This is a genomic window from Beduini sp. (assembly GCF_047239305.1).
Taxonomy (GTDB): Bacteria; Bacillota_I; Bacilli_A; order Erysipelotrichales; family Coprobacillaceae; genus Beduini.
On the sequence record NZ_JBKTEM010000003.1, the window covers coordinates 56,818 to 114,488 of the forward strand.

Sequence of the window (57,671 nt, forward strand, 5' to 3'; positions counted from 1 at the left end):
ATGTTATCTAATTCAAAATGAGGAATAGAATACTGCATAGATAAGTGATGAGCAAAGGTGGATTTTCCACTGCCAACAGTTCCCACAATATAAATTTTAGTCATTTTCATCCTCACCTCTTTTTTCATTATAGCAAAAACCTGATAGAGTGACTACCAGGTTAATCTTGTTTTGGATAAAGGTACGCTTCTAAAGCCTGAATAATCAGATCGTGGTTTTGGGTATGTTCTAAACCGGAAACACAGATAGCCCCTTTGACTTCATTATGGATAAGGATAGAGAAACCGCCTGTCGCTAAGAAGGCATAAAGCAACGACGGAAGTGGCGATACCATCTCCTTCAAGCCCTTTAGCCATACTAAACCCCAAGGTAACAACAAGTAAGATTGTCATCATATTGATGGAACCTTTATTAACGGCATGATCACCACAAAAGTATCTCTGATCGCAACTAAATGACGCTGCGATCCGATTTTAGATGCCAAAGGTATAAGCTTTTCTTCCAAAAAGTTCATTTTTACTCTCCTTTTTTATTTATTACTTATCGACACTTATTAACTTTTACGCGCGAGTAGTGAAAGCGGTTTCGGTCTATAATAAGTAAAATCGATTGTATTAAAAATCAGGAATCTTGTACATAAAGTTCATACTTTTTATTTGGTCATCTTTTAATTGTGAAAATAAAGTTCAAATTATAGCGTTATAAACAATAAAAAACTTGATACGATTCAATATCAAGTAGGTAATTTAAAAAATGATTTAATTTTAGCTTTCAACTGTTCCTTTTCTTGAAGAAACTGTTTTTGACGATGTCCGTTTGCTCCTGATGGATGAGGAAATCCCAGCAGGCATTGCTGAGACGTTAAATAACCTTCCTCAATCAATTTCAGTAGCACCTCTTCTACTGCTTTGCCTAAAGGAATAATCAGAACATCTGAAAATAGCTGCACTTCTTTATAAAAGTATGTCTGTACATAACGAGTGAGTAATGCAGAATCCAAAATAGAGGGGTGTGTTCCTGTATAATTTTTGCCTTTATTAAATACAGGGTAGGGAACTAGTGAGGTTGTATGAAGCAAACCATCATAATCACGAAAAAGCTGTGCACATGAAGGGATAGCCAATGCTTTTTGCAGCTGTAGTTGATCCAGCATATCAATCAGATTATTACGCATACTGCCGGCAAATCTGGCAGCTTTTTTGCATTCCCTTTTAATCATTTCATAATCCCATTGCTCGATCAACCCGGTTCTTGCCGTCTGATAGGCACGATTCATCTGATTCCATCCGGGTGTAATGCCAACAATAAATATTTTTGCTTCTAAATTAACCATTTCATTATGAGGGGCATAATAAATATCGAGTGATTTTTCAGTATCTAATTTAAATGTCGGGATAAGTAAATCTGTTTTTTCGTATTTATCTTTTTGGGGTAAACGGATCAGTGCCTCCGCATATTTTTCCAGCATGATTTTCTCCTCTGATTTTTAATTTCGAATGAATTATGTATGTTTATAATACAGCTAACCTTAAAAAATGTAAAGATTACAGCGTTTTTCATTCTACATAATAAAAAGATAGGTGAGAAATGATGAGAAAAGAAAAGTATAAGAAGATGAAGGGGACAACACGACATTTCGGCTGTTTTTTTATCTTTAAAAATGGTATACTCTTTGACGGTGATATTATGAACAAGATAGGTCTTAGAACAATAAAAACAGCTATTGCAGTAACGTTGTCCATTATCGTGGCAAAAATATTAGATTTGGAATATCCTTTTTTTATCGCAATGACTGCCATTATTTCAATGGATAAAACAATGGGCAATTCTTTAAAAATGGGAAGAAATAGAATTGTGGGTACTTTCTTTGGGGCGTGTATAGGCATTGCTTTATCGTATATTGATCGCGGCAACCCACTCCTGTGCGGGCTTGGCATGGTCATTCTTATTCAAGTCTGCAATGCGACAGGATTAAAAGGTTCTATTACGATAGGTGGTATTGTACTGGTGGCAATTATGGTGCATACAGATAAAACACCTCTTTTCTACGGCTTCCATCGTACCTTAGATACAGCAATCGGTGCTTTTTTATCGTTTCTTGTTAATGCTTTGATTTTTCCCTATTCAACGATTAAGCGGCTCGATGAAACAACGATACAATTGTGGAATCAGACGGATGCCTGTATTATGGCTATAAAAAATCATGAGGTCATAAATTCTGCGGAAATTCATAATGTATTAAAAAATATTGAAATGGAACTTATACTTTATGACAATGAATTTTTATTGAAGAAAAAACGCAAATACGTAGATGAATTGAAAACTCATTACCAAATGTCAGAACGCTTATTATTAGAATTGGAGGTATTGGAAACACTAAATCGTGATAAATATCCGGAAGTTTTTGAATATCATATTAATCAGGCGCTTAATATTTATAATAACTATATTCAAGAGCTACAGACAAAACATATAATAATAAAGCAGGTGGCATAAGCAGATTTGCTTGAAGTCATTATACATATGTTTACAAATGCTTCATTTTAAACTAATATTGAATTTAATGGTATTAGGAGGTAAGAGAATGAAGTTTGAATGTAAGTGCGGCGAGAATATCATGAGTTACGAAGTATTTTATGAAGAGAGCGGTAAATTTAAGGCATATTATTTTCAATGTCCTGTCTGTGGCTGCTGTCAAGTAGCGGTATATTATTCTACGGGTAAGGTTAAGCTCATCAACGGTTTTAAAAAATAGAATGAATGTGTAATAAAAAAATTCATGCATAGACAGTTATATAAGAAACATCGCTCATTTTAAGAAGTGATGTTTTCTGTTTTTGATAAACAGTCATTTTTAAGTTTTAAATGTAAGAAAAATAAATATGCTGAAATTTTAAGACAAACAAAAAAATTCTTCAGATCAGGATTTTATACATTGAATCACTGTGTCATGTATACAGCAACTAATCAAAATAACGCATAAATTTCCTGCTGTAACTTCTCTTAGTTTCATTATTGTACACATTGATCGATCACTTATTTTTCCTCATTATACTGTGACCTGAATGTTTGAATGAATATCAATGAATCTTTCTGGGATTGAGAAAAGATGATAAGCCTTTATATCGAATGGTTTTGAAAATAAATAATATAAAACAAAAAAAGAGCTTTCGCTCTCAATATTTTTTTTAATGGCAGGGGCATCAGGATTTGAACCCGAACGAACAGTTTTGGAGACTGTGATACTACCATTATATTATGCCCCTAAAAAATGGTGACCTGTACGGGATTCGAACCCGTGAATGCATGCGTGAAAGGCATGTGAGTTAACCGTTTCTCCAACAGGCCATTTTATCGGACCACCTTATATTATCATGGTCCGAATTAAAAATCAACAATTTTTTAATGAAAATGTTTTTTACCTGCCATGTATTGAATTTTTACTTTAAAAACACGGCATCCTTTGTTTAATGGAATGCTGGCTTTATAGTCTTGACGGCTTGGTGTATAGCGGTCAATCAGTTTATTTAAGATCAATTCCCGATTTTCAATTTCTTCTTCAAGAATGCCATAGACCATGACACTTTCAAAGTTATTAGTCGTTGCAGCTTCATTGATGCCTAAATCATGAACTACATTAAAACATACAGGTTGATGGAGTCCCTTTTGCTTATATCCGCTCATTCCCGAATGAAAGTAAAGCGTATGGTCATGATACAGGTGATTGAGCGGCAATAAATAAGGAAGATCTGTATAAAAAGATAAGGTTCCATAATGTGTCTTGGCAGATAAAATATCCACACATTGCTGGTAAGTTAATAATTTTTTTGTTTTACGCATCGGTGTTAAAGAATTTTGGTAAAGAGCGGCTGCTTTTTCATCAATCTCCTGAATGACGTTTGATTTATATTCCTGATATTTTTCACGGTTATCCTTAAAGTTATTTGCCCCTTCTATTTTGATGTCACGATAGGCTATGAAGGCATCATGATGTTCCATTACATAACGTTTAAAATCAAGATGCTTTTTAATTTCCGGGTCGCCGTATTGAAAAATATGAATATGATATTGTGGGAGACCTTCGATTTCTTTTTCCAGATAGCGGCGGTTAGGGATTCCATATTCGCCGTAATACGTATAACCCAGATCTTCAAATTCTTTTTGATAATGATCAATATTTGTGATCTCTTTGACTTCAATTAATAAATCAACGATTGGCTTTGCCCACATATTCGGAATGGATGTACTGCCAATGTGGAAAATATTGATCAATTCTTCTTTTAATAATTCAAAGAAGATCATTCGCTCAGATTCAAATTGCTTTATCCAGTTTGGATTGTATGTCGTTAACTCTACTTTTTTCATTTTATCACCCCTTTAGACTATACCATGAATGGAAGTGGGACATGTATTTTTGCACAAATTGAAAGATTCCTATGTTATACTTGTAACAAAGGAGGGGAGGCTATGATATGGTGGCTGCTGGGAGGCTTTTTTGCGATTTGCTTTATGTTGTCAATGTCAAAAGAATTACGCCGATTTCGTAATGGCATCTATTTATTGCTGACCCTAATGTTTTGTTTTTTAGGATTGGCAATCACTTATCGTCATAATGAATGGATCATATTGCTAATTCGTCTTTTTGTTTTTGCTGCTTCACCACTTTGCTTATTCATTTTAGCGATCGGACTGATTGGCAATGGCATTGTGATGGTAAAAAAAGAAGGACTGCATCCGATGAATCTGCTTTCCGCCTATTTTGGAATCGGTATCTTTGTTTTCATGGGAATCATTTTTATAGCGATTACCCGTTATGATCTTTCTATGTTTATATTAAGTTTCTTGATTTTTTGTATTTTAATGATGCTGTATGCGGCATTTATATTTACTGCTTTTCTCTTATATTCCATGATTTATCGTATTCTGCCTAAAAACAGCCGCTGTGACTATGTCATCATTCATGGGGCCGGCTTGCTTGACGGACATCGTGTTTCTCGTTTATTGGCACTGCGTTTAGATAAGGGGATTTCGGTCTATGAAAAAGGTGGAAGGAGAGCAAAAATCATTGTTTCCGGAGGTCAGGGCGAAGATGAGGACTTGTCGGAGGCAGCGGCAATGAAGCAGTATTTATTAGATAAAGGAATTGATGAATCGGCTATTATTGTCGAAGATCAATCGACGTCTACTTATGAAAATTTACTCTGCAGTAAAAAAATTATGGATCATCTGAGTCAAAATTATAAGTGTATATTTGTTACAAATGACTATCATGTTTTTAGAACCTCTACCTATGCCAGACAGTTAAAAATAAAGGCACAGGGAGTAGGGTGCCGAACGGCAATGTATTATTTGCCAAGTGCTTTTATTCGTGAATATCTTGCTATAGTGTATCAATATCGTTTAAGTTTTTTAGTTGTGGTCGGAATATGGCTGCTTTTTCTTGGGATTTCATTGGGATTATTCTAACAGCCTGGTTTAATCCTTTTTCTCTGTCCCATACTAAGATATGACTGGCTTCTATTCAATATTGATGAGAAATATAGTATTATATAAATGACATTAGGAGTGAGGTGAAGACATGATGGCCAAGATTCTAAGACAATTGGATGGGCAGGAACTGGTCGACTTTATTGAAGAATATTTTGATTTTTATAACCGGGTATTTAATATAGAGAATTATTTAGATGAATATGCACAAGCAATTTTGTCGATGCAGCATTATTTAGATACGCGGAAACTGGATATAAAACAGTTTTCTACCTATCAGACAGATCTTATTAAATTGGGATTTCTGAATCAATTTACACCGGGACAACTGGATCATTATATCCAAACCGGTTTAAATGATGATGAAATGGAAAGACGCTATCAATCAATTTAATTCAATTTAAGAAAAACACCTTTCTTCTTTTAATTTTATGATATGGTAATAAGAAAAGAGAGAGGTGTTAGAATTGATTAAATTAATCGCAAGTGATATTGATGGAACTTTAGTCGGAAAGGATCATAAGATATCACCAAAGAATCTGGAAGCGATTCGTTATGCCATCAAAAAAGGCGTGCATTTTACTATTGCATCGGGGAGAGCTTATGAGGACATTACGCCAGTATATAAGGGACTAGGAATTAAATGTCAAGTGATTGCTGTTAATGGTGCACAGTATTACGATGAATTTGGGCAGGTGATTACATCTTGTTTATTGGATAAAGAAGCATGTATTCAGGTGTGTGACATCTTTAAAAGAGAAAATCTCCATTTCATGCTGTATACATCAAAGGGTGTTTTTACAACGATGGAAATTGATCGTGTAAAAGATGCGTTCATTAAAAGAAAAGTAGCGCAGGCGGGTGGCACTTATGAAGAAGCAGAACGTCATTTTAAAATGAATTATTTACCATTTCAAACTATGCGTTATGTTGAAGATTTGGCAGAGTTTTTAAAAGATCCTATTGAGATTTATAAGGTAGAAGGATTTGATGAAACAAAAGCTAAAATTGACGAAGTAAGACCTATGATCGCTAAAATAGAAGGGGTTGCTTATTTATCTTCTTTTTTCAACAATATGGAAGTGACAAACAGCGGTGCCCAAAAAGGAACAATTCTGATGCAGGCAATCCAAAAGATGGGAATTCGCCCAGAAGAAGTAATGGTGATTGGTGATGGTGCCAATGATTTAAGTATGTTTGAACTTTTTGAAAATAGTGTGGCTGTTGCTAATGCTATTGATGAAATCAAAGAAAAAGCAAAATATCTAGTCGCAAGTGATGAAGATGATGGTGTGGCAGAAGCTATTTATAAATTGATTCCATAACAGTGTAGTCTAAAAACTATACTGTTTTTCATATATTTTAAAAGTGAGGCTTGCAACCTTGGGCATAATTTAGTAGGATAGACATTGGTAAAAAAGGAGTAACACCCATGTGAGACAGATAAATATAGAAAAGAATCATAGTAAAGGAGAGAAAGAATGGCAGATTTTATAAAAGAAGTAGAACGCCGTCGTACATTTGCGATTATTTCCCATCCCGATGCCGGAAAGACAACTCTGACAGAAAAGTTTTTGCTTTATGGTGGAGCGATTCAAGAGGCAGGAATGGTAAAAGGAAAACAATCCAGTCGTCATGCGGTTTCCGATTGGATGGAAATAGAAAAACAAAGAGGGATTTCCGTGACCTCTTCAGTATTACAATTTAACTATAATGGCTATTGCATTAATATTTTAGATACCCCGGGACATCAAGACTTCTCGGAAGATACGTATCGTACACTGATGGCAGCAGACTCTGCGGTCATGGTGATTGACGGAAGCAAAGGAGTCGAAGATCAGACTCGTAAATTATTTAAAGTATGTGTCATGCGTCATATTCCCATTTTTACATTTATTAATAAAATGGATCGTGATGCAAAAGACCCTTACGAACTGATGGAAGAAATTGAGCAGGAATTAGGAATTAAGACCTGTGCTATTAACTGGCCGATCGGTTCCGGAAAAGAGTTTCAGGGCGTTTATGAACGTGAGAAAAAAGAGGTCATTCGTTTTTCTTTTGGTAAAAGAGGAGCTAAGGAAATGGCAGAAACGGTCAAGATTGAGCTGCAGGATGACACTTTAGCGGAAATAATCGGTACAGAACACTGTGAAAAATTAAGAGAAGACGTTGAATTGTTGGACGGAGCCAGTGAAGAATTTGATTTAGATGCAGTACGTGCCGGAAAGTTATCACCGGTTTGTTTTGGTTCTGCATTAACCAATTTTGGAGTTGAACCATTTTTAGAACATTTCTTAGCGATGACAACCTCTCCATTGCCAAGAATGGCAGGAGATGAGCTGATTGATCCGTTTGATCCTAATTTCTCTGCTTTTGTTTTTAAAATTCAGGCGAATATGAATAAGGCGCACCGTGACCGTATGGCATTCATGCGTATTTGTAGTGGTAAATTTGAAAAAGGAATGGAAGTCTATCATGTTCAAGGCAAAAAGAAAGTAAAGCTGAATCAGTCTAAGCAATTGATGGCTTCAGACCGTGAAACCGTTGAAGAGGCCTATGCCGGAGATGTAATCGGAATATTTGATCCGGGAATTTATTCAATCGGAGATACATTATGTACAGCTTCCAACAAATTTGAATTTGATGGGATTCCAACCTTTGCTCCTGAACACTTTGCCAGCATTCGAAACAAAGACTCGATGAAACGTAAGCAATTTGTAAAAGGGGTAGAGCAGATTGCTAAAGAAGGAGCGATTCAGATCTTCCAATCCCCTTTATCAGGAATGGAAGAAATTATTGTCGGAGTTGTCGGTGTGCTGCAGTTTGAAGTACTGGAACATCGTTTGAAATCAGAATATAATGTGGATATTGAAAGAACGAATCTATCTTATCGCTTTATCCGTTGGATAGGGAATAAAGAGATTGATTTAAATAAATTAAATTTATCATCCGATACAAAGAAAATACAGGATTTAAAAGGAAATTTCCTATTACTGTTTACGAACGAATGGGGAATTCGCTGGGCAGAAAAGAATAATCCGGAATTAATCTTGGAAGAATTTGGAAAATAAGAGAATCGTGAGAATAATGCTCACGATTTTTTTGTGCTATAATAAATAAAAGCAGATAAGGAGAACATATCAGATGATTGATAAAATGACCAAGAAAGAAGCAATTATCATCAGCCGATGGACATATGATGGCATTTATAGAATGTATAGCTTTATACAAGATGAAGATACAATCCAAGAATTAATGAATGGTGATTATTATTCTTACAGAAATGAGGATTCATCTTTATTAGGGTATTTTTGTTTTCAAAGCTCAGCACGTATTCCAACGCTTGAAAAGGATGCCTATGTATTGGAGGCTTTGGATATTGGGCAAGGCATGGAGCCGTCACAGTGCGGTCAAGGCAAAGGAAGAGATTTTATGATGAGCGGGCTAAAGTTTGCCGGTACATTATTTGGAGTGAGTCGTTTTCGCCTAAGCGTGGCTTGTTTTAATGAGCGTGCTATTCATTTATACAAGCAGTTAGGGTTTAAGGTTCAAAAAGAAGTAACACACGCTAAATCTCGACAAAAATTTTACATTATGTTGAAAGATGAGGAGGAGCTTTCTTCGGTAATATAGAAATATAACTATTTATAATAAGAATTTATATAAAAATATTAGAAAATATGTTATTATTAAACACATAAAAGGGGGGAACGGAATGAAACAAGCAGCGTATCAGTATATTTATGAAAGTGATCGCGATATTCTTTATCCGATCTATGAAGATCAAGCTATTTGTCCAAAAGTGGTGGAGACATTAGGTTTTGATGTGAATGAGGTTGTAGATAAAAGCTTGAATAAGATCACGAAGGTGTTTACTTTAGGCAAGTATCCATTTAAATCGATTACTTTTATTGGTTTAGGAAATTCTAACGAAATAACAACTAAAAAATTGCGTGATGCCTTTGCCGTCTTGGCTAATCAAGTGGAAACACCAAGCAGTTTTGATGCTAAAAGGGCAGTAACAGATGTGATCGATATAGAAAAAATTACGGGGTTATTTGTGGAAACTTATTTAGTTGCCACGTATCGTGAAACAAAAGTAGAACGTCTCGGAAAGATTATTCCGGATGTTACGATCATGGCACCGGATCATGATGTTCAAGCAGTGATTGATGAAGCCCGTCATTATGCGGAAGGAATCAATCATGCCCGTGACTTAGCGAATTGTCCGGCAAACATCATGACGCCTAAGAAAATGGCTAAGATTGCCAAAGCAATGGCAGAACGCTACGACTTGGAATATAAGATCTTGGATAAGAAAGATTTAGAGGAGATGAAGGCTGGCGCTATTTTGGCAGTAAATAAAGGCAGCGATCTTAAACCTTATATGATCATGCTTAAATATAATGGGGCAGGGGATGAACCTTATACTGCCCTGATCGGAAAAGGATTAACGTTTGACTCCGGCGGATATAATCTAAAAGGCAACAGCTATGGCATGAAATATGATATGTGCGGTGGTGCTGATGTTATTGGTGCTATGGAAATCATTGCCGCTAATAAAATGAAAGCCAATGTTTACTGCATCGTTCCGGCTACGGAAAATTTAGTAAATGGATCCGCCTATAAACCTCAGGATGTCATTACGACAATGTCAGGAAAAACAGTTGAGATTGTCAGCACTGACGCAGAGGGACGTCTGATTTTATGTGATGCGATAACATATGCACAATCCTTAGGAGCAAAGCGTATTATCGATATTGCGACACTAACAGGAGCCTGTATGACCGCCCTTGGCGGAGTTTATACGGGAGTATTCACTAACAGTGAAGCTTTCTATGAAAAATTTGAACAATCGTTAAAAATGAGTGATGAAAAAGGTTGGCGTCTGCCAGTGGATCCGGCATATTTTGATATGCTGAAATCAGACAGTGCTGATTTTAAAAACAGTGCCGGACGTCCGGGTGGCGGAGCAAGCGTTGCCGCATGTTTTTTAGAAGCCTTTGTAGATGAAGGTGTAGAATGGATTCATTTAGATGTAGCCGGAATTGCTCATCGTGATTCTCAGGGAGCTACCGGAGAAATGATTCGTTCAATGGTGAATGTATTTAAAAATTGATGGAATTCCATCAATTTTTTTTGTTTGAATAAGTAAAAACTATTCATACTAAGTATATGAAAAAGATCATATATTTTTATATTATTTATAGTTTTTTTGCTGTATTAGTCAATATGGCACATCCTGTTACGCCGGAATTTTTTAATATACTGCAGTTTGGCAGTTCCATTTATGGCTTTTCTTTTGCCTTGATGGCTTTCTTTAATTTCATTACGAGCTTATTGTGGGCAGATTTAACCCAAAGATACGGATCCAGCAAAATGCTGATACTTTCTTTTGCCGGTTTCGGTGTTGCTCAATTCTTATTTTTAATAACCACCAATTTATGGATGCTGATGCTGGCAAGAAGTTTAGCCGGAATATTCATGGGTGGACTTATGGTAGCTTCACTCAGCTATATTTTAAGCATTTCACATAACGTCACTTATTTGAGTATTTATGCTCTTATTCAGACAGTAGGATCGGCAATCGGTTATTTTGTCGGCGGCTTTTTTGGAAGATATGGCTATCAGATGACTTTTTATATTCAAATTGGCGGCAGTTTCGTTGCGGCAATTTTGGCTTATTTACTATTGGATAAACATTTTGATATTACCACTAAGACTAAACCTGTAACGTATAACCCGCTTAAATTATTATTTGTCCAGCTGAAAAGTGCATCGAAGCCACTTAAAATCTTTTTGTTAAGCGTCTTCTTTACATGTTTTGGTTACTTTATGCATGATAATTGGCTCAATTATTATTTTATTCATCACTATCAGTTTGCTTCGGATTCAGTCGGTTACTATAAATTAGCGATTGCGGCGGTAAGCTTGGCAGCGAATCTTATTTTAATTTTCTTTTTGTCTCGCTATAACCGCTTATTGGTCGTTGTATTAAGTGGATGCGGAATTATGCTTTCAGCGTCTTATTTTAATGCTTTACTTGTTCCGTTTTTAATTTCAACATTGCTTTATTATATGTTCAGTGTTCTATTCCTGCCCTTGCAGCAGAATCAGATGCGGCAAAACCGACAAAAATCAAGCAGCGATCAATCCGGCTTATTCAATAGTGCCCGTTCACTAGGAATGATGATCGGACCAGCTTTTTCCGGCTACTTATATCAGTTTGGCGATCAATTAACCTTGCTCGTGGCAGCCGCCAGCTTCTTTTTGGCAGCTTGCTTGAGTGCAGTCTATTTTTATCGTTCCAATTAAGGAGAAGAGTTATGGCAAATGAAGGAAGACGCTGTGAATGCATCTGTAAAAGAGATTTGACTTTAAACATTGGAAAGGAAGAACAGAGGCTGTTTGAATGCGGCAAGATTTATCCTTGCACTATCAGAAAGCATTTCTTGCATAAAGACCAGTATAAAATTTATGGGAAAGAATATGCTTTATCTTGTTCAAAAGAAAAGTTTGATGAGTATTTTCAGTTGAAACGCTCCCGTTATTATTGAGCCTGTTTTTAATTCTAAACTTTAAAGCGTCACAGGGAACCTCTCTGCAATCCTTGAGTACTTTATATTATCCTATCTTTTGGAGGGAACGGATCTGCCCTCCGTTTTTTTTTTATAATTCAATTAGTTGAAAAAACAGCTGTTTTCTTTACCTCTTTAAATACTAAAAATATTTGTGATAAACATAATAAAACATGATTAAAACACAGCTTTTCTACTATATACAGATATTCATTTTTTTGTATAATACGAAAAAAGGTTGCGAATTATGAAAATTCTTATATACTTTAAAGAAGAGGTGATCAGAAAAATGATGAAAAAAATCCATCTCGTTGGTGAAATCAATAATGAAGTTATTGATAATCTTATCCAACAATTAGAAACAAATGAGCATATTAGTAAAATTGAATATAAAGAACAGACTCATGATTTACATATCCAAACAGACAGTAAAGATTACATGAGCCTATTAGCCGAAGTAATTGAAGAATTGCGATTGAATATTAAAGCTATCGAAAGAAAGAAAAGTAATGATAAGAGTGAGAAACCTTTTGAAAAACGAGTCTTTTTATTCTCTGATTTAAAGAGTTCGGAAAATGCGGTCTTCTTGACTTCTTATTTACTAAACGATCCACAGATCAGAGAAGCAAAGTTTGATCATAATCAAAAGATTTTGACTTTGGAGACAAATGATCCATTTATTTATACAAAACTAAGACATGTGATTGATGCTTTTGGAGAAAACATTGAGATTACAGAAAACTACATAGAGGAACAGACGTTTGATTATCGTCTGATGTATCGTTATCTTTATGTGGCACTGCTGTTGTTTAGTTTTTCTTTATATATCGTGACACGCCAAGAGCCGACAATCGTCACCCTGTTTAGCGGGATTGTTATGTGTGGCTTATTATCAGTTCGATTAGTCATCCATGCGGCTGAATTGATAAAAGCTAAAGATTACTTAAATTCAAATAATCTGATTTTATTAGGCGCTTTCTTATTACTGCTGTTTAATCGCCCGTTAGATGCAGCTATCGCCCTGTTTGTCTTCCAGTACTTGCAAATGGCATTCAAGAGTTTTGAAAGACAAATCATCAATTTACTGGTAAGCAATGTGGATAATTTGATTCGCATTGTTAAAATAAAGGTGGATGATGAGGTTGAGGAAAAACAAGTCGAAGAAGTAGAACATGAGGATATATTAATCCTTGAAGAAAAAAATCTTTCGTACTTTGAAGGAATTATTGTAGAAGGAGAAGCAAAAGTTGATCGTTTATTAATGCACGGTGAAACTAAACTGGCTGAATTAAAAGCCGGAGACAGGATTGCTGCTGGAGATCAGGTGGTCGAAGGTCAGCTCTCAATCAAGATTGTGAAAACCTATCCGGAAACACAGTTCAATCAGATCTATGATTGGAGTCCTAAGCGTTTGGTAGAAAAAGGATATTTGGAAACCCGTGAGAAAAATAATTATCTTTATTTCACATATTCTATGTTAGCGATTGGAGCAGTGCTGGTTGCTGCTGGGCTGTTTATGAAAAATACGCATCTTTCTATTACCGGATTAGTTATGATCACTACTTGCTATCCATTTGCTTTATCTTTGCTTAGTCCCTATGTTTATGATAATGCGATGATTGAGGCAATGGGACAGCGTGTTTTATTAAAAGATGAAAACAGTTTAAGTAAGTTGGTAGAATGGCTGAGAAAGCAAAAAACAGAAACAATTAATGAATCTTTAGATATAGAAGCCAGTGGAATTAAGTTTAATCGTGGAAATTACTTAGATGAAACGATCCGCAATGAATGTGACATCATTTATCATAATAAAGAATCATTAATTAAATTCTTTCTCTATATTAAAGATTTTGATAAGCAATGGGTTTATTTTAAATACATCAGCTATGGGGTTAAAATCATAACCGTCTTATTATTTTATATTAACTTTTTCTCTTTTGTAGGGGCGTTGATAGCTAATGTACTTTTGGCTTTTATGATCTTAGTCGCAATGAAACATATGTTAGATAAAGGAGTGGGATAACCACTTCTTTAATTTTTGTTGAAATCATCGCAAAAAAATGGCATAATAAAACTACTTGTGAATAAGGAGTGAAGAAAATGATAGCTGCACAAAATGTCTCGCTGTCTTATGGCGGTCGAGTTTTATTTGAAAATGTTAATGTTAAATTTACAGAAGGAAACTGTTATGGGATTATCGGTGCTAACGGCGCTGGGAAATCTACGTTCTTAAAGATATTATCAGGAGAAATCGAACCCAATAAAGGGGATGTCACGATGACTCCGGGACAACGTCTTTCCGTATTGAAACAGGATCACTTTGCCTATGATGACTTTGATGCGGTCAGTACCGTGATTATGGGAAATAAAGCATTGTATGATATTAAACAGGCAAAAGAAGTTTTATACGCAAAAGAAGACTTTAATGATGAAGATGGATTAAAGCTGGCAGAATTAGAAGCGGATTTCATGGATTTAGATGGATGGAATGCGGAAAGTGATGCTGAAATCTTGTTGAATGGGTTAGGTGTGCCAAGTGAATTCCACTATGTAAAAATGGCGGAATTAGACGGAAGTCAAAAAGTAAAGGTATTACTGGCTCAGGCATTATTTGGAAACCCTGATATCTTATTATTAGATGAACCGACGAACCACTTGGATATTAAATCGGTGGCATGGTTAGAAAACTTTTTATTAAACTTTGAAAATACAGTCATTGTTGTATCTCATGACCGTTATTTCCTGAATAAAGTCTGTACCCATATTGCCGATATTGATTATCACAAAGTTCAGCTCTATGTAGGTAACTATGACTTCTGGTATGAATACTCACAAATGATGCTGGCACAGGCAAAGGAAATTAATAAGAAAGCAGATGCGAAAAGAAAAGAATTAGAAGAATTTATCGCACGTTTCTCTGCCAATGCATCAAAAGCTAAACAGGCAACATCACGTAAAAAGCTGCTGGACAATTTGGAAGTAGTGGATATCAAACCATCATTGAGACGTTATCCGTTTGTTGGCTTTAGTCCTGAAAGAGAAGTAGGAAATATTGTTTTACGTGTTGAAGGCATCTCTAAAACAATCGGAGAAAGAAAAGTCTTGAATAATGTTTCTTTTACCGTGAATCCTAAAGACAAGATCGCTTTTGTCGGAAGTGATGAGCTTGCCAATACCACTTTGTTTAAAATTATTATGGGAGAGATGGAACCTGATGAAGGAACTTACACATGGGGAGTGACGACATCTCAGGCTTACTTTCCAAAAGATAACTCAGAATATTTCGATGGATGTGATTTGACGCTGATCGACTGGCTTCGTCAGTTCTCAAAGAAAAATGAATATGATCAGGATCTGCGTGGATGGCTGGGACGTATGCTGTTTTCCGGAGAGGAAGCATTGAAAAAAGCTTCAGTCTTATCCGGAGGGGAAAAAGTACGTTGTATGCTTGCGAAAATGATGATGAGCAATGCCAATGTATTGATCCTAGATGAACCGACTAACCATTTAGATTTGGAATCTATTCAGGCAGTCAATGAAGGTTTAATAAATTTTAAAGAAAATGTTTTATTCGTTTCTCACGATCATCAGTTCACACAAACAATCGCTAATCGTGTTATTGAAATTACTTCAGACGGTGTGATTGACCGCTTAGGAACATTCGATGAATATTTAGAATACGTTAAAAATATTTAGTCATAAAAAGATTGCTGTTAGCTATACTAATAGTGGTCTTTTATTTTAAGCAAATCATTCGTAAATAATGAATGAATCATCTATAATGAAATCAAGGAGGAAAACATAATGAAATTTTATATTTGTAACCATTGTAAAAATGTTATCGTTAAGGTAAGTGATCATGGGGTTCCTGTATTTTGCTGTGGTGAACCGATGAAAGAATTAATCCCAAATACAACAGATGCGGCAACAGAAAAGCATGTGCCGATCGTAGAAGTCAAAGAAGATCATGTAGATGTATTGGTAGGATCAACATTACATCCAATGACAGCTGAACATTTAATTGAATGGGTTGTTTTAGAAACAGATAAAGGATACACTATCCACTACTTAACAGATCATGATGAACCAAAAGCAAGCTTTTGTTTAAACGGTGCTAAACCGGTAGCTGTTTATGAATATTGCAATCTTCATGGTTTATGGAAAAAAGATTTATAATCTATAAAAAGGATTGATGCGTTCAATCCTTTTTATATGCTTAAAGTTTGTGTATAGGCATAAATTCCCTGAGCGATGGCTTTAGCGTAATCGCTGAAATAAGTATCTAGTAAATTATTATCATAATGGCTACTGATAAATCCCAATTCTAGGATACAGCTAGGCATTTGAGCGACACGATTGATCGTATAATTGCCTTCACCGTCAATCGTACCTCCCTTGACTCCGCGAATCGTACTTTTAGGAACTGCTTTTTTGATTTCTTCTAAGATGGTGGTCGCTAAAGCTTCATCTTCTTCTAAAAACTGACTATTGATCCAAGCTTCAATTCCGTTTACTGCTTCATAACCATCATAATAATTTCGATGAATAGAGACGAAGAGTGCCGCATCATAGAGATTGGCATACTCGGCTCTGGGAGCGTTATCCATGCTGATATCCTGAGAACGAGTCAAAATCACTTCAACACCTAAGTTCTCCAATTCTTCTTTGACGGCTAATGTCATGGCTAAATCATCATCTTTTTCATAGCGCCCATTATACTCCGCACCGACGTCATCACCGCCATGTCCGGCATCTAAACAGACTACAGTTTTATAGATCACGGGATTTAATGAAGCCGTTTCGGTTTGATCAATTCCACTTTTAATAACCCCTTTATTTTTAATAATATGTAAACAGCCCATGATCATCATAATCAATATTCCACACACACATCCATATTTTATTCTTTTTTTTATCATCTCATTTTCCTTTCTCTATACTTATAATAACGTGTCTTTTAAGAATGGTTTTGTAAAAAATGTGTGAAATCATCATAGTTTTATCTTATCTTATCGATTTATAGCTAGGATTAAAACAGGTTTTATGGTAAAATTTTAAAAGATTAAAAGGAGGGGGCAGTATGAAGAAAATTTGGCTATGGATGATCTGTCTATGTTGTTTAACCGCTTGTCAAAAACCACAAGTTACGCCAAAGGCTAACCTGAATGATCAGCAAAATACTGAACTTTCTATAGGCAAGGAAGAGACACAAAACAAAGAGGAACCCGTTGAAGAGGTCCCACCGGTTGAAGAAGAACAAGATTCAGAAGCGCCAGTAAGTGACATCCCTAATGAGTCAACTGAGGAAACACCGCCGGCGATCAATGAAGCGCCTTCGGCAGATACTCCGCAGTCCTCGCTGCCACCAGTAGTGGAAAAGGAAGATCCGGTATTTACAGTTACAATTTCAATCGAATGTACAACCATTCTTAATAATATGTCAAAACTAAAACCGGGATATCAGGATTTTATTCCCGCAAGCGGCTATATCTTGCCTATGATTCAAGTTGAGATTCAAGAAGGGGAAAGTGTTCTAAGCGTTTTAGAACGTGCCTGCCAGTTAAATGGGATCAAGTTGGTCGCAAGAAATGGCTATGTCTCTGAAATCGGCAATATTGGGGAATATGCCTGTGGAAATTTAAGTGGCTGGATGTATTTTGTGAACGGTGCTTTTATCAATCAGTCTGCCAGTCAAAAAAAACTGCAAGATGGGGATACGATCAAATGGATGTATACTTGCGATAATGGACGCGACCTTTCATTTAGCTAACTTTCGTCGCTATTATCATCCATTCCCCATCTTTTTATGTTTTCTTTCTCTGATTGTTTTATTAGTCTTGATTCCACACCCAATTATTACGTTTCTTTCTCTGAGTGTTTCAGGGATTCAGCTGATTTTATCTAAACAATGGAAATGGCAATCCTTTGCTTATTCCTTTGTTCTATATATACTGATTATCCTAATGAATCCTATATTTGTAACCAAAGGAGCAACCGTTTTATTCTATTTCTTTGGTGCGCCTTATACTTTGGAAGCGTTAATGTATGGGGTTGTCTTTGCCAACATGGTCATGAGCCTTTTATGGTGGAGTTTTATTTTTCATCCTTTTTTAACGAGTGATCATATCGTTTATTTATTCTCAAAGCCTTTTAAAGTATTAGCCTTGATGATATCCATTATTTTTCGTTTAATCCCTAAATTTAAAAAGCAGATAGAAGACATTATTCTCTACCAAAGGAAGTATTCTAAAGCCTCTTCCTTAAAGAAAGGATTAGATGCTTTGCTTATCAGTATTACTTGGGCATTTGAAAGCTCATTGACAATGGTGGATTCAATGAATGCCCGAGGCTATCAAAGCAGGCGAACTCATTTCCATTTATTTAAATTTAATTTATATGATTTTAAGCTCAGTATCCTGATTATTTTGATTGATCTTTGGATGCTGGTATACTATTTTAAAGACTTCTCGAATTATTATTTTTATCCAAAAATAAAACCGATTGCTTTTGATTGGTGGAATCTGCTGAGTTATTCAATGATGCTTTTATTAATGCTTCTGCCTGTTCGTTTTAAGAAGGAGGGATAAGATGTTAAAGGTTGAAAATTTACAATTTAAATACCCGGAAGAAGCATTGTCTATCTTGTCCGATCTCCGTTTTGAAATAAAAGAAGGAGAATTTTTACTTGTGATAGGGACAAGCGGCAGTGGGAAATCCACTCTTTTACGCTGTTTGAAACCGGAGCTGATGCCTGTTGGCAAGATATCCGGTGAGATTTCTTTTGCGAATGAACCGCTGAAAAAGCTGAGCAGTTGTGACATTGGTTTTGTTTTTCAAGATCCAGATGATCAGATGGTCATGGATAAGGTATGGCATGAACTTGCTTTTGGCTTAGAAAATATGAGGATGCCTGTCGATCAAATGAAGCATCGAGTCGCTGAAATAGTTCAGTATTTTAAACTACAGGAAATATATGATCGTCCTGTCGATCAGCTTTCCAGTGGTCAAAAACAAATCGTCAACTTAGCAGCGGTTATGGCAATGAATCCTAAAATTTTATTGTTAGACGAGCCGACTTCACGTTTAGACCCATTTATGGCAAAACAGTTCTTACAGTTCTTAAAAGAGATTCATGATGATTTTCAAACAACAATCATTATGGTGGAACATCGTTTTGAAGAAGTTTTGCCTTTATCTCAAAAGATTCTTTGGCTCGATCAGGGAAAAGCGGCTGCATTTGGTCTTAAAGAAAAAGTATTGGAAAGATTGATTCAAGAAGATCACCCTCTGCGTTTGGCATTACCGGAGTATATGCAGCTGACAAGATCGGTATTATTGACCAATAAGCAGATGGCAAATACATATATCCGGCAGCATCATTGGAAGGTCAGACCGTTTTCACTGCCAACTAAAGGGGAGGTCTTTTTACAGATCAGAGAATTAAGTTTAGACTATGATCGTCATCGTGTCCTTAAAGATCTGTCCTTTGAACTTTTTAAAGAAGAATTCTTTTGTCTTTTAGGCGCTAACGGTTCAGGAAAAAGTACTTTTCTTCATCATCTTGCCTTTCAGTTTGGGAAAAAATCTTCAGTTTATTATAAGAATAAACCTATTGATAAAGCGTTGAATCGAAAGATCGTCTTGCTGCCGCAGAATCCGCAAGTGCTATTTGTACATGATACGATAGAAGAAGAATTAGAAGGTCTTGAAAGCGCTGAGGTGATAGACCAATGGCTAAAACGGTTCCATTTAGAAGCGTATCGTCATCATCATCCCTATGATTTAAGCGGAGGACAGCAGCAATTATTGGCTTTGATTAAGCTCTTGCTTTTAAAGCCCCGGCTTTTACTTTTAGATGAACCGACAAACGGTATTGATGCTTCCATGAAACAAACACTGGGAGAAATTCTGACAGATTTAAAAAAACAGGGATTGACGATTCTTTGTGTCAGCCATGATTTAGAGTTCTGTGCAGCTTTTGGGGATCGCTGTGGATTGCTTTTTGACGGCAAAATTGAAGCGGCAGAGGAAACACGTGAATTCTTTAAAAACAATTTATTTTATACAACCGGTTTGGGAAGGATGTTCAGAAAGCTGGATCGTCGTATACTTTTAGCGAAGGATGTGGAAGAAGATGAATAAGATTATTCGCAGATGCTTAATCTTTATTGGCTTTCCACTGATCTTAGTGTTAGGAATACGCCAGCTTCAGGATCGCCAGTATACCTTTGTCTCTATTGTGTTGGTAGTGCTGTCGCTGATTTGCTTTTACTTCCAATATGAATTACAGAAGCCAAAAAGCCGAGAGATTGTATTGCTGGCGGTAATGATAACGATTGTTGTATTGGGACGTCTATTGTTTATCTTAACGCCAAGCTTTAAACCGACACTATCATTCATCATTATTTATGCCGCTGTTTTTGGAAAAACTTCAGGATTTGTCTGTGGCAGTTTAAGTGCTTTTATCGCTAACTTCTTTTTCGGGCAAGGTCCTTGGACGCCTTTTCAGATGTTAAGCTGCGGTATTATCGGCTATTTTGCCGGGTGGCTGCTGAACGCTCAAAAGGGGCGTGACACCTTGCAATTTATGGTCGGATATGGTATTTTATCAGCAGTGCTTTATTCACTTTTGATGGAAATCTGGAATGTCATTGCGATCACAGGTACTTTTGATATTCATCGTTATCTTGCAAGTTTGATCGCTTCATTGCCGATCAGTGTAATTTATATGATATCAAACTGTGTTTTTATTGTATTGCTGGCGCCTGTGATGACAAAGAAAATGAAGCGCATAAAATGGAAATATGGATTATGTGAAGGGGGAAAATATGAAAAAATTAATCAATAGCTTGTTAATGCTGGTCATGATTTTAGGATCTGTGTATAGTGTTCATGGAACAGAAGCATCTGCCTGGCATGAGTTTATGGGAATGGGGAATGTTGTTGGAACACAGACGCCTGTTAATGAAAACGGAACAGCCATTGCTTGGAGCCAAGACTTTACGAGCGGATGGGACTCTTTATCTGATCCGATTATTGTTAACGATCAGCTATTTGTTGCAACGGCAACGAACTCCCAGTTAATTAAACTGGACTTAAACGGAAATGTTATCGGAAAGATGACATTAGCTTCCTCTCTTGGTTATAGTGTCAATATCGCCTATGGGGATGGGATGATCTTTGTTCCCTTAGGAGATGGACGTGTTCAAGCAGTAGATGCGAAAACGATGACATCTTTATGGATCAGTGAAGCCGCAGAGGGAAGTTTGCAAGGAAGATTTACCTATTATAACGGATATTTATATTTTGGAAGCTATATATCGGATTATTCGACTTATGCATCAAATGGGAAGTTCTATGCCATTGATGTAAAAGATGAAAACTCAGCTTCTGCTCAGGAAACTAAATATTTTGCTTGGAGCTTTGCTTCTAAAAAGGATACAGGCGGATTTAACTGGTCAAAAGCAGTCGTTTATCAGAATGCTGTTTATTTTGCCGGATTGGATGGCAATGTTTATGCCTGTGATTTAACTACAGGTACTCTTTTAACTAAGTATGAAGTGGGAGAAGCTATTTCCAGTGCTATCAATTTAGTGAATAATCAGCTTTATTTTACAACTAAAGCAGGGAATATTTTTTGCCTGACATTGGATGCTGACGGGACTTTTGGCAAAGCTGTCAGCCAGCCTTTAGATACAAAACCGAATACCTCATCGACTTCAACTCCAACCGTATATAATGGACGTGTTTATGTCGGCGGCGGATATGGGTTCGGTGCTAAAGGATTCATCAGTGTACTGGATAGTCAGACATTAGAAACTATCTATCGTTTAGAAACATCAAATGATGTTCAGGCATCACCGCTGATCACAACGGCTTATGATGGAAAAATAATCGCTTATTTTACGATGAACAATGAACCGGGAGGATTGTATGCCTTGACAGATGATCTCAAAACCAATACGGGAACTTTTGAATCTGTGTATACGCCTAACGGAGATGCGATTAATTACTGTATGTCAAGTGCGATTGCAGATACATATGGAAACCTTTATCATACAAATGATTCGGGTTATTTGACAAAGCTTTCTAAAACGGAAGCCCTAAGTTTAAACAGCAATGGTATTTTGGTAAACGGAAACTTTATTAAAGGTACTCAGCTTCAAGTACAGCAAGTTTCTCAGGGAGATCAAGTTCAGACATTACTTGATCAGAATACAGCATTTGAAAAAGTTACCCTTTATAACTTTGCGTTAACTTATCAAAATAATGAAATTGAACCTGCTCAGGAGGTCGCTGTAACATTGCCGATTCCCGAGGGTTATGCCAATGAACGTTTGAAACTATATTATGTAAACACTGATAATACGCTTTCAGAGTTCATTTACCAAGTGGAAAACGGGAACATTACATTTAATACGGATCATTTTAGTACCTATGCATTAGTAGAACTAAAAGAGGAAAAAGCGGCTCCGGAAATAGAAACTAAACCACAGCTTAACCAGCCTCAGATTCCAAATACCGGAGATCGAACAAAGACAGTTTTTTATGTCGTTGTTGCAGGTGCAGCCATCTTAGCGATTGTTATCTTAGTGGTTATCAGCAAAAAGAAAAAATAATCTTATCCATTGGGTAAGATTTTTTTAATATTATGCAATTAAGAGTTGTATTTTTATTTAATATTGTGTATTCTATTATATGTAATGCCGATATAGTCTAGTGGCAAAACGGAGCAATGGTAATGCTCAATCCCCAGTCCGATTCTGGGTATCGGCACCATGATTAAAAGATCAATTCGCTTAGAATTGTTTTTTTTCATATGAAATAACATATGAATATAAAGCGGATTATTCAAACAATCAGTATAAGAATGAACAAGTGAATATAGTATAATAGTAACGTTATACTAATGCAGGTAAACAGAAAGTGTCATATTCGGGGGAAACGACATTTTTCCATGCGAGAGATCAATATGTTGGAGGGAACTTGAAGTATGCAAATAAAGTGTATCTGTGGGAAAAAGGTTCATAGCTATCAGTGTTATGAAGATGAACGATCAAATAAGATCGTCTATTACTATGTATGTCATCATTGCAGAAAGACAATGTCAGCTATACATGATGGGAATGGAAATATAAAAATTATAAGCGGCTATTTTGGTCCGATTTATCAAAGATAACTCAAAAGCAAGGTATGTTCTTTGCTTTTTTATTTTACTTTTTTTCATATTTTGTAAAGCCCTAAATATTCGTTTTCATTAAATGAAAATAACAAATGCAAAACATAAGAAGTGATAGACTAAGGCTAGTCTATTTTTGGGGGTAACATTATGTTTAAAAAAGGTGGTTATATTTATTATGCCATGGGAAATGGAATGTTTTATTTTTCATGGGCAATGTTTGCTTGTATTATATCCGTTTATTTAGCTGATGTTGGATGCAGTGCAACGGAAATATCATTGGTAACATCGGCATCTGCTTTATTTGCAATGGCTACTCAGCCAATCTGCGGCTTTCTGGCAGATCGTTTCCGCAGTCCTAAATATGTAGCCATAATATCGGCGATATTAGCGATTATTTCAGGAATTCTGTTTGCCTATACGAAATCGTTTGTCTTTTTATTCTTAATGAACGGATTGACACAGGGATTCTTAAATGGTATTACCGCGCTGTCTGACCGATTGGCAACTGCCAGTCCTTATCCTTTTGGAGCTATCCGTGTTTGGGGATCGATTCTTTATGCGATCGGGGCTCAAATCAGTGGATACGTCTATGATAATATATCACCTAAAGCTAATTATTATATCTTTGCGGTAGGGATTGCGGTTATGGTATTTAGCTTTATTATGATGAATGATGCAAAACCGCTTGCTAAAGAAGGGGAAAGTGAAAAAGTAACGACAAAGGAAGTCCTGATCGCTTTATGGCATAACAAACCTTTTAAAATGTTCATGCTGATCTATTTTCTGTTTCAAGGAGCTGCTTCTGCACAGGGAATCTATCTGCCTTTATTTATTAAGCAGTTAGGAGGAACCACAACCATTGTCGGAACCACCTTGCTTTTTTCAACGTTGTCAGAATTGCCGGCAGTATTGTTTTCCGATAAGCTGATTAAAAAGGTATCCTATAAACATCTGATGATCTTTGCTTGTGTGATGTCATTGATTCGTTTTGTTTGGTATTCAACCTGCCCAACACCGAATATGATCATGATTATGTTTTTCTTTCAGGGAATGACGAGCATTATTTTTATATTAGTAGCTGTTCGTATCATACTCGATTTAGTGGAAGATAAATATGTGAATACGGCTTATGGGATTTCTTCCATGCTGGCAAAAGGATTAGCCGCATTAATTTTCCAAGTTATCTGTGGAAAGATCATCGATATTGTTGGTGGTAACTTTGGCTATACGATTACGTATTATATCTTTGCGGCAACAATGGTAGTATGTATCTTATTGTCATGGCGCTTTAAAATGCCGGAAAAGAAAGAAAACTAGAAATAAAAAAACCGTGATTGCTCACGGTTTTAAAATTACATTACAGTAACGTCAGAAGCTTGTTGACCACGATCTCCTTCAACGATTTCGAAGCTAACGTTTTGACCTTCTTCTAAAGTTTTGAATCCTCTAGTGTTGATTGCTGAATAATGTACGAAGATATCTTCATTAGTTCCATCAATAGTGATGAATCCGAATCCTTTATCTTTGTTAAACCATTTTACTTTACCTGTACTCATTGCTTGTACCTCCTTATAAATTTTGCCCAAAGAAAGCACTTTATGTAGAAAAAAATCACTCAATATTAGATTTTCTGTACACAAGTGATAATATACAATTCTCTAATACCAGTGATACGTTGAATCATAATTATTTTCTTTTGCTTTTATAGTATACCATAGATGAAAGGAAACTTGCAATAAAAAGTAATATAATTATCTCATATTAGCAAAAAAACTTTTAAAAATCAATGAAATCCGTGGCTAATTTAGTCTTTTCCACTTTTACCAATATTTGAAAAAAGAAAGCATTTACATTAAATTATGATAAACTGAAAAAGTTAGGGGTGAGGATATGTCAAAAGATATGACAAATGGTAAACCATTAAAATTAATATTGCTGTTTACAATCCCGATGCTGATCGGTAATGTATTTCAACAGTTTTATTCAATGGCAGATACGATTGTTGTTGGTAATTTTATAGGAGTAAAAGCACTTGCCGCTGTTGGAGCGACGGGTGGTATCAGTTTTTTTGTTTTAGGGTTCATTATGGGATTGGCGAATGGTTTTTCTGTCATTGTCGCCCAGAGATTTGGAGCAAATGATGAAGAGGGACTGCGTCATACAGTTGGTATGTCAATCGTACTGGGAGCAGCAATTACACTTATTGTTACGATTATTAGTGTCAGCGGTGTTCGTATATTGCTGGAGGTCATGCGGACACCAGCGGATATCATCAATGATTCTTATAAGTATATTTCGGTCATCTTTGCCGGAACGATTGCGACTATCGCTTACAATATGATCTCTTCTTTTTTAAGAGCTTTAGGTGACAGTAAGACTCCGCTGATTTTCTTAATTATTGCATCTATTTTAAACGTTATTTTAGATATTGCTTTTATCGTTGTATTTCATATGGGGGTAGAAGGAACGGCTTATGCTACAATCTTAGCACAAGCTATTGCCTTTGGCTTATGTTTTGTTTATACGAAAAAGAAATATCCTATCTTGCATTTATCAAAACGCCATTTTAAGTTGGATAAAGAAATTATTTCAAATTTATTAAAAATTGGGATTCCCGGAGCTTTATCGTCTTCAATCACTGCTTTAGGAGTCATGATCTTACAAGGTACGATTAACCAATTAGGATCTGATGTCGTAGCGGCTTATACTGCCGGAACAAAAGTGGAACAATTCTTTACGATGCCAACCATGACATTGGGAATGGCAATGGCGACTTTTGCCGGACAGAATTTAGGTGCCGGAAAGATTGACCGTGTTAAAGAAGGCTTGCTTTCAAGCGTGAAGCTGGTTGTTGCCTACAGCATTATCGGCGGTATCATCTTGTATTTCTGCGGTGGTCTGTTCACACAGTTGTTTGTCTCTGCAGATCAGATGAACGTTATTAATACATCTAAAGAGTATCTGAGCTTTGTTGCTGCATTCTGCTGGGTCTTGGGGTTACTGTTCGTTTACCGTTCTACTATTCAAGGCTTGGGAAATGGATTCATTCCAATGCTTTCAGGGGCAATGGAGCTGATCATGCGTGTTATTGCGGCAATCGTTTTATCTGGAATGTTTGGTTTTGCCGGTATTTGTATGGCAAGCCCGATTGCCTGGATCGGAGCCGATGTATTGCTGATACCGTATTACCATCATATGGTTAAGCGATTATCGATACAATTTAAAGCAAAAGAAAATCTATTGAACGAAGTGGTATAGCTATGGCTATATCATTTTTTTTCTTCCCTTTAATAAAATCCAAACAGCTGAGATGATGATGGAGTGAATTGATGTATCATTTTAATAATGAAGGTGTCTTTGTTTTGAATTCTATTTTTAATGGCAGGAATCCTAATGATATGTCAAAAATATAAATAAAACAGGAGCATAATCACGCTCCTGTTCTTTATCAAATCATTAATTCTTAGCGATATGATAGATCATGCAGTACCCCCCTGCTAAAACAATGACAATCGCCGCTCCAAAAAGCAGTCCGGAGAAAAAATTAACGATCATGACTGTTCTCGAAATAACGAATAATCGAATTCCCAGCATGATCAATAAAATCCCAAATAGAATATTTTTCTGCTTTTCTAACTGCTGTGTCCTTTTGAGAAGATCCATCATTTGCGCTTCGTCATAGACACGAATACTGTTTTGCTTAGCATCTTCTCCGTCCATCAGTTCAGCAATCGTGATCGATAACTCCTGACATAAGCTTTCAATCACACTGTAGTCCGGCATACAGTTGCCATTTTCCCATTTTGAAATGGTTTTATTAGAGATGTTTAATCGTTCTGCCAGCTGTATCTGAGTTAAGTTTTTTTCTTTTCTTTTTTGAGCAATATATTTTCCAATCGTAAGTTGATTCATAATATCCCTTCCTTATCTTATAAGCTAACTATATTCCTAGTGTGAATAAAACACGATCCCCTATATGGAGAATTCGGGAGGAATTATCATTTTACTATATAGATGGCAGATACACAATCCAATCTTGGGGATAATAAAAGAAGAACGCACATAGCGTTCTTTTAAAATAGAGGTTATAGATCAGTTTCTATAAAGTGAACTTTTGATGTATTCCAATATTTATCATAAACACGATCATTTAATCCATCAAAGTTTAACTGATATAATCGAAATGTTACTAAGATATCCTTTGGCTGCCATTGTTCTTCATAAGAATATTTATACTGCATACCTAATTGTTTCATGACATTGCCGCTGCGGGAATTTTTAACGTCATGAGTTGCCGTAATAAATCTAAAGCCATCTTTTCTTAATTGTTCCACCACCGCTTTGCTTGCTTCACTTATGATGCCTTGATGCCAAAATTCCTTACGTAGCCCATAGCCAAAGTCATGAGCCTCTTCCATGCTGACATGCACATAGCCGATAGGAACATTATCTTCTTTTAAACAGACCGCATAGCGATAACCGTACGGTTGTTGATAAGCAACGGCATAATGGTCTTTATAAAAAGCTTTAGCTTCCTCAATAGACGTTAGGGGAAACCAAGGTAAATATGTATTCACTTCTTTATCTTTATAAATCGCAAGCAAAGCCTCCATATCCTTTTCATTAAATTGTCTTAATATTAATCTTTCTGTTTCTAAAGTAGGTGTATTTGTCATATTTTAATCCTTTTCATTCTTTTGTTTGATTTTTTAAGCTGCATTCAATAGTTTCGTTAAATCTTCAACCGAAGCATCCATTTTAACGGATACTTCCTCCATCGTTAATCCGGTATTAAGGAAACGCTGAATCACCATTTTCATTGATTCGCCCACTTCAATGATATGTCCGTCTAAATCGTAAAAGCGTACCACTCGCTGTCCCCAGTCATGTTCGATGACATCACCAAGATACTGCACCTCGTAGTCTTCTAATTTTTTTAGGAAAGCATCAAAGTGTTCTTCTTCAAAACATAATTCCATATTATTAGGGTAATCTGTAATCTTTTCTTTTGGCAGATGAACCAGCCAATCAAATTCCTGCTGTAAGCAAACACCACAAGTAAACATGATGTTGATGCCATAATCTTGATATACGTCTAAATTAAATAAATCCTCATAAAATTTTCTAGCTGCATGAATATCTGCAACTGAAAGAACGGTTCCTGTAAATCTCATTATATGCCTCCTTCTACCCATAGCTTTATTTTACCATTATCGATAGATAAAGTCATTTATTAAAAATTATTATTCTCTTTCAATCTTTACACGAGAATAGACAGCATATATTTCAACAAATAAATAAGCAACAACAAAAGGAATAACGATTTCCCAGCCACAGCCCATGAAGGCATAAGCTAAAAGTAAGGCAGAAAAGACATAAGTCATAATATCAAACCCTTTTGCTTTGGCAGTATTTGCCAGCATGACATTGCGTTCATCTTTTTTATTGATTTCCATCTGTTTAGCTAACTGAGGATCTTTGCCTATGATATGACGATTATAAAGTTCCCCCAGCCCATGCCCAAACATGCCACACCCAAAACCGATAGCGAGATATGGCATTGTTTTCATCATTCCCTGTGGATCAATGATAGTTCTTACCATGTAAAGACCGCCAGCAAGCAGAATAGTTCCTAAAATAGTTATGAAAATACTTGTATTCTTTTTCATTTTGATTCCTCCTCATAAATGAAGATATCTTCAATACACATATTAAAATAATGGGCAATTTTAAAGGCTAATAGAATAGATGGATTGTAGCGACCATTTTCCAATGAGCCGATCGTCTGTCTGGATACTTCTAAAGCACTTGCCAGTTCTTCTTGTTTGATTCCGTGTTCTTTCCTTATTTCTTCTAAGCGATTTTTCAAGGTATCATCCTTTCATGTAAAGTTAACTTTCCATACTTTAATTATACTTCTTTTTGCTAATATGTCAAGCTAGCTTTCCATACAACTGTAATAAAAAACACTTCACAGCGAAGTGTTTAGCGATTCATCAGTCGCTTTATTTGATTGGTAGCATAAAGCTGAGATATGCCATCAAAGATAAAGAAAGCACCAATAATCATCAATACAGTTTTAGCGACTTTAAATGGGTTAATCAATATAACGATGCCGCCAACAAATAAGATAATCATTAAGACAAAAGAAATATTATAGATATTCTTATCGGCTTTTAACGGCTGAATGGTCTGCATTAATGAGAATGCTTCAATGATCATGAAGATTCCGGCAATGAATGGCAAGATAGATAAAACAATAGGCGGATTAAAGAAAATAAAGACTCCACCACCTAAAGCGATTGCACCAATCAATAAATCCATACGGTCATTCATATGAATCTCTTCTTGTTTACGGTAAACAAGCACCTTACCGATCCCAAAAGCTAAAATTGTTCCACCTAAGATATAGGCAATAATGTTAGCACTCATCGTTGGATAAAATAAGAAAATGAATCCAACCAATATATAAATGATTGAAGATACTACAACTTCTCTTTTTAATCTCTGTGTAAATTGTGACATAGAAATCCCTCCATCTTTATTATAGCTTATTATAAGAAGAATGGGGTATATTATTATAAAATTAAATTTGTTAAATTATTGTAAACGAGGATATTTATCTTGATGATTATGCTATAATTTGAAACGAGGTGAATAGAAATGACAAAAATAATTGCCCATCGCGGAGCTAGCGGTTATGCTCCTGAAAATACAATGGAAGCATTCAAATTAGCGATCGGATTAGGGGCAGAGGGAATCGAAACCGATGTCCATCTTACGTGTGACGGTCAAGTCGTGATCATTCATGATGAAAAGATTGATCGCACCAGCAATGGCTTAGGCTATGTTAAAGATTGTACGTATGAACAATTAGCGGCTTTCAATTATAATAATCATATGGAACAGTATGAATTTTGTAAACTGCCTTTGTTATCGGATTTATTGGAATTAGTAAAAAGCTCAGGCATCTTATTAAATATTGAGCTAAAAACAGATTTTTACAGTTATCCGGGAATTGAAGAAAAAGTGGTTGCATTAGTAAAAACTTACGGTGTAGAACACCAAATCATTTATTCTTCATTTAATCACTACACGTTGATGAAGGTAAAAGTGATCGATCCGAATGCACGAATCGGACTGCTTTATGCCGAAGGAATTGTTCAGCCTTGGGATTATGCGACACATATTCAGGCAGATGCCTTGCATCCTTTTTATGCTAATTTGCAGATTCCTAACTATATCCAAGAAGCGCATCAACAAGGCATCATCGTCAATACTTGGACAGTGAATAAGCGTGAAGATATGAAACGCTTTATTGAGATGCAGGTGGATGGACTGATTACCAATTATCCAGATCTGGCATTAGCTATAAAAAACGACGATTAGGACACGGGATGCCCGTGTTTTTTAGTTTGCCTGATAAAATCAAAGAAATTAAACATTTCTTAAACAATGGTTCGATATAATATAGAAATTGAAGAATAATGTATTACTGGTTTGATCAAAACAGCTTTGATGACTGGTACTGTTTTTGTGATATTCGCTGAAAGCTGGAACTATCCATTATTTTAGTAATTCCGATAGTTAGTGATAAAATTATCACCGGCTATTTATTTTATAAAAATTGAAAATTTACGTGGTTGACAAGAGATATAGAAGTGATAGAATATCCCCTTGTACTTATTAATTTTATTTGAAGAAGGGAGTTATACTATTGAAAAAAATACATGAACTATTCATAAGCATAAAAAAGAATGTGAAAAAGAATTTTATCAGAGCATCTATAAATTTCTTATTTATTATCATTTTTATTAATGTCTTTCAAAAACTGTTTGGTGCCGAAAATTCAATTGTGGGCGTTATTTTTGCGATTATGATGTCTGCTTCGATGATGCGTGATTTAACTGCTACCCCGGTTCGTCATCTTATAATTCAAAGTATTACATTGGTGCTGATGAGTGTAGTGGCATGCATCGTAACTGCTATTTCTCCATGGTGGGCATTTTTCTTTAATGTAATAATGTTGTTTTTGATTTTGTATGCTTTTACTTATGAATATGCTAATCAACTTTACTTTCCCTATATCTTGTCTTATTTATTTTTGATTTTTATTTCTCCGGTTTCTCCTGAACACCTTCCTAAACGTATGCTGGCAATGGTGACTGGAGCTGTCTGCATCATTATTTATCAATGGATTCATGGCAGAAAGCGTATTGTCAAAACCTCTCAAGATGTTTTGGGGGCGATGTGTTTAAAAGTAAAGACTTGCATTCAGCAGCGAATAGATGGAGTGGAGGAAACGTATGATCCTGAGAATCTAAGAGAAGACCTATGTGAATTAAGCAAGCTAATTTATGATCGCCGCAAAAAAGTTTTATGTATATCCGATGCCAGTTTTGCAATGATTAATGTTGGCCGAGGATTAGAAGATTTAGCACATTTAATCTCTGCTTTAGATGAAGAAACCGTTCATTTGAATTTACCGCTCTTTGAAAAAATATTAATTCAGATAGAAGAATTTCATAGCTTTATTATGCAAGAAAAAGAGACCATATCTTTTTTTGCGGAAACTGATTTCCAAGGAATTGAGAATACCTCTTTAAAATCAATCTATCAAAGTTTATCTTACTTATATGAGCATTTATTACAGATGAGTGTGCCTACTCATCGTCATCATTATCGCAAGACCATGCTTTCTTTGTCTACCCGATTTAAGGCAGCCCTCAATATCAGTTCGATAAGGGTTATCTATGCTTTCCGTGTCTCTGTTTTACTTGCAGTGGCTACCTTTATTGTGCAGATGCTTCAGCTTCCTCATGGCAAATGGCTGTTGTTTACTTTGGCGTCTGTTTCTTTGCCATATGCTGATGATATAAAAATGAAAGCTAAAAAACGTTTAACAGCAACATTGATTGGTGGAATAGTCGGAACTTTATTATATTCATTGCTGTCATCTTTATCGATGCGGACTTTTATTATGATGCTTTCAGGCTATGTTTCTTATTATTTCACAGATTATTCCGCAACGTTTGCCTGTTCGACTATCGGTGCTTTAGGCGGTGCGGTATTTATGAATGCTTTTGGCTGGGAAGCAGTTGGGCAAATATTTGGAATCCGATTGGGATATGTTTTGCTGGGAATCCTCATTGGCTGGATAGCAAATTGTTTATTTTTCCCATTTAAAAGAAAACAGGCAACAAAACAGTTATGGAAAAAATATATTCATACAACACAGCTTTTAACACAAATCTGTCACGTAGAAAATATGGATCACCAGCTTTATTATAATCTGGTTATTCAGGCTCATTTATTAGAGAATAAACTGTTGGAGAACGCTAAAGCATTGAACTGGGAGGGAGCTAAGGATTTGATGGCTAAATGTCGGGAAGCGGTTCGCTTAGCTCATCGTCAGCCACTTTCATCCTAATGAAAAAACGATATCCGGTCTTTGGGTATCGTTTTTGCTTATCTTACAACTTCTTTTAATGTCTTTCTCACATTATGAGCCGCATCTTCTTGAATCTCAATGATTGATGCTCCTCTGCTTTTGGCGAGCTCTCTTAGATCACAGGCGATTGCAGTATGATAGGAACAGCCAATCACAATAAATAGATCCCCCGGCTTTAAATCATAAATCATCTCATACGCCTTCTGATAATTTGGTGCCGGATCTCCATATAATACCGGTTTATTATAGAGTGACCAAGCAATATCCATTTCATTATCTTCAGGCAGTCCTCCGTGCAGCTCCAATGCATCACTTCCGGCGAGTTTATGTAATCCATCGATATTCATCGTAATGATAGGAATCTTATATTCGGCTAGGGCATAATGTGCATCATTGGGCTTAGCGCCATTCATATTCGCTTTTAACTGTTTGATGACTTCATTATATTCTTCATGATGCCTGCTTGCGTAACTTCTAAATAGCTTTTCTCTAACATCCGGTCTCTCCATAAATGTAGGGATATTGCTTTGTTTACTGATTCCTGCTCCGGTAAAGGCAATAATTTTCATCATAATCATCCTTTCTTAATTAACACATTTTATGTTCATCAATTACCTTAACTTCTTTATCATCAAAAAGAACAACTGTAATCGATACTTTTACCATTTCCGTAGTAAATGTTTCAAAGCATTATAAATTTTAACATCCTTCTTGTTATTAGCATTGAATAATACAGTTACTCCTTTAAATTTTTGATTAATTGAAATTAATGTTGACATTCTTCTCGCAAAAATAGAAACGATATAATTCCTATTGTTTAATTGTTTTACATCTATTTGGTATTTTTCTAATGTATCTACCAAAATATTGTAAAATGAATCTCTTTTTTTATTAATTCTCCAACATATTACATTTTTTCATAGTTTTTTAGATTATATATTGGAAAAATCTTATTAATATCCATCCATTCATATACATATATGCTAAATATCTTTGAGCATTATTAACTTACTCAAAATCTTTTTTTGATAAAATTCTTCTATATATCCAAAAGTCATTAATTGTAAAATATCTATATAGTGATAATAATTTATAAGATCATTATCATATATCCCTTAAATAAAAAGACAAGTTAGTTTATAAATCAAAGACATTTAATTGAGTGTGGAGTTAAATCAATAATTATTTTCTTATATAAACAAGATATGAAATATTATCTATTTTTTATTATTGAAAGAGTTTCTTAACAAGTATGGATACAAACATACTATTATAAATGTAGAAATTCCCCAACATAAAGGATTAATATATATCATCCCTTCAAACCCTAAAGGATAAATAAGAAGATATGTTCCCAAAAATCTTATAACGATTTCTAAAATACCTATCCCTAACGGTACAACTGATTGCCCAATGCCAGTAAGAACAAAACGAATGACAAAATTAATTCCTAAAATAAAATAGCACATTGAAGTAAATGATATATATTGAACTCCTAGACTTATAATAGTTGTCTCAGACGTATTAACAAAGATAGTCATAAATTCATTAGCATAAAAATGCGCCAAAATAGATACAATTAAACTTAATGATACTGTAATTTTCAAACAATCTTTTGCACCTTTTTTAATACGATGATATGATCCACTACCAAGGTTTTGAGCAGAAAAAGTAGAAATAGCAGTACCGAATCCAGACAATGTTTGCATCATTAAAGAATCCATTTTATATGCTGCTGTATAGGCAGCTACTTCTTGATGCCCTAAAGTATTTAGTGCTGATTGAACAACTAAAAAACTAACTGCTAAAAGTGATTGAAAAAAAGCCATAGGTAAACCGATTTGTAAATGTTCTTTTATATAAGCTTTTTGAAATTGATAATCACTTTTTTCAAAATGAAATATATTTAACTTAGTTTTGATATATCGATAACAAAGAATACAACAAATAAATTGAGCAATTATTGTTGCTAAAGCAACACCGGCAATTCCTAAATCCAGTATTAGAACAAAAAATAAATCAAGTACGATATTTAATATTGTTGAAAGAACCAAAAATAATAGTGGTACCATGCTATTTCCATACGCTCTTAATACTGCCGATTCATAATTATAAATTGTGGTAAAAAGCGTACCGATAAAAATAATTGTAGAATAAGTCATGGCGCTTTGGATTAAATTTGGTGATACATTAATGACATTAAACAATAATTTATTGAATAATAAACCCAAAATCGTAACAATTGCGCTCACAATAATAATTAAGTAAAAACCATTAATTATAGATTTTTTTGTTGTTTCTTTGTCATTTGATCCAATGTGTTTTGCAATAACAATTGAAAGACCGTTACAAAGTCCAATTGCTAAACCCAATAACAAATCAATAACTGGTGAAGTTGCACCAATTGATGCTAATGCTAACGAACTAACGTATTTACCTACTACCATTGTATCCACTGTTGTATAAAGCATTTGGAATAAGTTAGCGATAATTAACGGAAATGCAAATAATGTAATAACCTTTATAGGATTACCCCTCGATAAGTTAATAGATGACAAATTCATTAATTTTGATTTTAAAATATTCATAAATCATTCCTCCTCAAGCGACATTGTATCAGCCAAATAAGAGCGATAGAAATATGAATATTAAATATTGATATAACCTAAAGTTATGACTATAATGAATTTGTAAAATATATTTTGATAGTATTAGGAGTGAAAACTATGAAATTAGAAGTGTTCGAATATTTAATAGCTATTGAAAAACATGGTTCATTAACTAAAGCCGCACAAAGTTTATATGTATCTCAGCCTAATTTAAGTAATGTTATTAAAGGTTTTGAAAATGAATTAGGTTATGCAGTTATTTATCGAAATCATCAAGGCGTTTGTTTTACTGAGAAAGGCAAACAAGTGTTAATGATTGCACATAATATGATTAAAGAAAAAGAAAAATTACTAAATATCAATTTAGATCACAAAAGAATATCCTTGAAAATATCTATTGGAAATGGTGATTATGCTTTATCCCCTATCTACGAGATGATGAATTGTCAATCAACTCAAGATGAAATTAATATTACTATTGTTAACTGTCCTGTATGGGAAACACTAGAAAAAATTTATGACCAAACAATTGATTTGGCTTATCTTATTATTTCTAAAACAATGGAAAAACAAATACAAGATTTTTGTTATAGTCATCATCTACTTTTTAATCCATTAAAAGAAATGATGTGTCAAATCAATCTAAGAAAAGACCATCCATTATTAACTGATTTTTCAAAAGAAGGGTTATGGAATTATCCGTTTGTTGATTTCATCAATCAAAAAGATAATACATATGGAATATATCAGCAGTACATTAATCCTAAAAAAGTCATTAAAATTGATCATCATTCCTTACGTCCAAAAATCGTTAGTAAAACTGATGCTTTTTCAATTGGAATAGCTACAATCGAAAAAAAGAACGAATATAATTTAGCCAGCATCCCTACACCTGAATTGATGATGATAATTTGTGAGATTCGAAAAGAGAAGGATAAAGACAATCCTTTATTTAATCAATACAGACAAATAATCAAGGAAAACATATCAACTATTTAAAATTACAAATGTTAAAATAAATATTTTTGCATAATAAAACGTTTCTATCAAAAAAATAATTTGTATAAATTCAATACAAAAAACCGTCCATAACATATATCCACTAGGGGATATTGCTTTGTTTACTGATTTTGGCTCCAGTAAAGGCAATAATTTTTATGCTATTCCAACTCCTTTTAACCTTATTATATCACACTATCCAGGAGTAGGCTTTGTTTATAAGCATGAAAAATGGAAAGTGTGTTATAAAATGGAGTATTTATATAGAATAAATATAAAAAAACAATACTATAAATGAGGTTTAAAGTATTGGCTTTTTAATCATTGATATTTATTTGGAAAATAATATTACTAAAATAGATACTGATATACCTAGTATAATTAAAAAATATATTGCGTTGGAGATAGAATTAGATTTAACTCCACCTTTTTTCATTAATATATCTATAGGCAATACATAATTGAATGTAATAAGTAAATTTGCAATAATGCCAATTATTAAAAATGTAAGTAAAGAACCCCAATCTATTTCACTGCGAAATCCCAAATTGATACTTAAAATCTTATCTATTTGATTCCATTTTAAGAAAGCTAGTATAGCAATTAATATTAGCATTCCCCAAGTTATAACATTAAGTAATGTTTTGTTTTTTTTTCATAACTGTCCCCTCTCTTACAAATTATACTAAATAAAAATATTCATATGTATTCTATAATAATCTTAAATAAATTTTTTTCCACTGAAATTATTTATAATATAATTTATTGAGTTTACTCTATTCTTATAAACTATATTCTATTATAGCAGAAGCTTCTTTATAAAGCTATTCATGTAACGCTTTACTAATATAAATATATTATATTTAATTTAAACGGTGCAATTAGTTTTTTATCACTCTGTCCTCTCATTAAAAAAATATTTAATAAACAATTAAGGTTAAGTTTGTAAAAAAACGGTTAGTCATTAAGATTAACCGCTTTATAATATACAGTTTATGAGTAGCAAAAACTATTTGACAAAAAAGACTTCATAAGCAGATTTTCTTATATTATTTCGATCGCAAGATCAGTATTACAGATGCAACAGTTTTGTTAAACCAATTATAGCAGGTAATTTATCAACTTCTGATAACGTCAATAAACTTCTTTATTGTAACTATTATGTTGTAATCAGGTTACTGTATATCTTCTATCCTAGTAATAAAAGTGAACTTATATACGATTGCGACTTATCATAAGTTTTAAAATAACTTAATAATACATATTTTTCACTAAATATAGGGGAATTATATTAAAGATACATGAAATAATAAGAAGATTTTTCTTGTTTTTTACTAAGTTGACAATAAGCGACATATCAAGGTAAAATTGAAACGTAGATACATTAAAGCAATATCTGTTATTCATATGCTAGAGACGAGCCATGATATCTAACAATACAGATGGAAGGGATAAAGAGAATGAAAAAGGTAGCGATGTTTTTAGTTTCTTTACTATTTGTTTTTCCAATGCAGATAATCAATGCGAAAGAGACGATACAATACGGCAATACACAAGAAGAGTTATTTGCTTGGTATATGGATGACAATGCAGTTTCAACTTTTGTTCTTACCTCTGATCTGGTGATTGATAATGCGGAGTTTTGTGATTTCAGATTTCCTTCACAAACTAAAACAATTAATACACTAAATTATTCTCTTATTCTTAAAGCAGAGGGATCTTTCGATGACCCTTATTTAAAAATTATTGGCGATGGATTAGATATAAATGGAAACAGTCATCCGGTACTTTGGCTGGACAGTGAATCTTCAACGCAGTATTACAATACACAGATTACTTATCTGAATGTTACAGCGACAAAAGGGGATGCGGTTTATATAGGAAAAGATCAGGAACTGGATATTGAAGGGGCTTATAATCGTGATTTCCCTATTGTCTTTATTGCGTCTCGCTATGCGATGTTATATGAATCCTGCTATGACGTTTTTTTTGAAACAACCAAATGGGAGACAGATGGGGAGAATGCAATTTTGATGCTGCCGAACCCAAATCGAGATAAAAATGAATTTTCGTTATCTTTTTGTGAAATTAATCATTTAAACAATTTAGATCAGTTTGATATATTTGAATATTCCTATATCAATGAAACATGGATGAATGACAATGCAATCGCAGCCGATCAGATTCATGAAGGGATTCTTGAATTAGATGAGGAGCTTGCACCTTGTTATGTTACCGATATGAATGATTTTGATGTTGATTCTATTTCGAAGGCTTCCATTTACTGGGAAGATATCGATGTCAATTGGGATCTGTCACAGTTTGATTTGCAGTCTAAGAATAATATCATCAAAGGCAAACTGCTGATTAATCCTCGCTTTCTTCCTTTGATCAAATCGGATTTAGTTTTAGAGGTGCATGAGATTGTACCGGAACCGATCGACAATCTGGATATTTCACTATGCCTTTTTTATAATGAGACTTATCATGTTCGCTTCAATATGTCTTATCCTGTTAACTACACAGGTGCCAGTTTTGAAGTGTCGATGGATAATGTCCGTTTTAAAAAATATAAGGATGATCTTGAGTGGTATTTAGCTTCGGCTTATGATACTTCTTATACGGCTTATGTGGATTATGAAATTCCCGCTGTCAGTTCTCTTTTACTGGACAAGACCTACTATTTTAGAGTGAATATCACCGGTGGGATAAGAGAAGGCTACAGCAATACAATAAAGTTTGAAAATGGAGTATGGGAAAACATGATTCCCGAAGTCCCGAAGGTACCAGAGGAAGAAGTAAAACCGCCTGTTGAGGTGCCTAATGGTGATACTAATTCACCGAATATAACCGATAAATCGGAAGAAGATGAGCCGGAAATTGAAGTAGGGGATCCCGATGGGAACGGCGGGCACCGCGGGGATCAGAATCGTGATGACGTGCCTGAGCAGGAAGATGAAATTATTATTGAACCTGAACAAATCGAAGGATTAGATAAAACCGGAGAAGATATCTTAATGATGATCGGCAATCAAGAATTTATCGTTTCTCATCAAGAGATCAATGCATGGAAGCAGCAGGAAGAAACAGTCACCCTTAGCATTAATGATAAAAATCAGGTAGTCAAAACAAGCCATGACCATCAAGAGATTTTAGAGACGGAGATCATGACAAAAAGTGAAGAAAAGGCAGAGACCACCATGATAAAACCTTTATTAGCGATCGGCGTACCATCGGCTGCGCTGTTAGCAGGACACACATATTTTAGGAGAAAGAAACGTGCAAAATGATATTTTAATGATTGATGATGATCAGGACTTAACCGAAATCGTAGAAATGTACTTGGTAGAGAAAGGCTTTCATTTCCGTAAACTATACCGCGGACGTTTTCTCAATGCAGAAATGGAAAAGAAAATACCTGATCTTATTATCTTGGATATTGAACTTCCTGATCGTGATGGCTTTGATTTATGCCGACAGATTCGCCGTTATGATGAGAATCTTCCTATAATCTTTTTAACCAATCATCATGAAGAAAACAATCGCATTCAGGCTTTTGAGTTGGGCGGAGATGATTTTTTAAGCAAGCCATTCAGCTTAGAAGAACTGCGTTTAAGAGTGATTACCCGTCTTAAAGATAAACATTTACTTAAACAACAGACAAAATTCAAATTTGGAAATCTAATATTGGATATCAGCAATGAAACACTGTCTGTGTTGAATCAATCAACACAATTAACAACCACAGAAATGGATATTTTTCGATTGCTTGCCACACATCCCAATGTTATTTACAGTGAAAAAGAGATTTATTCACAGATATGGGAAGAAAGCTACAATAAAGATACCCGTATGGTAAATGTACACATATCGAATCTAAGAAAAAAGATCGAACAAATAAGTCCAACCCATAAATATATTCAAACGGTGTGGGGGAAAGGATATAAGTATATCGGCTAAAGGAGGCGGTCATAATGAAAAAATATAAATTCATTATTGGGGTCTTCTTTTTTGCGTTTCTTTTCAATATGTTGATTCAAAAGTTTGACAACAAATATACATATAATGATATTGATGCCATCTGTGGGATTGTGGATTATACCACTTCTGACCAAGACCTTCATTTTCTATCGAAGCAATGGGAATTTTATGAAGATTTATTGCTGACACCGGAAACTATCAAGGAGTATAAACCTACACAATATATAGATATTGGAGAGTACGGTGGTTTTGAATTAGGGGATAAGACGAAAAATCCACACGGGCAAGCCACCTATCGACTGCGTATCTTTGAACAGGAAAATAAGGTGGTTACTCTCCAATTGCCGGAGATTTATTCCGCTTATCATCTCTATATTAATGGTCAGCTTGTCTATAAAAGCGGAGAAGTTGAAAAAGAGCGTTATGAGCCTAAAATATTAAGTACGGCTATCACCTTTACAACCCAGTCCTGCAATGAGATTATCATACAGGTAAGCGATTATAATCATTACTACAGCGGGATGATTTATCCAATCGCTTATGGCAGTAATCAGCAAATCAATATCTATCAAAGTGCTCAGACACTGATCAAAGGTTTACAAAGCTTCTTACCCCTTGTGATGGGGATAGTTTGTCTATTTACTTACTTCTTTGCCGGCAGACAAGCAAGAGATGGTTATTTTTCTTTAGTTTGTTTCAGCTATCTATGTTATGTGTTGTATGGAATTATTCATTTATTAATTGTCAATCGTTCCTTTTTATGGTATCGGCTGGAAGATGTCAGCTACTATTTCTTGATTTATTTTGTTGTTCTCCTTGTTTTGTGGCAGTATCAAATTAAAGTGTCTAAGCGTTGGGCAGCTGCAGGAATCGGTATTTTGGCAGTAAGCCTGATTGTTCCTACTTTCTTTATCTCTCAGCGCTATGAGATGATTGTCCTTCTTGGACATATTGGAACAGTCTATAAATATCTTTTTGGTTTCATGATGCTTTATGTGATTTTAAAGCAGGCATCAAAACCGCAAAGTCTTTCATTAAAATGCCTGTCTGCTTTGGTCATCTTCTTTGCGGTCAGTCTATTTATGGATAATACATTCTGGTATGAACCGATTTATTTAGGGTGGGGAAGCGAAATTTCCGGATTTGCCTTGATTGTGTATTTTTCAATTTTAATGGTTAATGAAAAACTTACTTTATACAAGGCGTATAAAAGTCTGACCATTCATCAGGATCAGCTTAAAGACTATATTTTTGATGTTGCCCATGACTTAAAAGCCCCGGCATCTTCTCTATTGGGTTATGTGGAATTGCTGAACAGCGGGATTGCTAAAAAGCAAAATAGGGAAGACTATTTGTTAGATCAGATGGCTAAAAAGGTACAAATTTTATCAAAAAGAATTGCTCTTTTGCAAATATTGGATGTAGATAAAGAATTGTCGTTACATAAAGAAATGGTTTCAGTCAAATCATTATTGATTTCTGTTCAAGACAAACTAGAAGGGCTTTTACTGCAAAAAGGAATGACCTTGGAGATCATCGGGGAGGACTATGAGCTTTATGTGGATCAGGAGAAAATGACGATTTGCATAGAAAATATCATAACCAATGCAATGGAATATGGTGAAAGCAATTGTCCTATTAGGATTGAATTACTTGAAGATGCGATCAGCTATCAAATCAAGATCAGCAATCAGGGAAAAGGCATTGAACAAGCAGTATTGCCACATATTTTTGAACGTCATTATACGACCGGCACTAAGCATCACAGCGGTTTAGGGTTATCAATCTGTAAGAAAATAGTAGAGGCGCATGTGGGAGAAATTGAAGCAGAGTCCAAGGAGGGACAGACAACCTTTTTAATAAAACTGATAAAAAAATAAAGACAGGGTAAGCGATAAAAAGGGTATCCTGTTTTTTAATACCCTATTTTTGCCAATAAATCTTTGAGATTCTTTGAAATTGAGCTTATCCATTATTGATATAATATCCTATAGAGAACTGTATATAGATGGAGGGATCATGATGCAAGAGGAAAACAATAAAAAAGAATTAAGATCATCCCATCATAAAGAGCGAAAACTAGGCTGGCATTTCATGCTGTTTTGTATACGTTACTTCTTTATGCTGGGGATCAGGACACTTAAAAAGTGGATTTTACATTGGATAAAACAGTTAAGTCAAAACTTGCGGGCTCTAAAGCAAAGGGGACAGCGAGCTTTTGCGTTAGTAAAACATATCTTTTTTGTGGAAACTCAGCATTTTAGGGAGTATCGAAAGAAAATGAAGGCATTAAGATATACTGTAAATAAAAATAGAGATATTAAAACAGTATTTTTAAAGCAATATGAAAAGATTCAAGGAATCGCTCATTCTTTTAATAAGAAAATAAGTAAAGAGACAATCAAAAAATATCTGAATCAACTTAAAGAAAATAAATCTTATCGCCATCAAATGATGAGTCGTTCTTTAAAAGGAGGATTAGCGCTGTCCATTGTGATGAGTATGTGTTTGACTACTGTTTCATCTGTACATGCCAAAAGCAAGGTCACACAATTGATCAGTGGAAAAAATACAAGCGGTGATCGTTTTATCGGGGGAAATTATATTGAATTAGGAATCAGCAGTATTGGCTCTTTTGGTTCAGTTGGAAGTGCCCCTTCAAATTTCCATAATACCGACAGTAATTTATTGCCGCAGACGACGAACCGTATTGGAATGATTGCCAATGAAAACGGCTGGTACAGTGGAATGAAATCGAAAACAAATGATTTCTTTATGCCGGGAACGATCGATGAAGGCTGGACTGTAGGGATCAATGGATCAGCTAAGGCATATGCTTCTGCGGCAAATACGGCAACAAGTAAGAAAATCAATATTGATGATAACTTCTCTACGGATTTTATTTATAATGAGAAAAAAGAGGTTATCGGTGCTTTAACGAATGGAACTATTTTTAATAGCAAGATAAAGGTAACACAGGAAGTCTATTTGGGAGTAGACGATCAGCTTTATACGACTAAAGTAAAACTAGAAAACATCAGTGGTGAAGTCTTGAGTGATGTTCGTTACATGCGCTCATTTGATCCTGATCAAAACTCTTTTTCTTCTTATGATACACATAACTATGTTCAAAATGTACCTGGTGTTTCGGCGAAAGTGACAGCTTATGGGAAGATCAATGATGCACCGTTTATTTTCTATGCGGCCGATTCACGAGCAACGGCAGGATATGCATTAAACGGAACCTCTTATGTCTTTGCCTTTAATGATATCTATAATGAAAAAGGCTATATGAAGACAGCTAACAACAGCGATCTAAATGGAACCAGAACCTATATGGATGGGGATATTTTCCTTTATTTTGATTTAGGAACATTAGAAGCAGGGCAGTCTGCTGATCTGACTTACTATTCAAGCTTGGATGCTGATACTAAGATTTCAACAGAGAAAGTCGACGCTAAAGCTGTTGATGATTTTATTGAAGAAACATTATCGGCACCAGAAACGATTACAAAAGATAATATTAAAGAGGAAAAACCAAAAGTAGATGAAGCGAAAGATAAATTTGAAGATTTAAGCACAGATGCAAAGGACTATGTCAGCGAGGATTCAAAAACTAAACTTGAAGAAGCAGAGAAAAAAGTAGATGGTATTGTAAAAGAGGAGTATTTGGATCCATTGCTTGATGCCATTTCAAAACTGCCGGATTCTAAAGAAGATCTGACAACGGTAGATGACCTTAAAAAGGTAGAGGATGCCGCCGAATTAAATGATAAATATGAGGAATTAGTAACTAAGGAGGTTGAAGGCAAAAAAGAGGATACTTGGCTTTCACCGGATAAATTTGACACTGAGGAGGCCTATAAGGAAGCATTGGATGCCTTGGCAAAACTAGAAAATTTAACTAAAGATACGCCTTCATCAGAAACTGTCCGCAGTTACCGTTTGACCTTTAATGTTACAGGAGAACAGACCGGAACTTATTTTGTTGATGTGATCGAAGGGAAGAACTATACTTTTAAATTACTATTATCCGATCATCAGCGATTAGAAGTCACCAGTGCTAATGCCAATGTGTTAGGAACGGATGAGGTTGCCGTGACTAATGTTTTGGCGGATAAAACAATTGATATAAAGGTAACTAACACTGTAAAAGATCTATTATTAGTTAACCTTTTAAAAGTGATTGATACAATTACCGTTCCATCAGGAACAGCCAGTGAAACGGTATTAAAATATTTAACCGAAGGAAGCACTATTGATGACAGCATCACCTTTGCTTTTCCCGATTTTATCAGTGATCTGCTTTCATTAAACGGTATCGAAGTAAAAATCACTAAGATGTATGCTTCACAATATGATACAGAACAAACCTTTACCCTTACCTTATCAAGAGATGGTGAGAGTGTATCTAAAAAGATAAAAGTTATTTTTGAAGGGGACGATACCGCACCAAATATTACGCTTTTAACTTCTTTGGAGGAGTTGGAAGCCCCGGCTGTTTCTAAGACCTTAAAATTTAAAGTCAGTGATGTCGGAACCGGAATCAAAAGCAGTACCTTACAGGTAAAAAGCTATTTAAACCCAGCAAAAGATTATCCTTTAACGGGTTTAGGAGACGGTGTTTATACGTTTGATGTGGATACATCGGATGGTTATGAAATATCGGTGGAAGACTATGCCGGCAATCATTCCAGCGCTGTTTATACAGTCAATTCCATCGATAAAACACCGCCGGAGATCGAGGGTGTTGCCGATTATGGAGAATATTATTTACAGCACCGCATTGTCATAAAAGATCAGAATTTAAAGTCAGTCACGATGAACGGAGCGACATATACAAACTTCGTTACGAATGAAGAAGGTTTAAAAACGCTGACTTTAGAAGCAAAAGATAAGCAGTCGTATACGATTGAAGCAACTGATGGAGCAAATAATTCGCAGATGACTTTTAAGATTGTTGAAACGCCTGCTGATCCGGAAGCATTGAATGAAGCTATTAAAAAGATGCGAGATGAATTAGTTGGACAACAAACCGTTTTGAGTATGGAAGAATACAATGCACTAGATGCCCAAATCATGCTTAAAGAACAAAACATTAATATGTTAATCATTCAAGGCTATGAAAGTGAGTTAATTGGATTAAAGGCAAGCTATCCAGCCCTTGTATATAATGATCGTGGTCAGTTTGACATCTTATTAGAGAAAGTCAACAACGGAGCGAATTATTATGGAAAATTAACAAAAGAAGTCAATGTCAGAAGAGAAAATCTGATCAAAGAGATCAATGACTATCTTCAGCCATTGCGAGATGAAATAAACAAAGTGACAGGCATTCATCAAGCATTAGATCGTTATTCTGCTCTAACTATTGGCAGTAAGGATAAAGGAACCATCGAAGCGTATCAGAAGCAGTTAAATGAAATAAATACCAGTCTGCTTGAATCAGGAAGCGGCAATCCGACTCTATTAGAAGCACAGACGAAAGTCACACAGCTGATTGAAGCGATTAATGCATTATCCAATGTCATTACAGCTTTGGAATCACCAATTAAGTCACTCACTGCAGAAAATATTAAGTCAAGTGATAAAGCTGTCGTTGAAGACGTCATCGCACAAGTCAAGGCTTATCAAATAACCGGTGAAAATCGTTTAAGTGTCGAAGATAAAGGAATTTTAGAGGCAATGCTGATTCGTGCCGAGGCTTTGTTGACACGTATTAAAGAGGTCACGAAAACCTTTAGTGAAAATACGGCGATTATCGAGCAAATCACCGTCGATACAGTAACTTTGGAATCTTATCAGCAAGCTAAATCAGCCTATACCAAATTAGAAGAGCTGCGCCCAAACTTAACGAGTGAGGAGACAGCTAAACTGACAAAGCTAAAAGAACATCTTGATGCTTTGAAAAATAAAGTCGATTTGGATTCTATTGCAGACATTGACAGCACGATCAGAGATTTGAGTGTGGACACTGTAACCGAAGATCAGCGTGTAACGATTACAGAAGTGATTAGCGCTATTGATGAACTGCTTGTTTTACCTGCAACGACAGATAATCAAAGAGTATTATTGAATCAAAAAAGAGCGAATGCACAGGCATTGATTGATCAATTAGATATCATTCAAGGAGCAGTGACACAGGCTGTTGATACATTAAAGAATTATGAAATTGAGAAGGTAAATTCTAATCATTGGTCAGCCATTGAAACTGCTCAGCAGGCAATTCAAAAGGTAAAGACGGACTATTCAAGTCAACTATCCGTATCACAGACCGAAGCCTTGGATTTAGCTTTGGCAAAAGGAGATAATCTCTTAGCAAAAATAGAAGAAGCAGCTAAAAAAATTGAGAAGATCAATCAGGCAGCAGCGATTGATTTAAATACGGTGACATCGACACATCAGCCACTAATTACTGAAGCATTGAGCGCTATATTGGATATTGCGTCCAACTTAACTGATGATGAAGCCGCAAGTATCAGCGGACATCAAGAAAAACTGGAAAACCTTAATGCCAAAATAGAAGAGGTTATTCGTTATTTAAATAAACTGGAAGTATTATCTTCTATTAATATTGAGGATATTACAATCGATATTTTAAAAGAATTTGAGGATATTCAAAAATTAGATTACAGTCAGCATCTGACTTTAGAACAAAAAACAACGATTGATGCTCAGCTTAGCAAGATCGGGGAATTAACTCAGCAATTAGATAATATTGATGATGCTATTTTATACATTGAGAATCAGTTGTCTGGGATCACCTTATCCAATATTAAAACAAGTGATGAAACACAGGTATTATCTGCACAGACTGCATTGAATGCATTTCCTTATGCTCAGGAAATACTGACTGTCAGCCAAAAAGAGCGACTAACAAGACTGGAAGAAAATATCTCTGACTTTATCGTAAGGATAAATACACTTAATGAGCAGTTAACCACAATCGAAAATCTACTTCAAAATTTAACGGAAACAACCGTTAAAACAACCGATGCAGACGCTGTTGCTTTAGCAAAAGAGAAAATAACTAAAATGCTGGATAATGCTAAAGATAACCTTCTGGTAAGTCAAATAAATCACTTAACAGATAATTTGAATAATAAAATTCCTGTCTTGGAAGCGAAGATTAAGGCAGCAAACGATGCATTGAAGGCAGTTGAAGATGCCTTAGCCGGATTTGATTCAAGCATTTTTAGTCAGGCTTATCAGATGATGGCAGGCTCAGGCGGTATTAATTTTGAAAATGTCAATTTAGAACACGAATCTCTGGTAAATCAAGCCATTACAACTATTGAAGAAGCCTTGCTGAATACTTCGTTAAGTGATAGTGTAATCGAACAACTAAATCATCAGTTAGGAGTCTTAAATCAGTTAAAAGGCTGTATTCAGGATATCCAACTTCAAATGAATACGATTCACCATTGTTTAGAGAATATTTCAGCTAAAGATGTAACCAGTGAGGATCAGAATAAAATCGATGAAGTGAAAAAGGCGATTGATCAGATGGAAAATAACTATCAGACCAATATGAATGACGATCAAAAAGAAAGCATTGCCAATGAAAAAACAAAGATTGAATCTTTGGAAAATATTCTTCAGCGTGTTGAAGAGGCACTATCCAAGGTAGAAGAAGGATTAAATGGTTATAATGAATCAACTATAAAAGAAACCGATCTGGAAACGATTAAGAAGATTGAAGATCAGATTGCTGCTGTTAAAAAAGAATGCAGTCAGAATTTATCCGATAATGAACAAACACAGTTAAAAGATCACCAAACAACGATTGATCAATTGGAAAACAAAATAGAAGTCTTACAAAAAGAATTGCAGGCGATAGAAGAAGCAATCAAAGACTTGACTGAGGATAACGTTGTAATTAGTGATAAAGATAAAGTGGATGCGATTGCGGATAAAATTGAAACAGTACACAACGATTATCAAAATAATCTGACTGAAAAAAATAAGACAGACTTAAAAAAACAAAGTGACAAAGCAGAGACTTTGCTTACTAAAATCGAAGCCTGCATAAAATTAAATGAACAGTTAACACAGTTAGATTCGCTTGATTTTAATACTGCTGAATCAATGGAACAGCTAAAAGAATGGATCAATCTTTATGAGCAGTTATCATCACAACAGCAGGCTCAGTTTGATGAAAATAAAATTAATTACTACTGTGACATGATTCAATACGGATTAATAGATGAAATCAAAAATGAAGATGTAACGATTAGAGGAGTAAACGGAACAAAATTTATTAACGGCACAAAGCTTCACATTAAAGATGTCTTTAATAAGCTGGATACTAACACCAGCCAGCAGCTGAACAATAGACTGAATGAGCATTTTAATGGGTATGAATTAATCGCTTTATATGATATTCATTTAACTTATAAAGATGTATTGATTCAGCCAAATGGCATGGTTACTATTATATTGAAAATATCGGGAAATATCGATCAGTATGAAGCTATTAAGGCGGTTTATGTCAACGCCAATGGAGATGTAGTGGAATATCCATTTATCATTAAAGATGGATTCATCTATATTGAAACCAATCATCTCAGCTATTATGGCATTATCGCTAAAGCAAAAAAGATATTAAGTGACAATTCAATAGATATTTCCCAAAATGAAACACAAAATGAAGTGGTGGATACATCGGACAATACACTGATAAACGCTTATGCACTGATGGGACTTATTTCTCTTGGAGCTGTAGTGTGGCTGGAAAAGAAGAAATATTTAAGATAAAAAACAATAGGAAGGGATCTTTCCCTTCCTGTCTAATAAAGAGATAGAAGAGGAGCAGATAAGATGGATAAATTTAACGATTTTAAAAATAAATTAAAGGATCGCTATTTTGATGAAGAAGATCAAGTCAAAGAAAACATACGTGAAATCAAAGAAATAAAAGAGATAAAAAGAGACGACCCAAAAATAGAAATCAAAAAAGAAATCGCGATTACCAGAAAACCTTCGATTATCTCTGACGGGACAGTGATTAACGGAAGCATCAACGACGGATATGATTTAGAAGTGCAGGGAAAAATTATGGGGGATGTCATGATTCAGGGACGACTTACAGTAAATGGCGGAGAGATTGTTGGGAATGTTCATGCGGAAAGCGTGGGTTTAAATCATTCTAAGATCAAAGGGAATATTGAATGTCAATCCACCCTGAATGCGACTGCAAAAAGTTATATTGTTGGAATGATTATTGCTCAGGAAGTGGTCTTAGATAGTCGCTGTAAAGGAAATGTACATATCGCTGGAAAGCTTCATCTCATGAAAGAAGCAAGTGTAGAAGGAGATATTGAAGCAAAACAAATTATTGTGGAGGAAGGGGCTTTGATCGACGGTAATGTTAAAATGCTTAAAGGAAAATAACTTAGGAAAGAAGGGGAGGGTATGTTTAAAGGAAGAAGACTTAAAGTAAGATATGCGACGATTTTAATGGGCTGGTGGTTGTTGATTGCCGTTGTATCAGCCTGCTTTAACAGAATGTTTTCTTTTGGTATGTTTTTGGTCTATCTGACGTGCTTTGTAAGATATTATAAAAGATATTCTATTTTTTCAAAATATATAAAACCCATTATAGAACATACTATTCATCATTTTAGAGTGAAGCATGATTTTTCTGTCGTTTTACTGCGTGTAAGAAAAGCAGGTCTGTTTATCATGATCTTTGCATTGCTGGCAGCGCCTAATGGGCATTGGGATTTAAAGGTCTCCGCACTGACCACATTGACAGTCAAACAGAATCAAGTAATTACAAAAGAGTATGATAATACTGTCAATTACACATTACAAAAGGAAGATTATGTCTTGCAGGGAGTAGATCCCGGCGATGATGTCTCACTAGCAGCAACAGCAGCTTTTAACAATGAAAATGTTTATTTAGCTAATCAAGTGGAATTAACAGATTTATCATTGACAGGCAAAGATGCCGGAAAATATCAGCTTTCTGTTTCATCTGCTACTTTTGAAGGAAAATTGACTCCTAAACCCAATGTACTGCGTTGGAATGAACAAAGTGAATATGAGTACACAGGCAGAGCACAGTTTATTTCACCAATGTATTATGAATCCCTCTTTTGGGCACAACAAGGTCTTGTAGCTGATTCAAGTTTAATTCCCTATGAGGTGTATAAGGGAGAAGAGCGTGCAAGCTTTGAGAAAGTGGGAACCTATGAATTTCGAGTTTTGATGGACGAAGTGCAAAAGGATATGAACACTTTCTGGGATATGGAAAATTATGATTTTAGCGGCTCACAGTTCAGCAAAGAATATAAGATTGTCGGAAAGTCTTTAGAAATGTCAATGGTTCAGGGATTCAATGATCGTTATGAACACACCGGAGGGAATTTCTATACTCCTTTTACATTGGTAAGTGGGGATACTACGTTAAGATATGGAACGGATTATACTATACATAGTAGTCCCGATAACTCTACCGCAGGACAAAAGACGTTGACAGTAACTGGAATCGGTGCTTATGAAGGCTCTGTATTAGAATTGAATTACGAAGTTTATTATGCTGAATACGAAGGCGATTTAATGCCTGCGGAGGGCAGAAATGAAAATGGCTTTTATCACGAGGATTTCACACTGGATGCAGGAAGTGACTGGCTGTCTGCAACACCGGATATCATCTCTGCCAAACATACTTTCACGATTAGTGAAGAAGGTATTGACCAGCCGCTGACACTTTATTATATTCAGGCAAGTGATCATAAGATTTTAGAAGTTCATCTTGTATATAGCTTAGATAAGACAAAACCGGAATTATCGGGAATACAGAATGATGAAACTTATTATGTAAATCAGGTGGTAGAGGTAAAAGACTTAGCCTTTGATTATTTTATGATTAATGATAAGTTAGTTTATGCAGATACATTCTTAATCGAGATTGAAAATGAAAGCTCTTATGCCTATCTCTATGAATTGAGAGGTGTAGATAAGGCGGGAAATGAGTCCGATGTTCTGATCTATAAAACAAAAGCATTAAGAACGATACTGGATTCATCATTAGCTGATTATAATGTCGAGTTAAACGATAAAGATATAATTGAAAAAGCAATCGATACCTATAATAAAATAGACATTGAGGATGCAAGCGATCAACAGATTGAGGAATTGAAGAAACTAAAGAACAAAGCACAAGGAATGCTTAACACTATAGAAGAAGTTTTAGCTATGGAGAATACATTGAAAGATGTCATAGTAAAAGAAGAATATACTTCAGCAGAAAAAGAGATATTAAGACCAGTCATCGATCAGTATGAAGCATTAACAGGACATCAGCAGTCTTTAATCAATAAAGATTTATTTGATAAAATAAATAAGATTATTAACATAATCAGAACAGATCATTTGGTAAATTTTGAATATGGATTTACAGTAAGCGGAAAATATGGAACTGATTTTGATGCGGACACTGTTCTTATGGTAGAAGAGGTGACATCAAAAGTCGGGCAAACAGTAGGGACAATGATCAATAATAGCTTGCTGAATAATCAGGAAGTAAAAGATATTTACGATATCCATCTTTTATTAGATGGAAAAATAGTGAAACCGGACGGAATGGTCATTGTTAAAATTCCTCTGTCAAAAGAACAACAGGAGTATCAGAATTTGTTGTTAATGCATATCGGTGATGATAACCGCATGCAGTTTGTTCATTATGAACGTGAAGGGGATACGCTTGTATTTGAAAGCAGTCATTTCTCTTATTATGCGATTATCGGCAATAAATCAGATACAGGGGAGGAGAAGCCAATTAATCCAAATCTAAACCAGCCGGAAGCACCGGATGAAAACCAATCCCCACCTCAGATTCCACAGGAGGATTCAACTCCTCTGTCAGCAGCAGTCAAACAGGAAACAAGCGGTATAGCGGATACAGGAGATTTTACTGCACTTAATCTATATATTATGCTGATAGGTATGTCTTTATTGGCTTTGGTGATGATTAAGAAAAAGAAAGTATAATAGACAGGTGTTTGCCTGTCTTTTTATGGAAAATAAATTCTTTTGTCTAAATTCCTATTCCTATAGGTCAATTTTATAAATTATGGTAAAATAGATAGAGAAGGTGAGAAGATAATATGCTGAATTGGTTCTTTACAGATTTATTTTCCAGCTATGATCAAGATCAGATTGCGGAAATGGTTCGTATCTTAAACGATTATGGTATTAAGACGAAAGTGGGGATTGAATCCGGTCAGATGGGAATGCCGAATACATTTTCCAGTTATTCGAATCCTTCACCATTAGATTATGATGACGGACAATTTTCCAAGATGTATACACTCTACGTTAAAAAGAAAGATATTGTTAAAGCAAAAGAATTACTCTCAATAAAATAAACCCTCACGGGTTTATTTCACATCTTGAAGCATCGTTTCTGCATAATATAATGTCTGCCAGTCTAAATCGGGGAATAACTGAGGATCTAATTCAATAAAATCAGCATCCTCCCATTCTCCTAATTCCACATCTAAAGTGGGTTTATCTTTACAGATAAACGTTCTGCCGTTTTGATCACGGGTAATACAGACAGTTTCTTTAAAAGCACTTAAAAAGTTCTTTTGACGCTCATTTAATTGCATATACAGCCTCCTTATATAATTACTAATATTATGTTCTAAAGAGGTTGTTTTATTCGTAAGATACACTGGTTTAGTAAGAGAATAGATGCATCTTTGGTTTATCAGCTAAAAGATTTGAAATCATGGAACGAAGTTGGCAAAATACAGTTATATTTACAGAACAGTCACATTGACAACAAAATAAAACAAAAGAGTGAGAGCTTAGATTCATCAAGCGTGATTAAAATAATACGAGAATTAAATAACAAATAGAAAACTGCATTGCAGTTTTTTATTTTATCTCTTTAGACAAATGTTCTTACATCATATTTTCATTAAGTACCATCGTATTAAAAGTCTCTTTAATCTTTCTCATTGTTGTTCCTTCTTATTGGTTTATACAAAAAATAAGGGGGATATATCTAACATCCTTGTTTTCCTTGTCTGCGTTATGGTCTGTCAATCCTTTTTATTGATTGTCTGATTAAACAAAATAAGGAGGATAATATCGTTAAAATAGGGTAAATTTAAAGTATCGGACATAAAGCTCAATGAATATGTCAAAAAATAATAAAAGCATGGATTTAACAAAGTTTTTTCTTGACATTTAATACGCTATTCCCTATTATATTTCTGTGTTATACAGAACAAAGGCGTTCTTATATGTGGATAAACATCGTGTTTTTATTGTCCCATTAAGAGCGCTTTTTCATTTGTGAAGGAGGAAAGTATATGAACCATACCATTCAGGAAATATTAGAATTTATAGAAGAGCACGATGTTAAATTCATTCGTCTAGCTTTTTGTGATCTGTTAGGGAATCAAAAAAATATTTCGGTAATGCCTCGTCAGCTGCCACGTATTTTTGAAGAAGGTATTTTATTTGATGGCAGTGCGATTGCCGGCTTTGGCAGGATCGAAGAATCAGATTTACTTTTAATGCCGGATTCTTCTACGTTTGATATTTTGCCTTGGCGACCGCAAAATGGCAGCGTTATTCGTTTTTTCTGCAGTGTTCATTATCCGGATAAGACTCCTTTAGAAGTCGATTGCCGCAGTCTTTTAAAGCAGCGTTTAACAAAAGTAAAGCAAGAGGGATATCAGGTATTATGTGGGACAGAATGTGAATTCTATCTCTTTAAAACCGATGAACAAGGCAACTGTACATGGATTCCTCATGATCAGGGCGGCTATTTTGATGTGGCGCCGCTGGATAAAGGCGAAGATATCCGCCGCAATATCTGTCTGACCTTAGAAGAGATGGGAATTGAACCTGAAAGCTCGCATCATGAACAGGGTCCCGGACAACATGAGGTAGATTTTCAATATCGTGATGGTTTGACTGCCTGTGATCAGCTGATTACATTTAAATGGGCAGTTCAAACAATTTCTGAATTACATGGTTTATATGCTTCATTTTTACCTAAGCCGATTGAATCTGCAAGCGGGAACGGACTGCATATTAACTTATCACTCTATCGAAACGGTAAAAATAGTTTTCAATTCGATCAACCGGAGTTACTGAAACACTTTATTGCGGGAATCTTAGCTCACAGTAAAGAAATGGCATTGTTTTTAAATCCGGACATTAATTCGTATCGGCGTTTAGGAGAAGATAAAGCACCTAAATATGTTTCTTGGTCACATTCGAATCGCACGACCTTGGTACGTGTTCCAAGAGTGGAAGATCGTTTAGTTCGCTGTGAAGTGCGAAACAGTGATCCTTTATGCAATCCATATCTGGCAGTCAATCTATTGGTTGCATCTGGGATGGATGGCATTGAAAATAAGCTGGAGCTGATGGACGAATGTACCAAGAATTTAGAAATCAATCAGAGTGTCTTGGACACTTTGCCCAGAACTTTAGAAGAAGCGATCAATATCGCTAAAAACAGTGAATTTATAAAACAAACCCTCCCTTCATCCCTGATTGACTACTATGTCGAAAGCAGAACTCAGTTATTACATAAGAAATAAGGTTATTTGATGCTGAAGATACTTATCTGTACAACAAAAACAGATCGTTTTATGCAGTTAAAAGCGATCGTTCAAGAGCTTTATCCAAGTGAAGTCATCTTGGCGAAATGTAAGGAAGAGGTTACTAAAAGTATAATGCTGCATTCCATTGATACAGTGCTGATCGATCTCCCGTTTACCTCTGATCAGCATGAAATAGCGTATGTATTAAAACTGCTCAATCGCTATCCGGATCTGAATATTTTGTTGCTTTTAGCAAGCAAGTATGTGTATTCGGTTCGAGAAAGGGTAGAAAAATACGGTGTATTTGTGATAAGCAAGCCGGTGCAAAAGGAGATTTTGGCACAGCTGCTGTCATTTTTAAGAGCGAATTCTTTTCGCTTTCAGAATTATCTAAAAGAACAGAAAAAATTAAAAAATAAAATAGCGGAAATAAAATTAGTGGATCTGGCGAAATGCTTACTGATGGAAAATGAATTCTTGACGGAAGCAAAGGCTCATCGTTATATTGAAAAAACGGCAATGGACGAACGAAAAACAAGAAAACAGATTGCCACTGAAATTATTCAGCGCTATCAAAGTATTTAGAAAGGATCTTATATGTGTAAATTTATATTTGTAAGCGGCGGCGTGGTTTCGGGATTAGGAAAAGGAATCACTGCCGCTTCTTTAGGAAGATTATTAATAGCCAGAGGAATTAAGGTCAGTGCACAGAAGCTTGATCCTTATTTAAATGTTGACCCGGGAACAATGAGCCCCTTAGAGCATGGCGAAGTCTTTGTCAGCGAAGATGGGGCAGAGACGGATTTGGATTTAGGACATTATGAACGTTTCATGGATGTTAATTTAAATAAATACAGTAATATTACCAGCGGAAAAGTCTATCACCATGTGATTAGCAAGGAAAGAAAAGGAGAATTTTTAGGACAGACGGCACAGGTGATTCCTCATATCACTAATGAGATCAAGCGAAATATTTATTTAGCGGCAAAGCAAAGTGAATGTGAAGTCTTGATTTGTGAAGTAGGAGGAACAGTCGGAGATATAGAAAGTCAGCCCTTTTTAGAAGCTATTCGTCAGATCATTCAGGAAAAAGGAAAGCAGGACTGCTTATATATCCATGTGACACTAGTCCCTTATTTGAAAATGAGTAAGGAATTTAAGTCTAAGCCAACTCAGCATTCAATTAAAGAGCTGCAGTCTTATGGAATCATGAGTGATATACTGATTGCCCGCAGCGAGATGCCACTGCCTTCATCGATTTGCCGTAAAATTTCTCAGTTCTGCAACATCGAAGAAAGATGTGTCCTCAACAATTATGATGTGTCCTCTTTATATGAAGTGGTACCAATGCTTGAAGAAGCGCATTTAGCCGATATTGTCTGCGAAAAACTGCATTTAGATCCACAAATTGTTGATTTAAAGGAATGGCAGCAGTTAATTGAACGTGAAAAGAATGTTAAAGAATCAATTAAAATTGCGATGGTCGGAAAATATACGGAACTTCATGATGCTTATTTATCTGTGGTAGAATCTTTGCATCATGCCGGTACCGCTAATGATTGTAAAGTGGAAATTAAATGGGTGGATAGTGAAGCCATCACAGATGAAGCCTCGCTTTCTGTTTTTGAAGACTGTCAGGGAATCCTAATTCCCGGTGGTTTTGGTTATCGTGGAATCGAAGGAAAGATCAAAACAGCACAATATGCCCGCACGCATCATATTCCTTATTTCGGGATTTGTTTAGGAATGCAGATTGCCTGTATTGAATTTGCCCGTCATGTCCTAAATTACACAGATGCAACCTCGAGTGAATTTCAGACAAAAAGTGATCATTATGTCATTGATGTCATGGAAGATCAGAAGAATGTGGAAAATAAAGGCGGAACAATGCGTTTAGGCGCTTATCCATGCCATATTCAGCCTAACAGCCGTTTAGAAGAAATTTATCAGCATTCTGATATTATGGAACGTCATCGCCATCGCTATGAATTTAATAATGCTTATCGTTCATTATTTGAAGAAGCTGGAATGGCTATTGTCGGAACTTATCGTGATGGAGAGAATGAATTGGTTGAAGCAGTTGAATTAAAGGAGCATCCATTCTATGTAGCGGTTCAATTCCATCCGGAATTCAAGAGCCGTCCTAATCGTCCGCATCCCATATTTAAAGCATTTATCAAAGCAGCAAAAGCCATGTCTCAATAGAGAGATGGTTTTTTCATAAAATAAAGAGAATCAGTAGGCAATGCCTGTCATCTGTGATAAAGTGAAGATAACATTAGATAGATGGAGGTGGTCAACATGATTCTAGGTTATATCTGCCGTAGAGTCGAAGGCACTCAGCTTCGTACAGAGTCTGTAAAATAGGCTAGACGATAAGAAGAGAATTCCTCTTCTGTACGAAGCGATGATTAAAATCGTCTAATCCTATTCCTTTTAGGCTCTGTTTATTTTAAGAATCAAACTAAAATAAAGGAGCAAATAAAATGATAGAAATAGGAATGCACAAGATATGCAAAAACTTTGGATATAAACAGGTACTGCAAGATGTCAGCTTTGAAATTTTGACCGGTGATCATGTCGGTATTATCGGTAAAAACGGAAGCGGAAAATCGACACTGTTTAAAATGATAATGAAACAGGAATTTCCTGATACAGGGGAAGTTACGATTCGTAAACAGGCAACTATCGGCTATTTGGAACAGATCCCTACAATTGAAAATAAGGATACTACCACAAACGATCTGTTGATGGAATCTTTCTTGGAAATTCAAGAGGTCGAACAGCGAATGCGGGCATTGGAAATTG

51 protein-coding genes and 3 tRNA genes (2 of these 54 only partly in view) are annotated in these 57,671 nt (G+C 35.3%); 36 read left to right on the plus strand and 18 right to left on the minus strand.

Translation table 11 applies throughout. From position 1 onward, the window contains the following. From ACLRVU_RS06560 to ACLRVU_RS06575, 4 genes are all read right to left on the minus strand, one after another. Positions 1 to 110: the beginning of an AAA family ATPase gene (locus tag ACLRVU_RS06560; RefSeq protein WP_412891234.1), read on the minus strand. The gene continues 376 nt to the left of window position 1, outside the view; only the first 110 of its 486 coding nucleotides appear in the window; it begins with the start codon at positions 108 to 110; its stop codon lies beyond the left edge, outside the window. A 50-nt stretch (positions 111 to 160) separates the two neighbouring features. Further along, a complete protein-coding gene (locus ACLRVU_RS06565; protein ID WP_412891235.1) occupies positions 161 to 334 on the minus strand; it encodes a heme-binding protein in 174 nt (57 codons plus the stop codon). A 57-nt stretch (positions 335 to 391) separates the two neighbouring features. After that, positions 392 to 514 carry a hypothetical protein gene (locus tag ACLRVU_RS06570; protein ID WP_412891236.1) on the minus strand — a complete coding sequence of 41 codons (123 nt, stop codon included), beginning with the start codon at positions 512 to 514 and terminating at the stop codon, positions 392 to 394. 219 nt (positions 515 to 733) lie between these two features. Beyond that, a complete protein-coding gene (locus tag ACLRVU_RS06575) occupies positions 734 to 1,468 on the minus strand; it encodes a hypothetical protein (protein WP_412891237.1) in 735 nt (244 codons plus the stop codon). A gap of 122 nt (positions 1,469 to 1,590) precedes the next feature. Here ACLRVU_RS06575 and ACLRVU_RS06580 point away from each other — a divergent pair, with 122 nt between their 5' ends. Both ACLRVU_RS06580 and ACLRVU_RS06585 read left to right on the plus strand, forming a co-directional pair. Continuing rightward, a complete protein-coding gene (locus ACLRVU_RS06580; protein ID WP_412891238.1) occupies positions 1,591 to 2,496 on the plus strand; it encodes an FUSC family protein in 906 nt (301 codons plus the stop codon). An 88-nt stretch (positions 2,497 to 2,584) separates the two neighbouring features. Further along, positions 2,585 to 2,755, plus strand: a complete 171-nt coding sequence (locus ACLRVU_RS06585) for a hypothetical protein (protein WP_412891239.1) — start codon at positions 2,585 to 2,587, stop codon at positions 2,753 to 2,755. A gap of 437 nt (positions 2,756 to 3,192) precedes the next feature. On the opposite strand, the gene ACLRVU_RS06590 is transcribed toward ACLRVU_RS06585, so the two are convergent. From ACLRVU_RS06590 to ACLRVU_RS06600, 3 genes are all read right to left on the minus strand, one after another. Then, positions 3,193 to 3,266, minus strand: a tRNA-Trp gene (locus ACLRVU_RS06590). Between the two features lie 6 nt (positions 3,267 to 3,272). Next, a tRNA-Glu gene (locus ACLRVU_RS06595) sits at positions 3,273 to 3,348 on the minus strand. Positions 3,349 to 3,402: 54 nt separating this feature from the next. Then, positions 3,403 to 4,365 carry a GrpB family protein gene (locus tag ACLRVU_RS06600; protein WP_412891240.1) on the minus strand — a complete coding sequence of 321 codons (963 nt, stop codon included), beginning with the start codon at positions 4,363 to 4,365 and terminating at the stop codon, positions 3,403 to 3,405. 102 nt (positions 4,366 to 4,467) lie between these two features. On the opposite strand from ACLRVU_RS06600, the gene ACLRVU_RS06605 reads away from it, so the two are divergent. From ACLRVU_RS06605 to ACLRVU_RS06655, 11 genes are all read left to right on the plus strand, one after another. Beyond that, complete coding sequence (locus tag ACLRVU_RS06605; RefSeq protein ID WP_412891241.1) at positions 4,468 to 5,466, plus strand: YdcF family protein; 999 nt, start codon at positions 4,468 to 4,470, stop codon at positions 5,464 to 5,466. Positions 5,467 to 5,581: 115 nt separating this feature from the next. Next, the gene (locus ACLRVU_RS06610; protein ID WP_412891242.1) at positions 5,582 to 5,881 is read left to right on the plus strand and encodes a hypothetical protein; all 300 of its coding nucleotides are present in this window, start codon (positions 5,582 to 5,584) and stop codon (positions 5,879 to 5,881) included. A gap of 73 nt (positions 5,882 to 5,954) precedes the next feature. Continuing rightward, positions 5,955 to 6,812 (plus strand): HAD family hydrolase, encoded by an 858-nt coding sequence (locus ACLRVU_RS06615; protein ID WP_412842672.1) that lies wholly within the window; start codon positions 5,955 to 5,957, stop codon positions 6,810 to 6,812. Positions 6,813 to 6,968: 156 nt separating this feature from the next. Further along, positions 6,969 to 8,558, plus strand: coding sequence for a peptide chain release factor 3 (locus ACLRVU_RS06620; protein WP_412891243.1), 1,590 nt, complete (start codon positions 6,969 to 6,971; stop codon positions 8,556 to 8,558). Positions 8,559 to 8,631: 73 nt separating this feature from the next. Beyond that, positions 8,632 to 9,120: a GNAT family N-acetyltransferase gene (locus tag ACLRVU_RS06625; protein WP_412891244.1), complete on the plus strand. Its 489-nt coding sequence runs from the start codon at positions 8,632 to 8,634 to the stop codon at positions 9,118 to 9,120. 82 nt (positions 9,121 to 9,202) lie between these two features. Continuing rightward, complete coding sequence (locus ACLRVU_RS06630) at positions 9,203 to 10,606, plus strand: M17 family metallopeptidase (RefSeq protein ID WP_412891245.1); 1,404 nt, start codon at positions 9,203 to 9,205, stop codon at positions 10,604 to 10,606. A gap of 56 nt (positions 10,607 to 10,662) precedes the next feature. Further along, complete coding sequence (locus ACLRVU_RS06635) at positions 10,663 to 11,802, plus strand: MFS transporter (protein ID WP_412891246.1); 1,140 nt, start codon at positions 10,663 to 10,665, stop codon at positions 11,800 to 11,802. An 11-nt stretch (positions 11,803 to 11,813) separates the two neighbouring features. Continuing rightward, positions 11,814 to 12,044, plus strand: a complete 231-nt coding sequence (locus tag ACLRVU_RS06640; RefSeq protein ID WP_412891247.1) for a hypothetical protein — start codon at positions 11,814 to 11,816, stop codon at positions 12,042 to 12,044. A gap of 310 nt (positions 12,045 to 12,354) precedes the next feature. Then, complete coding sequence (locus ACLRVU_RS06645) at positions 12,355 to 14,088, plus strand: hypothetical protein (RefSeq protein ID WP_412891248.1); 1,734 nt, start codon at positions 12,355 to 12,357, stop codon at positions 14,086 to 14,088. A gap of 77 nt (positions 14,089 to 14,165) precedes the next feature. Continuing rightward, on the plus strand, positions 14,166 to 15,761 hold the full coding sequence (locus ACLRVU_RS06650; protein ID WP_147550566.1) for an ABC-F family ATP-binding cassette domain-containing protein: 1,596 nt from the start codon (positions 14,166 to 14,168) through the stop codon (positions 15,759 to 15,761). Positions 15,762 to 15,869: 108 nt separating this feature from the next. Then, on the plus strand, positions 15,870 to 16,241 hold the full coding sequence (locus tag ACLRVU_RS06655) for a desulfoferrodoxin family protein (RefSeq protein ID WP_412891249.1): 372 nt from the start codon (positions 15,870 to 15,872) through the stop codon (positions 16,239 to 16,241). A 32-nt stretch (positions 16,242 to 16,273) separates the two neighbouring features. Here ACLRVU_RS06655 and ACLRVU_RS06660 read toward each other — a convergent pair whose 3' ends face one another. Then, on the minus strand, positions 16,274 to 16,984 hold the full coding sequence (locus ACLRVU_RS06660; RefSeq protein ID WP_412891250.1) for an N-acetylmuramoyl-L-alanine amidase family protein: 711 nt from the start codon (positions 16,982 to 16,984) through the stop codon (positions 16,274 to 16,276). 161 nt (positions 16,985 to 17,145) lie between these two features. Here ACLRVU_RS06660 and ACLRVU_RS06665 point away from each other — a divergent pair, with 161 nt between their 5' ends. The 8 genes from ACLRVU_RS06665 (at position 17,146) to ACLRVU_RS06700 (ending at position 24,564) form a co-directional block, all read left to right on the plus strand. Next, positions 17,146 to 17,835 (plus strand): DUF4430 domain-containing protein, encoded by a 690-nt coding sequence (locus tag ACLRVU_RS06665; RefSeq protein ID WP_412891251.1) that lies wholly within the window; start codon positions 17,146 to 17,148, stop codon positions 17,833 to 17,835. Further along, on the plus strand, positions 17,810 to 18,652 hold the full coding sequence (locus ACLRVU_RS06670) for an energy-coupling factor transporter transmembrane component T (protein WP_412891252.1): 843 nt from the start codon (positions 17,810 to 17,812) through the stop codon (positions 18,650 to 18,652). Before ACLRVU_RS06665 ends, ACLRVU_RS06670 begins: the two co-directional genes overlap by 26 nt. Before the next feature lies 1 nt (position 18,653). Then, positions 18,654 to 20,207, plus strand: coding sequence for an ABC transporter ATP-binding protein (locus tag ACLRVU_RS06675; RefSeq protein ID WP_412891253.1), 1,554 nt, complete (start codon positions 18,654 to 18,656; stop codon positions 20,205 to 20,207). Continuing rightward, complete coding sequence (locus ACLRVU_RS06680; RefSeq protein ID WP_412096868.1) at positions 20,200 to 20,913, plus strand: ECF transporter S component; 714 nt, start codon at positions 20,200 to 20,202, stop codon at positions 20,911 to 20,913. Before ACLRVU_RS06675 ends, ACLRVU_RS06680 begins: the two co-directional genes overlap by 8 nt. Further along, a complete protein-coding gene (locus ACLRVU_RS06685; protein WP_412891254.1) occupies positions 20,894 to 22,684 on the plus strand; it encodes a PQQ-binding-like beta-propeller repeat protein in 1,791 nt (596 codons plus the stop codon). The genes ACLRVU_RS06680 and ACLRVU_RS06685 overlap by 20 nt, the downstream gene beginning before the upstream one ends. 86 nt (positions 22,685 to 22,770) lie before the next feature. Further along, a tRNA-Thr gene (locus ACLRVU_RS06690) sits at positions 22,771 to 22,844 on the plus strand. A 214-nt stretch (positions 22,845 to 23,058) separates the two neighbouring features. Next, complete coding sequence (locus ACLRVU_RS06695) at positions 23,059 to 23,244, plus strand: hypothetical protein (RefSeq protein WP_412891255.1); 186 nt, start codon at positions 23,059 to 23,061, stop codon at positions 23,242 to 23,244. Positions 23,245 to 23,394: 150 nt separating this feature from the next. Further along, positions 23,395 to 24,564 carry an MFS transporter gene (locus tag ACLRVU_RS06700; protein ID WP_412891256.1) on the plus strand — a complete coding sequence of 390 codons (1,170 nt, stop codon included), beginning with the start codon at positions 23,395 to 23,397 and terminating at the stop codon, positions 24,562 to 24,564. Positions 24,565 to 24,599: 35 nt separating this feature from the next. On the opposite strand, the gene ACLRVU_RS06705 is transcribed toward ACLRVU_RS06700, so the two are convergent. Beyond that, the gene (locus ACLRVU_RS06705) at positions 24,600 to 24,803 is read right to left on the minus strand and encodes a cold-shock protein (RefSeq protein ID WP_041138849.1); all 204 of its coding nucleotides are present in this window, start codon (positions 24,801 to 24,803) and stop codon (positions 24,600 to 24,602) included. A gap of 334 nt (positions 24,804 to 25,137) precedes the next feature. Between ACLRVU_RS06705 and ACLRVU_RS06710 the strand changes: the two genes are divergently transcribed. Then, a complete protein-coding gene (locus tag ACLRVU_RS06710) occupies positions 25,138 to 26,505 on the plus strand; it encodes an MATE family efflux transporter (RefSeq protein ID WP_412891257.1) in 1,368 nt (455 codons plus the stop codon). A gap of 198 nt (positions 26,506 to 26,703) precedes the next feature. Here the strand turns inward: ACLRVU_RS06710 and ACLRVU_RS06715 are convergent, their stop codons facing one another. From ACLRVU_RS06715 to ACLRVU_RS06740, 6 genes are all read right to left on the minus strand, one after another. Continuing rightward, positions 26,704 to 27,159, minus strand: a complete 456-nt coding sequence (locus ACLRVU_RS06715) for a helix-turn-helix domain-containing protein (protein WP_412891258.1) — start codon at positions 27,157 to 27,159, stop codon at positions 26,704 to 26,706. Positions 27,160 to 27,332: 173 nt separating this feature from the next. Next, on the minus strand, positions 27,333 to 27,923 hold the full coding sequence (locus ACLRVU_RS06720) for a GNAT family N-acetyltransferase (RefSeq protein ID WP_412891259.1): 591 nt from the start codon (positions 27,921 to 27,923) through the stop codon (positions 27,333 to 27,335). A gap of 33 nt (positions 27,924 to 27,956) precedes the next feature. Next, on the minus strand, positions 27,957 to 28,421 hold the full coding sequence (locus tag ACLRVU_RS06725; protein WP_412891260.1) for a VOC family protein: 465 nt from the start codon (positions 28,419 to 28,421) through the stop codon (positions 27,957 to 27,959). Positions 28,422 to 28,490: 69 nt separating this feature from the next. Beyond that, positions 28,491 to 28,916 (minus strand): DUF6442 family protein, encoded by a 426-nt coding sequence (locus ACLRVU_RS06730; RefSeq protein WP_412891261.1) that lies wholly within the window; start codon positions 28,914 to 28,916, stop codon positions 28,491 to 28,493. After that, a complete protein-coding gene (locus ACLRVU_RS06735; RefSeq protein ID WP_412891262.1) occupies positions 28,913 to 29,116 on the minus strand; it encodes a helix-turn-helix transcriptional regulator in 204 nt (67 codons plus the stop codon). The genes ACLRVU_RS06730 and ACLRVU_RS06735 overlap by 4 nt, the downstream gene beginning before the upstream one ends. Positions 29,117 to 29,232: 116 nt before the next feature. Then, positions 29,233 to 29,772, minus strand: coding sequence for an HdeD family acid-resistance protein (locus tag ACLRVU_RS06740; protein WP_412891263.1), 540 nt, complete (start codon positions 29,770 to 29,772; stop codon positions 29,233 to 29,235). Between the two features lie 138 nt (positions 29,773 to 29,910). Between ACLRVU_RS06740 and ACLRVU_RS06745 the strand changes: the two genes are divergently transcribed. Together ACLRVU_RS06745 and ACLRVU_RS06750 are read left to right on the plus strand one after the other, a co-directional pair. Further along, positions 29,911 to 30,636, plus strand: coding sequence for a glycerophosphodiester phosphodiesterase (locus ACLRVU_RS06745; protein ID WP_412891264.1), 726 nt, complete (start codon positions 29,911 to 29,913; stop codon positions 30,634 to 30,636). A 328-nt stretch (positions 30,637 to 30,964) separates the two neighbouring features. Further along, positions 30,965 to 32,677 (plus strand): FUSC family protein, encoded by a 1,713-nt coding sequence (locus ACLRVU_RS06750; protein ID WP_412891265.1) that lies wholly within the window; start codon positions 30,965 to 30,967, stop codon positions 32,675 to 32,677. 38 nt (positions 32,678 to 32,715) lie between these two features. On the opposite strand, the gene ACLRVU_RS06755 is transcribed toward ACLRVU_RS06750, so the two are convergent. Continuing rightward, positions 32,716 to 33,270 (minus strand): Sir2 family NAD-dependent protein deacetylase, encoded by a 555-nt coding sequence (locus ACLRVU_RS06755; RefSeq protein ID WP_412891266.1) that lies wholly within the window; start codon positions 33,268 to 33,270, stop codon positions 32,716 to 32,718. Between the two features lie 645 nt (positions 33,271 to 33,915). Then, positions 33,916 to 35,286 (minus strand): MATE family efflux transporter, encoded by a 1,371-nt coding sequence (locus ACLRVU_RS06760; RefSeq protein WP_412891267.1) that lies wholly within the window; start codon positions 35,284 to 35,286, stop codon positions 33,916 to 33,918. A gap of 138 nt (positions 35,287 to 35,424) precedes the next feature. On the opposite strand from ACLRVU_RS06760, the gene ACLRVU_RS06765 reads away from it, so the two are divergent. The 8 genes from ACLRVU_RS06765 to ACLRVU_RS06800 all read left to right on the plus strand — a co-directional run bounded on the left by ACLRVU_RS06765 (position 35,425) and on the right by ACLRVU_RS06800 (position 52,661). Next, the gene (locus tag ACLRVU_RS06765) at positions 35,425 to 36,306 is read left to right on the plus strand and encodes a LysR family transcriptional regulator (protein WP_412891268.1); all 882 of its coding nucleotides are present in this window, start codon (positions 35,425 to 35,427) and stop codon (positions 36,304 to 36,306) included. A gap of 1,460 nt (positions 36,307 to 37,766) precedes the next feature. Beyond that, entirely contained in the window at positions 37,767 to 39,596 is a 1,830-nt protein-coding gene (locus ACLRVU_RS06770; protein WP_412891269.1) for a hypothetical protein, read from the plus strand. Further along, positions 39,586 to 40,266, plus strand: coding sequence for a response regulator transcription factor (locus ACLRVU_RS06775; protein ID WP_412891270.1), 681 nt, complete (start codon positions 39,586 to 39,588; stop codon positions 40,264 to 40,266). Before ACLRVU_RS06770 ends, ACLRVU_RS06775 begins: the two co-directional genes overlap by 11 nt. Before the next feature lie 14 nt (positions 40,267 to 40,280). Then, positions 40,281 to 42,167, plus strand: coding sequence for an ATP-binding protein (locus ACLRVU_RS06780; protein WP_412891271.1), 1,887 nt, complete (start codon positions 40,281 to 40,283; stop codon positions 42,165 to 42,167). 139 nt (positions 42,168 to 42,306) lie between these two features. Continuing rightward, on the plus strand, positions 42,307 to 49,044 hold the full coding sequence (locus tag ACLRVU_RS06785) for a hypothetical protein (RefSeq protein WP_412891272.1): 6,738 nt from the start codon (positions 42,307 to 42,309) through the stop codon (positions 49,042 to 49,044). A gap of 63 nt (positions 49,045 to 49,107) precedes the next feature. Continuing rightward, positions 49,108 to 49,680 (plus strand): bactofilin family protein, encoded by a 573-nt coding sequence (locus tag ACLRVU_RS06790; protein ID WP_412891273.1) that lies wholly within the window; start codon positions 49,108 to 49,110, stop codon positions 49,678 to 49,680. 21 nt (positions 49,681 to 49,701) lie between these two features. Then, on the plus strand, positions 49,702 to 52,284 hold the full coding sequence (locus ACLRVU_RS06795) for a YDG domain-containing protein (RefSeq protein WP_412891274.1): 2,583 nt from the start codon (positions 49,702 to 49,704) through the stop codon (positions 52,282 to 52,284). A gap of 116 nt (positions 52,285 to 52,400) precedes the next feature. After that, positions 52,401 to 52,661, plus strand: coding sequence for a hypothetical protein (locus tag ACLRVU_RS06800; protein WP_412891275.1), 261 nt, complete (start codon positions 52,401 to 52,403; stop codon positions 52,659 to 52,661). Positions 52,662 to 52,673: 12 nt separating this feature from the next. On the opposite strand, the gene ACLRVU_RS06805 is transcribed toward ACLRVU_RS06800, so the two are convergent. After that, on the minus strand, positions 52,674 to 52,904 hold the full coding sequence (locus ACLRVU_RS06805; RefSeq protein WP_412891276.1) for a hypothetical protein: 231 nt from the start codon (positions 52,902 to 52,904) through the stop codon (positions 52,674 to 52,676). A 711-nt stretch (positions 52,905 to 53,615) separates the two neighbouring features. Between ACLRVU_RS06805 and ACLRVU_RS06810 the strand changes: the two genes are divergently transcribed. From ACLRVU_RS06810 to abc-f, 4 genes are all read left to right on the plus strand, one after another. After that, positions 53,616 to 54,860, plus strand: coding sequence for a glutamine synthetase family protein (locus ACLRVU_RS06810; RefSeq protein ID WP_412891277.1), 1,245 nt, complete (start codon positions 53,616 to 53,618; stop codon positions 54,858 to 54,860). 9 nt (positions 54,861 to 54,869) lie between these two features. Further along, positions 54,870 to 55,448, plus strand: a complete 579-nt coding sequence (locus ACLRVU_RS06815; RefSeq protein WP_412891278.1) for an ANTAR domain-containing response regulator — start codon at positions 54,870 to 54,872, stop codon at positions 55,446 to 55,448. Positions 55,449 to 55,460: 12 nt separating this feature from the next. Next, the gene (locus tag ACLRVU_RS06820; RefSeq protein WP_412891279.1) at positions 55,461 to 57,068 is read left to right on the plus strand and encodes a CTP synthase; all 1,608 of its coding nucleotides are present in this window, start codon (positions 55,461 to 55,463) and stop codon (positions 57,066 to 57,068) included. A 281-nt stretch (positions 57,069 to 57,349) separates the two neighbouring features. After that, positions 57,350 to 57,671: the start of a ribosomal protection-like ABC-F family protein gene (gene abc-f, locus ACLRVU_RS06825; protein ID WP_412891280.1), read on the plus strand. 1,265 nt of this gene lie beyond the right edge of the window; 322 of the gene's 1,587 nt are visible here — the first part of the coding sequence; its start codon is at positions 57,350 to 57,352; its stop codon lies off the right edge, out of view.

What these genes read in the sequence shown, in the direction of transcription:
- ACLRVU_RS06565 (WP_412891235.1), bottom strand. Translation starts at nt 334, where the DNA reads ATGGTATCGCCACTTCCGTCGTTGCTTTATGCCTTCTTAGCGACAGGC.
- ACLRVU_RS06570 (WP_412891236.1), bottom strand. Translation starts at nt 514, where the DNA reads ATGAACTTTTTGGAAGAAAAGCTTATACCTTTGGCATCTAAAATCGGA.
- ACLRVU_RS06575 (WP_412891237.1), bottom strand. Translation starts at nt 1,468, where the DNA reads ATGCTGGAAAAATATGCGGAGGCACTGATCCGTTTACCCCAAAAAGAT.
- ACLRVU_RS06580 (WP_412891238.1), top strand. Translation starts at nt 1,591, where the DNA reads ATGAGAAAAGAAAAGTATAAGAAGATGAAGGGGACAACACGACATTTC.
- ACLRVU_RS06585 (WP_412891239.1), top strand. Translation starts at nt 2,585, where the DNA reads ATGAAGTTTGAATGTAAGTGCGGCGAGAATATCATGAGTTACGAAGTA.
- ACLRVU_RS06600 (WP_412891240.1), bottom strand. Translation starts at nt 4,365, where the DNA reads ATGAAAAAAGTAGAGTTAACGACATACAATCCAAACTGGATAAAGCAA.
- ACLRVU_RS06605 (WP_412891241.1), top strand. Translation starts at nt 4,468, where the DNA reads ATGATATGGTGGCTGCTGGGAGGCTTTTTTGCGATTTGCTTTATGTTG.
- ACLRVU_RS06610 (WP_412891242.1), top strand. Translation starts at nt 5,582, where the DNA reads ATGGCCAAGATTCTAAGACAATTGGATGGGCAGGAACTGGTCGACTTT.
- ACLRVU_RS06620 (WP_412891243.1), top strand. Translation starts at nt 6,969, where the DNA reads ATGGCAGATTTTATAAAAGAAGTAGAACGCCGTCGTACATTTGCGATT.
- ACLRVU_RS06625 (WP_412891244.1), top strand. Translation starts at nt 8,632, where the DNA reads ATGATTGATAAAATGACCAAGAAAGAAGCAATTATCATCAGCCGATGG.
- ACLRVU_RS06630 (WP_412891245.1), top strand. Translation starts at nt 9,203, where the DNA reads ATGAAACAAGCAGCGTATCAGTATATTTATGAAAGTGATCGCGATATT.
- ACLRVU_RS06635 (WP_412891246.1), top strand. Translation starts at nt 10,663, where the DNA reads ATGAAAAAGATCATATATTTTTATATTATTTATAGTTTTTTTGCTGTA.
- ACLRVU_RS06640 (WP_412891247.1), top strand. Translation starts at nt 11,814, where the DNA reads ATGGCAAATGAAGGAAGACGCTGTGAATGCATCTGTAAAAGAGATTTG.
- ACLRVU_RS06645 (WP_412891248.1), top strand. Translation starts at nt 12,355, where the DNA reads ATGATGAAAAAAATCCATCTCGTTGGTGAAATCAATAATGAAGTTATT.
- ACLRVU_RS06650 (WP_147550566.1), top strand. Translation starts at nt 14,166, where the DNA reads ATGATAGCTGCACAAAATGTCTCGCTGTCTTATGGCGGTCGAGTTTTA.
- ACLRVU_RS06655 (WP_412891249.1), top strand. Translation starts at nt 15,870, where the DNA reads ATGAAATTTTATATTTGTAACCATTGTAAAAATGTTATCGTTAAGGTA.
- ACLRVU_RS06660 (WP_412891250.1), bottom strand. Translation starts at nt 16,984, where the DNA reads ATGATAAAAAAAAGAATAAAATATGGATGTGTGTGTGGAATATTGATT.
- ACLRVU_RS06665 (WP_412891251.1), top strand. Translation starts at nt 17,146, where the DNA reads ATGAAGAAAATTTGGCTATGGATGATCTGTCTATGTTGTTTAACCGCT.
- ACLRVU_RS06670 (WP_412891252.1), top strand. Translation starts at nt 17,810, where the DNA reads ATGGACGCGACCTTTCATTTAGCTAACTTTCGTCGCTATTATCATCCA.
- ACLRVU_RS06675 (WP_412891253.1), top strand. Translation starts at nt 18,654, where the DNA reads ATGTTAAAGGTTGAAAATTTACAATTTAAATACCCGGAAGAAGCATTG.
- ACLRVU_RS06680 (WP_412096868.1), top strand. Translation starts at nt 20,200, where the DNA reads ATGAATAAGATTATTCGCAGATGCTTAATCTTTATTGGCTTTCCACTG.
- ACLRVU_RS06685 (WP_412891254.1), top strand. Translation starts at nt 20,894, where the DNA reads ATGAAAAAATTAATCAATAGCTTGTTAATGCTGGTCATGATTTTAGGA.
- ACLRVU_RS06695 (WP_412891255.1), top strand. Translation starts at nt 23,059, where the DNA reads ATGCAAATAAAGTGTATCTGTGGGAAAAAGGTTCATAGCTATCAGTGT.
- ACLRVU_RS06700 (WP_412891256.1), top strand. Translation starts at nt 23,395, where the DNA reads ATGTTTAAAAAAGGTGGTTATATTTATTATGCCATGGGAAATGGAATG.
- ACLRVU_RS06705 (WP_041138849.1), bottom strand. Translation starts at nt 24,803, where the DNA reads ATGAGTACAGGTAAAGTAAAATGGTTTAACAAAGATAAAGGATTCGGA.
- ACLRVU_RS06710 (WP_412891257.1), top strand. Translation starts at nt 25,138, where the DNA reads ATGTCAAAAGATATGACAAATGGTAAACCATTAAAATTAATATTGCTG.
- ACLRVU_RS06715 (WP_412891258.1), bottom strand. Translation starts at nt 27,159, where the DNA reads ATGAATCAACTTACGATTGGAAAATATATTGCTCAAAAAAGAAAAGAA.
- ACLRVU_RS06720 (WP_412891259.1), bottom strand. Translation starts at nt 27,923, where the DNA reads ATGACAAATACACCTACTTTAGAAACAGAAAGATTAATATTAAGACAA.
- ACLRVU_RS06725 (WP_412891260.1), bottom strand. Translation starts at nt 28,421, where the DNA reads ATGAGATTTACAGGAACCGTTCTTTCAGTTGCAGATATTCATGCAGCT.
- ACLRVU_RS06730 (WP_412891261.1), bottom strand. Translation starts at nt 28,916, where the DNA reads ATGAAAAAGAATACAAGTATTTTCATAACTATTTTAGGAACTATTCTG.
- ACLRVU_RS06740 (WP_412891263.1), bottom strand. Translation starts at nt 29,772, where the DNA reads ATGTCACAATTTACACAGAGATTAAAAAGAGAAGTTGTAGTATCTTCA.
- ACLRVU_RS06745 (WP_412891264.1), top strand. Translation starts at nt 29,911, where the DNA reads ATGACAAAAATAATTGCCCATCGCGGAGCTAGCGGTTATGCTCCTGAA.
- ACLRVU_RS06755 (WP_412891266.1), bottom strand. Translation starts at nt 33,270, where the DNA reads ATGATGAAAATTATTGCCTTTACCGGAGCAGGAATCAGTAAACAAAGC.
- ACLRVU_RS06760 (WP_412891267.1), bottom strand. Translation starts at nt 35,286, where the DNA reads ATGAATATTTTAAAATCAAAATTAATGAATTTGTCATCTATTAACTTA.
- ACLRVU_RS06765 (WP_412891268.1), top strand. Translation starts at nt 35,425, where the DNA reads ATGAAATTAGAAGTGTTCGAATATTTAATAGCTATTGAAAAACATGGT.
- ACLRVU_RS06770 (WP_412891269.1), top strand. Translation starts at nt 37,767, where the DNA reads ATGAAAAAGGTAGCGATGTTTTTAGTTTCTTTACTATTTGTTTTTCCA.
- ACLRVU_RS06780 (WP_412891271.1), top strand. Translation starts at nt 40,281, where the DNA reads ATGAAAAAATATAAATTCATTATTGGGGTCTTCTTTTTTGCGTTTCTT.
- ACLRVU_RS06785 (WP_412891272.1), top strand. Translation starts at nt 42,307, where the DNA reads ATGATGCAAGAGGAAAACAATAAAAAAGAATTAAGATCATCCCATCAT.
- ACLRVU_RS06790 (WP_412891273.1), top strand. Translation starts at nt 49,108, where the DNA reads ATGGATAAATTTAACGATTTTAAAAATAAATTAAAGGATCGCTATTTT.
- ACLRVU_RS06795 (WP_412891274.1), top strand. Translation starts at nt 49,702, where the DNA reads ATGTTTAAAGGAAGAAGACTTAAAGTAAGATATGCGACGATTTTAATG.
- ACLRVU_RS06800 (WP_412891275.1), top strand. Translation starts at nt 52,401, where the DNA reads ATGCTGAATTGGTTCTTTACAGATTTATTTTCCAGCTATGATCAAGAT.
- ACLRVU_RS06805 (WP_412891276.1), bottom strand. Translation starts at nt 52,904, where the DNA reads ATGCAATTAAATGAGCGTCAAAAGAACTTTTTAAGTGCTTTTAAAGAA.
- ACLRVU_RS06810 (WP_412891277.1), top strand. Translation starts at nt 53,616, where the DNA reads ATGAACCATACCATTCAGGAAATATTAGAATTTATAGAAGAGCACGAT.
- ACLRVU_RS06815 (WP_412891278.1), top strand. Translation starts at nt 54,870, where the DNA reads ATGCTGAAGATACTTATCTGTACAACAAAAACAGATCGTTTTATGCAG.
- ACLRVU_RS06820 (WP_412891279.1), top strand. Translation starts at nt 55,461, where the DNA reads ATGTGTAAATTTATATTTGTAAGCGGCGGCGTGGTTTCGGGATTAGGA.